Origin of the sequence: Lysinibacillus sp. NPDC097231 (assembly GCF_044761885.1) — a bacterium.
Classification (GTDB): Bacteria; Bacillota; Bacilli; order Bacillales_A; family Planococcaceae; genus Lysinibacillus.
The window spans coordinates 1-48,865 of the sequence record NZ_JBIWDH010000007.1; the positions used below are offsets into that span (position 1 = coordinate 1).

A 48,865-nucleotide genomic window follows, 5' to 3' on the forward strand; every position below is an offset into this window, starting at 1 on the left:
ACCTAAAAAAGATGACACCTGCACAATACAGACATCATCTTCTTCAAGTTGCCTAGAGCTTTTTTTAAAATGTCCTTTACAAAGGGTACACTTTACATATGTATAGAGATCTTTAATATAAAAGTGAAACTCATTGTTTATTAGTCTTCACCAATCGGGCTTTTTACGGGCAGTTACAGCGAGATAAATGAATTATAGTAAATTTTCAACGATGCTTTTCACTGTGCCTGTCTGGTTCACTAAATAGCTATTTTCGCCCATCCACATTGATAAATATTCTGCATTACCTTGTTTTGCACTTTCTTTACGAATAGTTGACGTTAAATCATTTTGCAATGGATATGGCGCTACAACTGCATCCTTCATACGTTCCGTAAAATCATTCACTAAGCTTCTTGCTGGTTTACCAGAAAAAGCACTAGTTATGGTCGTCTGCTGTGTTTTTGATTGGAGCACGGCATTTTTATAGAGTGGAGAAATTTCACACTCATCGGCCACAAGTAGAGCTGTACCAATTTGAACTGCCTGTGCACCCATTGCTAATAATTTTCCGACGACCTCTTTCGTTACAATACCTCCTGCCGCGATTATTGGAATAGAGATTTGTCCTACTACTTGCTGAAGTAAATCATGCAAATCGATTAATTGCATTGGTTCAGTAAAGGAGCCACGATGACCACCAGCCTCACCGCCCTGAAGAACAACTGCATGCATTCCAGCTTGTTCTACACGCTTTGCTTCTTCTAATGTAGTAGCTGTACCAATAACATAAACATCGTTATCCTTTAAGCGACGAATGACATCTGCTGAAGGAATGCCAAATGTAAAGGAACAAATAGCTACTTTTTCATCGAGAACTGCTTGTACTTGTCCTTCAAAGACTTCCTTGGACATGACACTTTGTACAGGTGAAAGTCCAAGCTCGTCGTAAAATGGTTGTAACGCCATTCGAGCCTTCTGAAGAACATCGATATCAATACGTGGCTCTTCCTGTACAAATAAATTTACTGCGAAAGGTTTTTTTGTTAGCTTTTTTACTTCCTGAATAAAGCTTTTCGTTTGTTCCCCATCTAAATAACCCGCTCCAATTGAGCCCAAAATACCTACCTCTGCACAGGCAGCGACAAATTTTGGCGATGTTACACCAGCCATTGGTGCTTGAATAATTGGGTATGGTATCTTAAATGTTGTTTCTAACATAGCATTCACTCCTTACTTTTATTGTAAACATTTCTTCCATATATGACTATCTATCGGATGATAGAATCCAATGTTACACCTGTAAATAATTCCACTTATCCTCTATCTTTTGTCACAAAGTTCGATACTTTTCGCTTCATATGTATAAGAAAAAAATAAAAACCTACTCTTTTATTTAGAAAAGAGTAGGTTGCATGTTTCAATTCATTACGCGCGAGAAACGTAAGAACTTTCTTCTGTATTGATTACTAACTTATCACCTTGGTTTACGAAGAATGGCACTTGTACAATAAGTCCTGTTTCAAGCGTAGCAGGTTTTGTACCACCAGAAGCTGTATCACCTTTGATACCAGGTTCTGTTTCTGTTACTTCTAGCACAACAGTATTTGGTAATTCAACACCTAACATTTCACCTTGGTATGATTGAATATGAACTTCCATGTTTTCTTTTAGGAATTTTAATTCATATTCAATCGCAGCTGAAGCTAGTTCAGTTTGCTCATATGATTCTAAGTCCATGAACACATGCTCGTCACCTTGTGCATAAAGGTATTGCATTTTACGGTTATCAATTTGTGCTTTCTCAACTTTCTCACCAGCACGGAATGTTTTTTCATTCACAGAACCGTTACGAAGGTTACGTAATTTAGAACGTACGAACGCAGCACCTTTACCTGGTTTAACGTGTTGGAAATCTAACACGCGATATAATTGGCCATCAACAATAATTGTTAGACCTGTACGGAAATCATTTACTGAAATCATTTGTGTTCCTCCATAGTTTATAAAATAATGAGTTTTTTTGATGAATGCGTTAGCAGTTCATTACCCGTCTCTGTGATTAAGATATCGTCCTCGATTCGTACACCACCGATTCCTGGTAAATAAACTCCTGGTTCAATCGTTACGGCCATCCCTGGCTCTAACACCGTTTCTGAACGCATCGATAAGCCAGGACCTTCATGTACTTCAAGACCAATTCCATGTCCTAATGAATGACCAAATGCCTCGCCATAGCCTTTTTCTTTTAAATAGTCACGCGCAATCGCATCTGCTTGAATTCCTGTTAATCCAGGGCCAACCTTTTCAAGTGCTAAAAGCTGAGAAGCAAGTACGGTATTGTACATATCTACTAATTTTTCAGATGGTTCGCCAACTGCCACAGTACGTGTAATATCCGAAATATAGCCATTGTATAATGCTCCAAAGTCTAATGTGACAAAGTCGCCCTTTTCAATCACTTTATTCGTTGCTACGCCATGTGGTAATGCTGAGCGTAGACCAGACGCAACAATTGTATCAAATGAGGACTGGGTTGCTCCTTGTTTACGCATGAAAAATTCTAATTCATTCGAAACTTCAAGCTCTGTTTTACCTGGCTTGATGAAGTCTAAAATATGTGAAAATGCGTGATCAGCAATTTCACACGCAACCTTAATAATATTAATCTCTTGTTCCGTCTTAATCAAGCGAATTTTTTCAATTAGCCCAGAAATCGGCACTAAATCAGCTTGAATCTTACTTTTATACAGTTCATATGTGCCATAGCTGACAGTATCTTTCTCAAAACCCAATAACTTGATACCCATGTTGCTTACTTGCGTCGCAATTTCTTCAATGATTGTTGCCTCATGCTGTACAATCCGGAAGTCCTGTACTTGCGCAGCTGCTTGCTCCGTATAACGGAAATCTGTGATAAACACAGCATCATTTTGAGACACAATCGCTACGCCTGCCGTCCCTGTAAAACCAGTCATATAACGACGGTTGTACCCGTTAGTAATTAAAATACCATCGATGTTTTGTTCTTGAAGTGTCTTACGTAGCTTTTGTAATTTCAACATAATCAATTCTCCCTCTCAATAAATGTCCGTAGTGCCAGTTCATAGCCTTTCGTACCTAGTCCACAGATTTGACCAAGGCATGCTGGAGCAAGATAGGAATGATGACGGAAAGCCTCTCGTTTGTGGATATTTGAAATATGTACTTCTATAACCGGCACAGAGATTCCCGCAATTGCGTCATGTAACGCTATGCTTGTATGGGTATATGCTCCGGGATTAAAGATAATTCCATCATACTTTTCGTCTTCTGCCTCATGCACCCAATCAATAAGTACCCCTTCATGATTAGATTGACGAAACTCGACAGTAGCACCTAAAGACGCCGCAAGATTCTGAACATTTTTTTTCACATCTTCTAATGTTTCATGTCCATAAATATGCGGCTCCCGTTTACCTAGTCGATTTAAATTAGGTCCATTCAAACATAATAACTTCACGCATATTCGCCTCTTTCTATGTACTTGCCATTTATTTTATCATACCCGAAGCATACGGCAACTAATTTCCTTTTTGTGCAGTATGCTCTTTCTGATGAAAATTCGCTGTCTCAAGCAAGAAACGTAATAGACAAATGACAATAACCATGAAAGGAATCGATAGTTTTTTAAAGGAAGAAAGCTGCAAAGGCAAATCAAGAACAATCCATTCTAGGCTGATTGTCAAAAAAAGGCCAAGCAAAAAAGAAGATAGGATAGCTGGGATAATATAGACATATCTCAACGTAATAAATAATAAAAATCCAATGATAAATAAAACTAGGATCAGGAAGCTCCACTGAAATAATTTTGAGCTACCTTCAAATATATCCCACTTTTTATAAAAACCTATTGGATTCCATTTAATGAGATGAAAGTAACGTAGTCCTTTTAAACACAATGCTAAAACAAGTGCACTGACAATCGATGTTATACTAGCTATCTTCAAGAAAATACCCCCAATTCGTACCACTGATCTATCTTCAGCGCGTTAATCATTTCCTAAATTGTACGATTAGTGTAGCCATATAGAAATTTTACTATGCGTAACCCTAGAGGTTTTTCTCTAAATTTAGTACAATGGTACAGTTGAAATATATAAAGAGAGTGGTGTTAGCTTTGAGCAATTCACCTGTTTACGGGGGACAAGCACAGTTAGAGGGTGTGATGTTCGGAGGAAAGGAACATACGATTACAGCCATTCGCCGTAACGATGATTCCATTGATTATTATCATTTTAAAAAAGTTCAAAACCCTATTTTACAAAAACTTAAAAAAGTTCCATTTTTACGTGGCGTAATAGCGCTGATTGAATCCGCTGGTTTAGGCTCTCGTCATATGCAATTTTCGGGAGATCGTTATGACGTCACACCTGGTGAAGAAGAGGAACAAAAAGAGGAAGGCTCAAAGCTTCAAATGATTTTAGGGGTTGCTGTTGTAGGTATCCTGTCCTTTTTATTTGGTAAATTCGCCTTTACATTAATTCCGGTATTTATTGCGGATTTTTTCTCTAGATGGATAGAGGGTAAAGCTGGCCAAATTCTACTTGAAAGTGGCATTAAGTTACTTTTACTTCTAACCTATTTATATTTTATTTCTTTAACACCTCTTATTAAACGCGTATTCCAATATCATGGTGCCGAGCATAAAGTTATTAATTGCTACGAAGCCGGTATGGAAGTAACAGTGGAAAATGTACAAGCACAATCACGCTTACATTATCGTTGTGGTAGTAGTTTTATGCTGTTCACTGTTTTTGTAGGCATGTTTTTATATTTCTTCGTGCCAACTGACCCACTTTGGTTACGCCTTTTGGACCGTATTTTATTAATTCCAGTTGTTCTTGGTGTATCATTTGAAGTACTTCAAGCTACAAATGCATGTCGTAATATTCCTGTGCTTCGCTTCTTGGGTTATCCAGGTTTATGGCTTCAATTACTAACTACACGTGAACCGAAGGATGACCAAGTGGAAGTTGCCATCGCATCTTTCAATATGTTACTTCAAGTTGAACAACAACCAGAAATCGCAGCAACTTTAAATCATGACTAAAAAATTAATTATGCCTCTGCATAAATTTCATGCGGCACTTGTTCAAAATGAGTTCGGTACCTTCACGGACTCATTTTGTATTTTGCCTTCATCCCTTTTGTATTGTTTTAACTAGCCCCTCCCCTCACTTAAAGATTGTGCCACTGCAACAAACCTTTTTACCCCTTCACTAAGTTGTTTTTCATTTGCATAAGAATAGCTTAAACGTATCCAGGATGATAGTTGTTTTAATGGATCACAAACTTGACCTGGCACAAAGGATATAGATTGTTCGATACTTTTGGTTAATAATAATTCCGTTGGAAGTTTATCTGGGAGCTGCACCCATAAATTAAGACCACCTTTTGGACTGATCCATTTCCAATCTGTCACCGCTAGCTCTTTTTCCATGATTTCCTTTCGAATCTTTAGGGCAATCCGGATTTTCTCCAAGTGCTGCTGCAATCGTAGTGATGAAAAGTAATGGAGAAAAATTTTTTGATTGAGAAGTGGTGAGCCATTATCAGCTAAGGATTTTACTGTTAGTAGTGAATTCATTAATGATGATTGACAAATAACAGCCGCAATTCTCAAACCAGGTGAGATATATTTGCAAAAACTTCGGATATAAATGACTGTCCCAGCAGTATCATATGTGTAGATTGGTGGTGGCGGGGCATGATCAAAATATATGTCGTGATAGGCATCGTCCTCAATTAATAGAAATCGATATTGTTCAGCTAATTCTACTAATTTTTTGCGCTGCTCGACTGAAACAGTATAACCAGTCGGGTTATGAAATGTTGGGTTGAGATAAAATAGGCGTGGTTTGTATTGTTTAATATAGTATTCAACCTGCTTTAAATCGTACCCGTCCGGATGGATATCAACCGTTACAATCTGTGCTCCTTGTGCTCTAAAAATATCAATCGCAGCACTATAGCTTGGGCGTTCAAATAAAACGACGTCTCTTGGCTTAATAAAAGTTTGAGCGATTAAATGAATCGCTTGCTGTGAGCCTGAAGTGATTAAAAACTCATCTGCATTCAGATGAGTTTTATACTGATTGATAAAATACCTGGTGAGTGTTTCACGTAGCTCTAAATCACCTTGCACACTTGAGTAGGTTGCAAGTACTTTTGGATAAAGGTCAAACACTTTCTTCACGTAATCTGAAAAATAATGATTTGGCAAAAGATTTGGATCAATTAACGCCTGAGAAAATTGATAGGAAACAGGTGATTGATGGATTTCAGATAAATGATTTTTTTGTACGTATGCAGAAACAATTGGATTGTTCAGATCTAGATATTCAAGATTTTTCGTCACATTTGATTGGACAAAATAGCCTGCCTTATCTTTTACATATACTTTGTCATGCTGTTTCAGTAATTGATAAGCCTTTAAAACAGTTAATCGATGAACATTCATTTCAGATGCTAATTGCCGGACGGAGGGAATCTTTTCATGTTCTTTCCATTCTTTACGTTCTATTCTGTGTAGTACATAATCATATACTTTCTTAAAAAGATAGTCTCCATTTTGAATCGCTTTGCTCACATCGATTCCTCCTCTTCAAAACGATTGTACCACGATCCAATCTAATCTGTTCTATCTTCTTCAATCTGTTCTATCGCCTTTCTTTTATGATAGAAAAAGAGGAGGAGTTTGATATGGTAATTATTAATTATTTCTTCATGTGTTTGATTTTTGGAACGACATTTTTAGCGATTAAAATTGGTGTTGATGCAGGAGTGCCTCCATTTTTATCAGCCGGACTTCGTTTTTTCATTGCTGGTTTGCTGCTATTTAGTTTTATGGTTTGGAGAGAAAAAACGACTATATGGTTATTATTTCGAAAAGAGATGTTTTTTACAGGAGTAGGTTTAACCTTTGGGACGTTCGCCACATTATACTGGGCAGAACAGTATGTGACATCAGGGATTGCAGCTGTCTTATCTGCTACAGGTCCAATGATGATCATCATTATTCAGACATTCATATTGAAGCAAAAAGGAAATAGGAATTCATTCATTGGGTGTGTTGTCGGGGTCATTGGTGTCACGCTCTTGATCTTACCTAGTTTTTCAATTGAGATTAGCCCCTTCTGGATGGTAGGTTGTTTCGCCATTATATTGGGTGAAGTTTTTTACGCATCTGGAACGATTTATTCGAAGTATGTCATCCAAAAATTTGAAACGACATCTCCAGTTGCCTTAAATGCTGCGCAAATGATGCATGGTGGGATTTTATTAATCATTTTGTCATCTTTTACTGAGAACATTCAGCTTAATTATCTTTTAAGCCCAGCTTCAATTGGCTCTCTTCTTTATTTAACTATTTTTGGTTCAATGATTGGCCATAGCATTTATTATTGGCTCGTCTCACGGATAAATCCTGTTTTTCCTTCTACATGGCTGTATATCTCACCATTAATTGCCGTCATGCTAGGTGTTACCTTCTATCATGAATACATTTCTTGGCTAACAGGCATAGGAACTTTGACGATTATTGTAGGAACGGTTTTAGTCAATTTCGAAACATTACGGAAGCTGCTTTGGAGGAAGGGGACTGTTCTTCAGGATGTTAAAAATTAACCTGCTAGATTTTGTTCCGGTAAATTATATGAGTTTAATAAAAGATAAAATCTAATTATAAAGGAGTGTAAAGTTATGGAAATTTCTAAGGGAGTAGAGATGCTTCAACTTCAATTTCACGGAAATATTATTCATCCCACTCTTTTATGGGATCAAGAAATGGCTGTTTTAATAGACACTGGGTTCCCAAGTCAAATTGAAGATTTACGCGTGGCAATGGAAAAGGTAGGAGTGTCGATCGACAAACTAAAAGTTATCATTTTGACACATCAGGATATAGATCATATAGGTAGTCTTCCTGAGATATTACAGGAGTGTGGAAGGAATATTAAAGTTTATGCTCACGAACTAGATAAGCCTTATATTCAGGGAGATTTACCTCTTTTGAAAGATGGACACATAGTGAATCCACCAAAGGGAAAAGTGAATGATACCTTGATTGACGGCCAAGAACTGTCGTATTGTGGCGGGATTCGTGTCATTCATACTCCGGGGCATACTCCTGGCCATATCAGCCTATATTTGAAACAAAGTAAAACACTGATTGCTGGGGATTCGATGTACAGTGTAAACGGAATAATCGAGGGAATTCATGTCCCAACCGTACTGGATTTAAAAGAGGCTCGACTCTCTTTGAAGAAATACCTAGACCTCGACATTGAATCTGTGGTTTGTTACCACGGGGGGTTAAGTAAGGTAAATATTAAAGATCAGATACAAAAAGGAATTTCATATTAAAATGTTAGAACTTTCTTCAGCTATTGTGCACAGTAATTAGACTATATTAAGAGCGTGTTTTAATCAATCTTTTTCAAAATACGCTTTTTCTTTTTTACTTGTTTATCAAAGTTATTAGTATTAATTTAATCAAACTGTACAGCTTTAACTTCTTTCAGCGGATGTTTAACACCCGCTGAAAGAAGTTAAGAGCAGGTCCAACTGATGATTCATCATTTTGGACTGCTCCTATTTTTATAATGGCTGTACAGAAAGGAATTGCTGTTTTGCCTCGTTATATTCCTTTTGCAATGTCATGAGTATTTCACGAACTGACTCTCGCTGAACAATATTTGTGACACCATGTCCCGCTGACCATATATCTCTCCATGCTTTGACATTAACAAGATGTGCCAAATCAACGTCCTCTCTTGGCTTCAATGTCGCAGGATCAATGCCCTCCTTCAATAAGGATGGAATTAACACATTGACATGGACACCACTAAAGGCATCCGTATATAATATATCCTCGGTAGTGCTTTCTATTACCATATTTTTGTACGCTTCAGGTGCGTTCCCTTCATCACAAGCTAAAAAACGAGTTCCCATATAGGCATAGTCCGCGCCCATTATTTGAGCAGCTAGTACGTCTGCACCATTAGAGATGGAGCCTGATAAAATGATTGTCCCCTTAAAGAATTTCTTTACTGCAGATACAAAGCCAAATGGATTCAGCTGCCCACCATGGCCACCAGCACCTGCACAAACAAGAATTAGACCGTCTACACCTGTTGTAGCAGACTTTTCGGCATGCTTGACGTTCGCAACATCTGCAAAGACCTTCCCACCATAGCCATGTACAATATCTATCACTCTCTTTGGATTGCCAAGAGAAGTAATGACAATTGGTGGCTGAAACTGTTCAATTAACTGTAAATCTTCTTCAAAACGCGTATTCGCTACAGGATGACAAATAAAGTTGACCGCCCACTGTTCTGTAGGTAGCTCTTTCCTAATTTCCTCAAGCCACTCAGCACAAGTTGAAGCGGGTCTTGCATTTAATAATGGAAATGAACCGATTGCACCTGTTCTACTAGCCTCAATAACCATCTTAGGGTTAGAAACTAAAAACATCGGCGCTATTATGATTGGTAAACTAGACATACACCCTCCCCCTTTATACTTAAATATTTCTAGAGGTTTCTTAAAATTCCTACTAATAAATTCAAATTTTACTGACCTCGCATCTTTTGTTTAAATAATAGGGTAGCGAGAATAAAAACAAAGACCGAATAACATAAAACTATGGTAAGTGGCATAAAAACATCGGAATAATCTCCACTTAGTACTGCACGCGCCGCATTAACAGCATGAACAAACGGTAAAAATTGTGTAATAGATTGAAATGTACCACCTATCATGTCAGGCTTAAACCATGTACCGCTAAAAAACGTAGATATATTCACAAATATCGCAAAGATGCCTCCAACCTGCTTATCCGTAAATATTGTTCCAAATCCTATTCCGATATACAATAGGGAAATTACGATAAGTACGCCTACCATTAAAAGGACAGATATATTTAAGGATAAGCCTAGAAATACAGCGGTGCATAAACAGAAAATGATTTGCAATAATGCAATTGGTAGCAGGGGCAAGACATAGCCCAAAATGTAATCGCTTGAATTTTTAACTAATTATGTAAATGGATTTTCGACAACTGGTTGTTTATAAGGGATAAATGGTTTTGAGATAAAAAATCCCTATCCACCTTTGAACTCTTTTCCTCTTTGAATTTTTTTGATTACTTGAAGACGTAATCTCGAAGTCAGAAGGATGAGTTTTTCCGATTTTTTGATAAACCACGCAAGTTCGGTATTCTGAACCATCCCCTCGCTTCCCACCCTAAACCATTTTCATAAAGCTTCACTAATTTAAGTTTAAATTCGGGTGTAAAAGTTCGGCGTTGATGTGTTATAGTAGCACGTTCCCTTAAATTAATAGTCTAAATTTCCAAACCCATAGTTTAGCTGTTCAACTTAGTGTAGTGTAGCCTAGCAAAAAAATTATTATAGAAAAAGTTTGATTGTTTTAATTAGCCTTCTTCACGAAATCCCCTTTTCTTTAAGTGGATTTATAAGATTCATTTAAATAAAAATCAGTGTCTTTTAGTTGACTTCATAAAAAGGAAAGAATATTCTAACTTTATACTTTGATTAGAGTACTTTAATTAAATTCCGTTAAAAAGAATCTTAAATTACTGCGAACATTGACCAAATAAAGGGACTTGAACTAATGCATCCAGTTTGCGAAGCATGCCTTTGTTGGTGAGATGCGATGTTAATTAATATTCTTATCGTTGCAATTCTCCAAAAACCATTAGATGTACTAGAATCAAAAACTGAAACTGCAAGTATAGAGAAAGCTACTGAAGTTAAAGTTTAGTTTTGCTACAATATGAGGATAATCTTTTTGAAGGAGAATAAAAGAATGGCTATTCAAATCTTTATATTGAGCAAACTGATGGAGGATAACACTTATCCTTATAAATTAAAAAGACAGCTTTCAGAACCCATTCCACTGGATCAACTAAGTGGGTTAACAGAAAGTAAGCTTTATTACCATTTTGATTCATTAGCAAAGAAAGGCTTAATTGAGACAATCGAAATCATAAAAGAAGAACATCGACCTGATAAGCAAGTATTTAAGATTACGGATAAAGGGCGTGAAGAACTCCCCAAAAAAATCTACAAGTTGTTTGAAAGTGCTGATGCAATTAGTGATATGGTGGTAGGCTTAGTAAACATAAAGTATGTAGATCGTAATAAAGTAATCGAAATTCTAGAGAAAAAATTACAGAGTTTTACGGATCATTGGGATTATATCAAGGGATATGAACAGCATATTCAGAAAGATACAGATAAAGGGAAAGAGCAGCTCGTGGAGTTTTTAAGTGGACATTTTACGTCAAGAGCAAAGCACACCATTCATTGGCTTGAAGAGTTAATAAAGCTCATTAAGCAAAAGGACATTTAAAGATAATCCAAAGAGGTTTAATGTGATTAGATGAAAATGTTAGCGAGCAACTTTCACTAATAACACGCCTGTGATTCTATGATTTTTCCTAGCTATACTAAGTTAGACAATTATGAGTATAGCTAGGAAAAATTAATTGTCAGCTTCAATATTCTATCGCGATGGCACAGTAGCTGAAATCAATAAGAAAAAGTTCTAGACAATGTATTAGTAAACACCCTTGTAGTAAATTCATTTTACGTATTTATTCCGCTATGGGATTTATTCATCTAAAGCTGATTTGTTACAAGCGTGATTATTATATAAAGTATTTTATATTTTGAAGGAGGAGTAGCGTTATTATGAATAAAGAAATCATTCCAATTAAAGAAATCACTAATTTTCAATCACTTTCGGAAGAGTTTTTTCCTATTGAATGGTATAAAAAAATGCTTCATAACCATCCTGTTTATTTTCATGAAAAAACGAACACGTGGAATGTGTTTAAATATGAAGATGTTAAACAGGTGTTAAGTAACTATGAATTCTTTTCAAGTGAAGGATTTAGAACTAGTATTTTTGTTGGGGCTAATAACAAAGAAGAAAACTCTTCCTCTATAAATATTACAAATATTGACCCACCTGAACATAGAAAGACTCGTTCTTTGTTAGCAGCAGCCTTCACTCCGCGCAGCTTGAAAAACTGGGAACCTCATATTCAACAGATCGCAGCTGAACTTGTAGGAGATATACAAGAAAACTCTACTGTTAATATTGTTGAAGCTTTGGCGTCCCCTTTACCTAGTCTAGTTATCGCCGATTTATTCGGGGTGCCTCTACAAGATAGAAATCAGTTCAAAAAATGGGTAGATATTCTATTCCAACCATACGATAAAGAAAGACTCGAAGACATTGAGCTAGAAAAACAAAACGCCGCAAAAGAATATTTCCAATATCTCTACCCTATTGTTGTTCAAAAACGTTCGAATCTTTCTGACGATATTATCTCTGACTTAATTCAAGCTGAAGTAGATGGAGAAAAGTACACAGATGAAGAAATTGTGCAGATCACCATGTTGCTTTTAGGTGCCGGTGTTGAAACAACCAGTCATGCGATAGCTAATACTTTCTATTCATTGCTCTATGATGATGAGTCCCTTTACAAAGAATTAAGGAATGATATAGAATTAGTGCCCAAAGCAGTTGAAGAAATGCTCCGATATCGTTTTCAACTTTCAAAAAGAGATCGTACTGTTAAAAAAGACAATAATTTATTAGGTATTGAGTTAAAAAAAGGAGACGTAGTCATTGCTTGGATGAGTGCATCCAATATGGATGAAAGTATGTTTGACAATCCTTTCTCTCTAGATATTCATCGTTCAAACAACAAAAAGCATTTAACATTTGGAAATGGCCCGCATTTCTGTTTAGGTGCACCTCTTGCACGATTAGAAATGAAAATGGCACTGGAGGCATTCTTACGAAAGTTTTCTCGTATTGAACCAGTGGAAGGGTTTGAATTAGAAAATAATTTAACTGCTTCAGCTACAGGACAGTCCTTAACATACCTTCCAATAAAAGTTTATAAATAAGAAATGAAAGGGATATAAGGTCATAGATTTCGAGCTCCTTTACAGTCTTTGGTTCCCTCAAAGGCTTTTTTTTGTACCAAATCCCCTATAAATTTCGGGAGGATATCTGAAGGCTTATAGTCTCCACCAATTCCAGAACCACGCCCTTCTCTATTTTAGATGTTCTAGTTCTTTTAGACAAAAAACACCCCTTTAGACAAATATAATCTAAAGGGGTAAAACCGTAGGACTTATTTCAAATCCACAGATAGACACTTTTCATTATTTTAGAGGCCACATTTTAACTGTGCACCACAGTTTGTACATGTATTACAGCCACCGATTTCTTCAACAGTTCCTTTACGACATACTGGACAAGTATTCCCTACATCGGAACCAATAACTGTTGTCGATTCTAAAGCTTGAATTGTATCAACTAATACAACTGGACGCTTTGTTGGCTCTTCTACCAGTTCTTCTTCAAATGATAATTGATCCATATCATTCTCTTCAGCTTTCAGTGTAAGTACTTGTGAATCACGGCTTCCATCTACATAGACCGTACCGCCTTTAGCGCCACCTTTATATAAGCGCTCGTACACTTTTTCAACTTGCTGTACTGTATATCCTTTTGGTGCGTTTACCGTTTTTGAAATCGACGAATCAATCCATTTTTGGATGATACATTGTACATCAGCATGTGCCTCTGGTTTTAATTCCATCGCTGTCACAAACCATTCAGGAAGATCATGCTCGTTTGCTTCAGGATGACGTTCTAAATATTCTTGAACGATTTCTGCTTTGACCTCGATAAATTTCCCTAGACGACCAGAACGGTAGTATGTGAACGAGAAGTATGGCTCAAGACCAGTTGCCACACCAACCATCGTACCTGTAGAACCAGTTGGCGCTACTGTCAGTAAATGTGAGTTACGAATACCTGTTGCTAAAATTTGCTCTTTAATGTGAGCTGGCATTTTTTGCATAAAGCCTGTTTCAGTAAATGCTTTACGTAAACGTGCTGTTTCTTCCTCTGTTGCTCCTACAAGGAATGGGAAGCTACCACGTTCTTTTGCAAGCTCCGTTGATGCCTCATACGCAGTCTCAGCAATCGTTTTAAAGATTTCATCTACTAACTCATTGCCTGCCTCTGAGCCATATTCTTTCTCACAATAAATAAGTAAATCTGCTAAGCCCATTACGCCTAAACCAACACGACGCTCTCCAAGAGCTTGTACACGGTTTTCTTCTAAGAAATATGGCGTTGCATCAATAACATTATCTTGCATACGAACACCAACACGAACTGTTTCACGAAGTGCTTCGTAATCAATTGTTTGATCTTCTTTATTCGCAAACTGTGCTAAATTCACAGCAGCTAAGTTACACACAGAATATGGTGCAAGTGGTTGTTCCCCACAAGGATTTGTCGCTACAACGCTTTGACCATAAGCTTTTGCATTGGTCATATCATTGGCGTTGTCGATGAAGAAAATACCTGGCTCTGCAGAGTACGTTGCACAAACGTTGATTAAATTCCATAATTCCTTAGCTTTAATCGTACGGTATGTGCGAACTTTATAGCCCATTTTCTCCCATTCGCGCACATCTCCAACCTTATGCCACTCACTATTGTAAACAGCCATCTCTTCTTTTGTATATTCTTCAACAGCTGGGAAACGAAGCTCAAAGTCTGCGTCATTTTCTACAGCTTCCATAAATTCTTTTGTTAATGTTACAGAAATATTTGCACCCGTTAAAAACTCTGGATTGTGAACAGTATAAGTACCACCATCACGTAGTTTGTTTTCCGCTTCACGAATAATAGCCGTATCGAAACCGCCTAAGCCTTCGATACCTTTATAGTTAACAATCCCTTGATACATCGCTTCCTCTTGGGATGAAAGAGGCTTAAAGTTTAATTTTTCTTTTGCTAGACGAATAATTGTTTTATCCGTTGTATTTTCGATTAGGTATCGTAGAATACGTGGATTTTGCATTTTTGAAATAATAAATTCCACGATATCAGGATGCCAATCTGCCAGCATAATCATTTGTGCTCCCATTTTTTGTTACAGAAAAAATATTGAATTATATTTTTCTGGTATGGTCATTTCTGCCATACTCTTATGCTTTCACATAAGATCAGACTATATCATCAAAGAATACTTTCTTTGTCTCGTGCCTCATAAGAGCGTCACCGCATAATATGATTTACTCCTTTCATACTGATAAGCTTAGAAAGTTTCAATAGTCGTTGAACGTTCATCTACGTTTCCATAGATGCTTCGCTGCTGATTGCCCAATCTTTTCTTTTTTCAAGCATTCACGCCTAGCTTCGCAGCTTACGTTGTAGCAAGAAAAGCTCTCAGGGTGTTCCAGCAATTCACGAGATTACGTCGCCGAGTCTTAACGACGTGACCCGCCTTGTTCAACAAGATGAGTCAGTTTCGCAATATCATCTAGCCATGAAACAGAACCAGATGATTTCCCATTTACACCACGTGCCAACGTGTTACGTGGACGCAATGTCGAACCATTTGTTCCAACACCACCACCGCGGCTCATAATTTCCATTACTTGCTTGCGGTGATCACTAATTCCTTCACGTGAGTCAGCAACAAATGGCATTACGTAACAATTGAAGAAGGTTACATCTGTTTCAGAACCAGCCCCATAAATAACGCGTCCAGCTGGTATAAATTTCAATGAAACTAATTGCTCATAAAATTTCTCAAACCATTCTTGGCGTTTTTCTGGTGTTTTTTCAACAGCAGCAAGCCCTGTTGCATTTCGTTTTGCAATTTGTTCATAAAAAATTTCAAGAGGCTTTTCAAGCACGTCAATTGAACGCGTAATCACACCTGTTTCTTGCTCTTTCAGATCATCTATAGCACTTCGATAGTCTTCCTCAATCAAAATTTCCGCTGTTTTTGTAGACATGTCAAGCTTTTGGATTGTCCCTAAACCACGCGCAGGGAATTTTGGATCTGCCTTCACTGTTAATACGACAAAATCACCGACTTTAAGTGTTTTCTTCTCCGTATCCTTAAACGAGTAGCGATCGATCATGACAAGCCTTGAGACACCTTTATGCGTAATGTGCATATCAGGTGTTACAGGGTGAACCTGTGGAAATTGTTCAATATCTTTGTTTAACTGTTCAAATTTGTTTACTTCGGGTTGATGATTTGTGAGTACCATCGTTTTGCCTCCCTTATTGTCTCTCTTACATAATAAATACACAATATCATGTGTTGTTAAACACTACATATTGTGTATACTGCTTTAAAAAAGATACTATATATAGTTTTTTAATTCAACTCTTGCAATTTCGAATAGAATCAGAACTACTTGTTATCACAAGGTTTGAACGATAAAAAAATATTTTTCTTATACCATTTTTTACTTTTTGAAGTTCCAATCATCTCGTGCATATTTTTTTTCTTCAAGTGCATGTACATATTCTAATTGCTCCTCAGAAAGTGTAAATGGTTTTAAATCAATTTGCAACGATTTTGCAAAACCATCACGAAAAGCTGTCACACATTGTTCAATAGTTACCGGTTCTTTTACAAGACTATTAATGGCAACCGCCTTCTCTGGAAGCTTTCTACGCATACGATCCTTTGCTTCTTCACTTGAAAAATTAAAGACTGATAATAATTTCTCTTGATCTAAATCTAGTAAGATTGCGCCGTGCTGTAAAATAACACCTTTTTGACGTGTCTGTGCACTACCAGCTACTTTTTTACCTTCTACTACAAGCTCATACCAACTTGGTGCATCAAAGCACACAGCACTTTTCGGTTTCTTTAAGTCTGATTTTTTTTCTTCTGTATCAGGCACACTAAAATAAGCATCCATACCTAGATTATGAAAACCTTGCAATATCCCTTCACTCAATACTCTATATGCCTCTGTCACCGACTCAGGCATATCTGGATAGCTTTCTGTAACAATGACGCTATATGTCAACTCATGTTCATGTAAAACGGCTCTACCGCCTGTTGGTCGACGAACAAAGCCAAGTCCTTGCTCTTTCACTGCCTCAAAATTGATATCTCTTTTCGCTTGTTGAAAATAACCAATTGAAAGAGTTGCTGGCTCCCACTCATAAAAACGAATAACTGGTGGAATTAAACCCTCACTATGCCAATCGAGCAATGCCTCATCTAATGCCATATTAAAAGAAGGACTACATTTCCCTGAATTTAGAAAATACCAAGTTGTCATATTTACATCTCCTACAAATATCAAATTAAACCTTAGACAAAGCGTTTGTTAAATTTTAAAGAATAATAATAACATATTTGACACGCTTCGTATGGTTCTATCTTTCATTAATTTTTTTACAGCCAAAGACTGTGGAGGAACAATTCGTGGCCATTCACTCATGAAATTCATTACTTGTTTTCACTTGACGCCTTCATCAGCTACAAAAGATAATACGCAAATTAAGTAATGAATAAAAGATAACTTAATTCTAGCCACAATCTAGTTAATTTTATCAAACTCATTGGACTATCGCCAGCGCATCTTTTATAATAATAAAGAAGATAGAAAGGGGTAAGAAAATCTTGAACATACTTATCACACTCGGTGTCGTTTTAGTAGTCATAATTGCATATATCGGAATTAATGCATTGCGACTAAAAAAAGCCGTAACAAACCTAACACAAGAACAATTTATTGAAGGCTATCGTAAAGCACAGCTTATCGACGTACGCGAACAAAAAGAATTTGATGCTGGTCACATTCTCGGCGCACGTAATGTTCCATCAACTTCACTACGCCAACGTTACAAAGAAATTCGCCCAGATTTACCAGTATATTTATACTGTCAAAACACAGGCCGTAGCGCACGTGCTGCTATGTTTCTGAAAAAACGTGGCTACAACCAAATTTACCAACTGCAAGGCGGCTTCCGTACTTGGACAGGTAAAATAAAATCAAAAAAATAGTAATACAACCAAAATCGATAAGGCAAATGCGACTAATATAAATAAATCATTTCTTAGAATTTAAGTAAATTTATATATATTTTCCTATGACGCTTTGTTACGCACAGAAAAAACCATCTCAAACGACTATGAGATGGTTTCTTTTTTGCAAAAAATTACGAGTTTCTACTATATTATATCTATCGTTCCACGACTAACCAACCAATTCACATTCTTCAAGTTTTTGATTGTGCTTCGGACAGAAAAAAGTAAAGCAAGATGAAGAAAATATAGAGCTCGTTTTCACTAAAGATTCCCCGTGGTAGATGAGCATTTCTTAATCGCTAATTATCGTATGTACAAATTTACTAATTTTCGTAAATTATTTACCTGTAAGGACTCTAATCTTCTATTTTTCTGAAAATAGCTAAAATTTATCCTTGAATAATACTGTGAGCACTGTTAGGATGTATAATATCTTAAAATAATGTCATTACGACAACACAATATAAGCTATGAATGCTATGGATCACACTATAGCAGGAGCAGTTCTGGAGAGAGCGCAATTTGCGTCGCCGAAGGGTTCACTATCTCAGGCAAAAGGACAGAGGAGTAATATCAACTTTCATCATGAAAGCTATACCACACGAATGTTTACCTTTTTTATATCAACATCCGCAATGGGTATTTGTTATTCTGACGTTTACGAGACTAGTGTCACTACTAGTCTCTTTTTTATTTTCCAGTCATATTTTTATGCATCTTTGAGGGGGATTAACGTGGAACAACAATTAAAACGTGATTTAAAAAATCGCCATGTGCAGCTTATTGCCATTGGTGGAACGATAGGTACTGGATTATTTTTAGGATCAGGTAAAGCGATTGCTTTAGCGGGACCTTCCATTATCTTTGCCTATTTAATTGTCGGAACTGCCCTATTTTTTGTCATGCGTGCATTAGGTGAACTATTATTATCGAATGCAGGCTATACATCATTTACTGATTTTGCATCCGAATACATAGGACCTTGGGCAGGTTACGTCACTGGCTGGACTTATTGGTTCTGCTGGATTATGACCGCTATGGCTGACATTATCGCTGTCGGCGTTTATACAAAATATTGGTTTGATATACCACAATGGGTTCCAGCAATTGGCTGTTTAGTCCTGTTATTAATTTTGAATTTATTAACGGTAAAATTATTTGGTGAGCTAGAATTTTGGTTTGCCCTTATTAAGGTCATCACGATTGTTGCGCTGATTATTATTGGGTTAATCATGTTATTTACAGGCTTTGAAACAAGCTCTGGTACAGTTTCAGTTGAAAATCTTTGGGCACATGGCGGGATTTTCCCGAATGGACTATACGGCTTCCTAATGGCCTTCCAAATGGTTGTTTTTGCCTTTGTTGGTGTTGAATTAGTCGGTGTTTCTGCTGCAGAAACGGCCAATCCTAAAAAAAATATACCTTCTGCAATCAATAAAATTCCATTACGCATTTTATTATTCTATGTCGGGGCATTATTCGTCATTTTATGCATTAATCCTTGGTATGAAATGTCCGCAGCAAAGAGTCCATTTGTACAGGTCTTCACATTAGCCGGCATTCCGATCGCAGCAGGTATTATTAATTTTGTCGTTCTAACATCTGCCGCTTCAGCTGGTAATAGTGGATTATTTTCTACAAGCCGTATGCTTTATACTCTTGGGAACAATAAGCAAGCCTCAGCATCGTTTGCAAAGCTTAATAGAAACAGTGTACCAAGTAACGCACTCATTGTTTCTGCAATTGTTGTATCAGTAGGAGCATTATTAAGTAAATTGATGCCTGAAAATGCCTTTAGTGTGGTGACAACTATTAGTGCAATTTGCTTTATTTGGGTGTGGAGCATTATTTTAATCTCTCATATCATTTATAAACGAAAAAATCGTGCACTACATGAAGCATCGATTTTCAAAGCACCTTTTACGCCGTTCGTAAATTATTTAGTACTTGCCTTCTTTGCATTTTTATTAGTCGTTATGTTCATTTCAGAGGCAACACGTACAGCATTACTTTTAACACCTATTTGGTTTATCATGTTAGGGGTAATTTATAAGACGAAAAGAAAGAAATAAAAGACGAAAGATGACTTCGGCGATATGCTGAAGTCATCTCTTTTTTGGGTAATGATTTTGCGTTAAAAAATATTCATATTCCACTCAGTGGCAACATGCTTTAGTAATTTTACTCCTGCTACACTATTCCCGATTGCATCAATAGCCGGCCCGTAAATGCCAATGCCACAGCCAGCAGGAAAAGGTGAATCTATGCTTGCGTGGCTTGGTACAGCGGCAACAATTACACCAGAGACTCCGCTTTTTGCAGGTAATCCAATAAATGCGGCAAATTTACCGGACGCATTGTACATACCACAAGTAACCATTAAGGCTTTTGCTAATTTTGCTACTTGCTTCGGGAAGAGCTGTGTTTTTAATAGAGGATGGTAGCCATCATTAGCGATGACTAATCCAACCATCGCTAAATCCGAAACATTTACTTCAATCGCGCATTGTTTCAAATAAACCTCCAAGGCCTCCTCCACAGGGCAATCTAAAAAACCAGAATCCATTAAATAGTATGCTAATGATCGATTTCGATAAGCTGTTTGCCATTCAGATTGAAAAACCTCTTCATTGATCTTTACCTTCTTGCCAACGATTTTCTCTAAAAAATAGAGGATTTTTGAAATTTTCTCCTGCGGCGAATTTCCGGCAAGCATGGAGGATACTGTGATCGCTCCAGCATTAATCATTGGATTAAAAGGTTTTCCAGGCTGATGGCTTTCGAGACGAATGATTGAATTGAAGGTATCGCCTGTAGGTTCAACATCTACTCGTTCTAAAACGTAGGGTAACCCCCGATCCATACACGCTAAAATAAATGTAACAACTTTTGACACACTTTGGAGAGTAAATAATTCAGCTGTATCCCCTGCTTTAATTTCGGCACTATTTGGTCCGATAATCGAAATGGCTAATTGATGTGGATCTTTTTGGGCTAACGCTGGAATGTAGTTCGCACATTTTCCTTCTTTCGCAAAGGGGCGAAACTGCTTTACCCATTCGGCTACAAGATGATTATGGGAATCAAGATGATTTGTATGATCTGACAGCATTTGATATTATCCTCTCTTTCAATAATGCATTGGTGATTTGAGCGACCTGATACCACCAATTGCCTTACATTCTGTTGTATTTTCTTATCATAGGGAAAAATAGAGTCTTCATAGTTTACCCATGAAGACTCTTTCCTATATTTACGATAATATACTAATTTCTAAATGCTTTGGAGGAAAAAAATATGCACCAGTTTATCCTGTGAAACGCTTGTCTAACTAGCCATTTTGTCTAGACTAATGAAAGCGATAAATTTAGAACTCTAACAGATTTATTGCTACAGAAAAGAGGCTGGGACAAAAAGAAAAAATGTTAGACCAAGATACAATCAGTCTAACATTTTTTTGATTTACGAAGGGGTATTTAACTCAGATAGGCGGAAAAGTTATTATCTATTTTCGCTATTTTTCAAAATAATCGGGTTCTGTCCCAGACTCTTTATTGAGTTTAAAATTATAGATCACCTGTATACATATTTTTATAAAGAATTTCTAATTTCTTTGAGAGTTTGCCATATGCAGTTTGCCAAGCTTTACGAGCAGCTTCATCACCATCTGTCGAAGGTACATATAAAGCATGAACCTCGGCTACTTTTTTCAAGTCACTCTCAGCCTGTGTCAGCTTAGAGTAATTCTTTACGACCTTCTTTTCAGAAGCGCTAAGACCGTCATATGCTGTACGAATTTCTTTTACCTTTGTCTCTAATCCATCAATGTATTCACCATTTTCAAGCAGTAAATTGATAGATTCAATTAATTGTAAAGCAGTTTCATTTGATTGTTGTTGACCTTTATCCTTTTCAATAATGGATTGTCGTATATCCGCACTAATTAAGCTCGTTTGTTTTGAGCTCAGATTTCCAAAAGCTTTAATCACAGTTGACGGATTACTTATAAATGATTTTTCATACGTCTTCATAAATGATTCAACTTTCTTCACATCTGAAACGGCCGTCGTTAAAATGGAAGCATTTGTGATGCGTTTTTTATCACTAGAGCTTAGCTTATTATAATGCGATGAAAGCTCCATAATATCTTCCTTTGAAACTGTGTATCCATCAGTAGCGACGATAGCCGCAATTTTATTATTTAATGTCGTGATATCTGGTGCATTTCCATCTACTATACGATTGTTAAGTAGATCTTCATATTGCTGTTTCGCTAAATACTGTTGATTTGAAGGTAGTTTAGCATAAGCAGTTTGAACCGTTTGAATTTTTTTTGTTTGTTTTGCAACATCTGTTTCTTCTCGTGCAGCTTGTACTTTTTTATGGAATGACTTTACACCCGAAAGGTCTTTACTAGCGGCTGTTAATAAATAATAGTTTGTTACATACTTTCGTGCAGAGGAAGATAGGCTTTTATATGTTGTTGTTGCTGAATTCACAGCTGTTTCGAATTGTGTAAATGAATAATTTGTTACATCAGCTAACTTTGCAACGTTAGCCTTTAAAGTTTCTGCAGCAGCTTTATCAGTAGGAACTTTACCATTTCCGTCAACTGTAACATTCGGAGGGTTCAATAAAAACTCGTCTGCATTATAGACAAGCGATTGCTGCAAGCTAGTTAGCTTATTATATGCTTTTAATGTACTAGTATAGCTTGAATTAAGCTTACTTTGAGTTACACCGGTTACCTCGGATAACTTTTTATAGGCATCCATATCCTTAATCACTTTTTCAGCTGTTTTTAAATTCTTTTGCAAAGTTACAATGCTATCATATCCGACAATTTTAGCCGATGAAGTTTTCGTTAAGCCTTTATATTCATTAATGATACGGTTTACATTGTTGACATGACTTTGCCAAGAATGTTCTGACGGATCTATTGGGTAATCGTTCTCAGCATCTCCAACATAGCTAGCTATCTCCAAATTCAATCTGTCTATTTGACTGTCTTCTGCATTTTCTGCATTAAGTAATGTATCAACATATTTTGCTGGCACAAGTTGCAATTGCTTATAAGTTAGCTTTTCATAAGCCGTACGTATGGATTTTGCTGTAGTCACCTGCTTGCTTGGTGAATTATTAGGTGACAACTTATCGAAAAGTTTAATAAATTGTTCAATCTTTTTAATATCAGACTTTGCATCACTTAAAATTGCTTGATTTTGAACAGTTGAGCGGTAATTTTGAGATAATTTTGCTATATCCTTATCAATTGCTTCAACTGCCGTTTGTAGCGATTCTATGCTAGTAGGTACATACTTAACAAGGGAATTCTCATATGCTAATAATGCAACAATTTCTTGATTTAATCTTCTAACTTCTTTTAATTCATTGATATCTGAAGGATCTTTCAAAATGCTCTTAATATTATTATATAAAGCTTCATCTATATCTAAGCTACGTTGTAATAGATCCAACTTATCATAGGCCTCATCAATTTCTTTTAGATATTTTGACAAGTCTTGTTCCTTAACCTCATTAACCTTATCCACTTTCTCATTTAACTTGCTTATTATATCTACATCTGCAAGTGCGCTCTTCAGTACATCGTAATTTGTCACATTTACCTTCGCTGGCGCTGTTAATGCCTGATATTTAGCGTCTAACGCCGTTACTTGTGCTTTAAATAACTCTAGACTTGAGATATTGTATTGATGGTCGTTTTTAAGCAATGCTTTAATTTCATCAATCATTGTATTTGTTGGTTCATTTGATACTGTGACAACATCAGAAAAATCTGATTCTACAATAGCTGTACCAACTTTTGCTCTCACCTTAACCATAATATCTATCATGTTTTTTTCTAAAGCATCTTTAGGGATTGTATATGAACCACTAGTTGCACCATCAATGATTGTGAAGTTCTCACCTTGTTTATAAAACCATTGATAGCTATATGTAATTTGACCACTTTGTAATTTTGCTCCTAAATTATCAGTAACATCGGCAGTGACTTTTACTGTTTCCCCTGGCACGATATAATTAGAAGTAACGCCAAATTTCGGCTTTGCAATCACAAGTTGAAGCGGATTAATTGTTTGCGGTGCGCTCTTATACTTATTATTTTCCGTTGTTGTCGCTTCTACAAAAACTGCTCTCCCTGCGGCTTCTACTGGCACAGTGAAGGATGCAGATGTTGCACCAGAGATCGCTTTATTTGTTGAACCATTCTCGTCGTCAACATAATACCATTGATAACTCTTAACAATTGAATTAGCTGGTAAATTCTCAATGGAAGCCTTTAACACTCCATTTACCATATTTTGTCCTGTCACTGTCACTGCTGCTTCCTCTGCTCCTGCAACTGTTGGGACAATAAGGGCCGCTGGAATAGCAGCTACTGTAAGGAATAATTTTTTATTCAATTTTTTGTACCTCCTCTTTCCATCTCCTAGTTTATATCGGTCATATTTTTATATTTTCCTTTGTTTTAAGGAATATTTCTAAAAAGTGCATATTCTCCCTATTGCAAAATATAAAATAGTAACATATTGATGTTATTTTATTATTTATGCTAATTAACTTTGGTTTATCTATAAATTTTATATGACTCACCTAAACTTCTAGCTTATGCAGCATATGTTTCTTTTCAAAACAATCTACATATTGCACGTTCTCTATTTGGCCTGATAATGAATAATAGAATATTAACTGTTCATAAATCATCTCAGTTAAAAATACAGTTTTGCAGGAGTCATGGCTGACGGGTACAAGTTTGAATTTATATACTGCCCCATACATCTTAGGGACTGTTAGATAAAGTTCTTCATTTTTAATAGAAAGGGTAAGTACTTTGTCTTCTTTTTCTATTACATATTTCCCCACAATGGATTCTTTCTTTGTGAATGATATCGGAACTGTAGGTGCTGGTAAAGATACATTTTTATCAAAAACGATTTTTGCTATTTCTCTACTTAAATGCATGACAGGTGTAACATTCATATTGCTTAAAAAGATTATCGTAACATGGTTATCGACAAATCTAAGAAAATCACTTGAAAAACCGCTAATATCTCCAAAATGATGCACACATTTTTTCCCCACTACTTCAGAGACCACCCAGCCACAAGCATATGATCCAAGATTTGGAGTAAACATTTTCTCTATCAATTCCTTGTTAATAATTGTGGAAGATTTTAGTTCCTTATCCCAAATAAATAGGTCCTCTGTTGTAGAATATAAACCGTAGGAACCTAATGGAAATGACATATCCGCATAAGCTGAATGAATTGGTTCTTCCCAAAATGAATAACCGGATGCTAAACCAGGAACAATCTTTAGCCCATCATCACAGCCAGTATGATACATACCTAATGGATGGCATATATGTTGCTGTATGTAATCTGCATAAGACATATCAGAAACTTTTTCAATAATTACCGTTAACAACGCATATCCCGAGTTCGAATAACCAAATTTACTACCAGGCTCAAACTCTAATTCCTGATCTTTAAAGGAATCAATCAGCTGATCTAAAGTTGATGACAGTCTCATTTTCTGAGTCCAAAAATCAGGAGAATTTGTATAATTAGGTATTCCTGAACTATTGGTTAAACAATGATAAATCGTAATTTGATGACCATTCGGATAACCAGGAAGATATTTTTCTACTGCATCGTTTATATTCAATTTTTTCTTCTCATGTAATTGAAAGATAGCCATAGCTGTAAATGCTTTCGTAAGTGACCCTATACGGAATTTAGTTGTTGGCACATTTGAAACGCTATGCTCCCAATTCGCCATACCAAATCCTTTGTTTAAAAGAATATTTCCATTAGATGCAATTAATAAAGTTCCATTCAAATAACCATTTCGATTATAAGAATCTACCCAATTATTTAGTCGTTCCTCTAACATCATATACGTATTTCCTCTCTTATTACTTGTAATCATATTCCACGTTGATGCAATTTTCGTGCCTGACGAGTGGCTAAATCTGCATATCTTGTAGTGATAGGTAAACGACTTTGATTTTCAATAAAATGCATTGTTATGTTAATAGCCGTGTCTAAATCAATCCAATTTCCACATGACACAAATATAGGCTTAACATCCTTTCTACTTCTTAGCGCACGACCATATATTTCTCCGTCAATTACAATATCAGTAAACGCCCCTGCTATATTTTCTGGCATGATGAAATCTATATTATCAATTTTGTAATACGTCTTCGCTACTCCAATGGTCGGTTTATCTAAGTAGAAAGAAGCATGTGTAGCAATCCCCATATGGCGCTTATGTAAATAACCATTTCCATCGAACATGTAAAGGTTTGGATTGGTTTTTAATTTTTTAACAGCTTCTAATATTAGAGGCAATTCTCGAAAAGCTAAAAACCCTGATATATAAGGAATTGTAATTTCATTCATGTAATCAACTTGTTCCACTAATTTTTTTGAACTAAAATCAAAAACTTGTATACAACAAGCTCCATATTCCTTATTATTTTTACTCCAGTAGGCAATATCTACGCCTGCTACTAGATTGATTTGATTCTTTAAGAAATTATTTTGTAGAGAAATACGCTCTCTTAAATCATTTTGTTGTGACGTGAAATTTAGAATCATTTCATCTATTCCCAAGACTAGCATCTCCTCTCCCCTAAATTATAATACTTGTCAATTCCAAAGCAAAAACCCCCCAATCCTTACATGTATTGTGAATTCTGCACAATACAAAAAGATTAGGAGGTGTAAAAATGGTACATATTTTTCTTGCTATTCATATGTTATCCTCAATTATGGGCTAGCCTTTTATTATAAGCATCATAGCCATAAGTATTGGTCGTATTCCCTTCACTCACCGTAATCCGAATGGACATGCCTTCTCCTACATTCGTGTTGATAGAGAACTGACCATTAAAAGCCTGTACCCGTTCCTGCATACCCCTTATCCCCATTGAATCAGCTAGGATAATATCATCCATTTTGCATCCTACACCATCATCAGAATAAACAATTTCAAATCCATCTTCGTTTTCTAATAGGTGAATTTCAACAGTATTAGCATAGGAATGCTTCAAGGCATTATTCAATAACTCTTGGAAAAGTCGATAAATCATCAGATTTAAACGCTCATCTTCTAAGTAAAGACGGTCAATGGTGTAAACTAAAACAAAATCAGCACGCTTATGAATTTTTTGAATTAGTTTCTCAAGCGCAGCATTTAATCCTAATGTATCTAATAAGGGTGGCTTTAAATTTTCACAATAACCTCTTAAATCATTCAACGATGCAATCATGTGGTCATGAACTTTAGACAGTTTCAGTTGACTATCCGCAGAATTTTTCGCATGAATACAAACATTCATTTCGCGAGCAATATGAAGCTGCTCTTGTAAAACCGTATCATGTAGCTCCTGCGCTAATCGGTATTTTTCTTCCTCAAATCGTAACCAAAGTAATTTATTGAGCCACGGCAACTGACTTTTATCAGCCTCTTTCATATGCTTCAACTGTTCTAAAAGCTCTTCAACCATTTTAGTATTTTCGATAAAATTATTTAAATATAAAAGTAATAATTCAAGCCATAATAATTCCTCTTCTTTTAAATAAATAGATTTACCATGATCTACGACGAGTATTCTTTTAAAGTTAACATCCTGATGGATAAAGGCGATATAAAAGTGATCTGTTTTCTTGATATCTCCCAAGCCTAATTTCTCAAGTAAAACTTCGTCAATTTGACTTTGCGTATATTCTTTGGATTGACTCGTTGAAGTCACTTGATGCTGTTGTAAATCATAGGTTAATACGTAAACATTTTTAATCTCCAGATGTACAGCGACTTCATGAACAAACTTCTCTAGTAAGTCTTCAATTTTTACGACCCTTCCAATACTATCAACTGTCGTATACAATCGATGGATATAATCCCCTTTTGTTGAAAAAAGAATTTTTCGCTTACGATAATCTATCTTTTCTTTAATGTAGAAAAGCGCTATTAATGACAAGAAAGAAAAAAAGAATATTTCCGTCATTCTTGATATAGATAAATCAGTAATCCAATAAAGACCAATCATAAGCCAAATTGTAAAGGCAAAGGAAAAATTAAAATAATGACGTAAGCGTGTAATAAAGTATTCCATATCAAATATACGTTCAGTGAGTTGAGTAAAGATAAAGCTGAAAGGTATAAGCATTAAAAATAAGGAGCATATTTCAGCAGAAAGTAGATCTTTTTGAAATGAAATTTTAGGTAATGCATACAAAAAAAGAAAAGGTAAAAATGGAATAAGAATGCTAATTAACAATATTTTTAATTGCGGCGTCCTATATTTAAGGTATCCCACTATCATAATACTTAGAATAATTGTTAATAGGAGGAAAAATACCCCTAGTATTATGAATGAATGTTGAAAATGAGTAGAAGGGTACTTAATGCTGAAAATACTGAGAAGGATTGCAGATGTCGGAATAATATAAAGAACTTTTATATTATAAAAAAACAACCATTCTATCTTTAAAAATTTAAAGTATTCTTTTAAAAAATGTATTAACAGTATTAAGCAAAGTAGCATACTACTACGATTTACTATAATTCCAACAGCATTTAATCTACTAGATGCTCCACTACTTACGTAAGCTAATGAAACAGTTAATATAAATAGGATTAGTAAATTAATTAGTTTTGTATTTTTTTGTTTGTAATTTAAATAAATTGTTATAAACAGAGTAAGCACATAATAGCAAGCCGGAACTATTAAAAGATAATAAAATTGTTGAGGAATGTCTAAATGTTTTATTTGAATTTCTAAAACCTGTCCATTTGGCTTCATTATTTTCAATTCATTTGCTGTTCTAATTACTGAATAATATTTTATATATTTTATATTATTAAATTGGTTTGTCTGAATGCCATCAATTTCTAAAACTATATCTCCAGAAGCTAAATTATTATTATTTGCCCATTTTTTAAAATATGGCTCAACAACTAACCATCGTCCATCCTTTTCCTCGATCTGGATATTTAAAGCAGGCGAGCTATAAGTAATATTGAGCAGATATATTCCAGTTATTAAATAGGAACTTATAGCTAGCCACAACCATGTTTTTTTAAATAAATTTAGAACCAAATTAAACTTTCTGAACTGAACTTTTCATCAAATGAATCCAAAATTGCCTTCTGTTCAAGTTCTGTAACACCAACAAGAGAAGCCTTTTTTTCTTTTAACAATGGTACTAACGACGGATTTTTCTCCAAATATTGAATCATGTTAATCATAAAATCTCCTCATTTCATTAGTTTTTTATTACACCCTTATTACATAGTTACATCTATATAGGAATATTTGTTTGCAGAGTTATCACTTAAGTAATCCTAAATATCAATTCTTTTCCAAGGAATTAATAACCATATATGTAACTACAATTTCATTATACTACCATTTGACATTTAATCAACAACATTTTCTATAAATTGCTAAAAAATAATAGATTAAGAGCCAAATCTGCTTACTCTATCACTATTTTATACATTTTTATAATTTTCAGAAAAGTATTTATCATTAATACTGCCAGAAAAAAGAGAATGGCCGCCACTTTTTGGCGGTATTTAGCAGAACACCGCCAAAAAAGTGGCGGAAACCCACCATTGAAATGGCGGTATTTGTCATGTTAGGGTTGAATTAACTCGAGGATCTATGAATTTGCTATAGCATATTCATCTTACATTATCCTTGTAGAAAAAAATCAACTCTTACCGATAGAAACAGTAAAACTGAGGAGGAATGATCAGTGAGGATTACATTCGCCCCATATACGAATTTAGGAGCCATTTCATCAATAGAAAGAAATCAAAAGGTTGCCTCATTTGAAATCGAGAATCAAGAAGTAGATTTCAAGCAGGCTGAGATAGAATTATCAAGAAAAAAGCATGCTGAATTCGTTCAATCTAGTAGTGCTATTTTCCAAGGTGCGACACCAACTCAATTAGTCAATACACAGGCAAATTCTATGACTATTTCAAATGGTGTTTACTATCACATAGGTATAATTAACGGCAAACCACTTAACGGTACACCTCTCACAGGTGGAGGCTTTAATTCCAATTTTAGTCCCAAACTATATGTTTCTCCTGATACCCCTGCTGGCACTCCATTAACGCCTGAACAGATGGAATCACTTCGTATCCATAAATCTCATTCACAGCAGGAGCGGCAAGAAGCGAATCTACTAGTCGGTGTTTTTATGAGTCTAGTTCGTTTAGCAGAAGGTAGAGGCTCTGCGGAAAATGTTAATACACCTGTGTTTGCTCAATACTTCCCCAAGTTTGCGGAAGGTGTTGGTTTAGATTTAAGCAAACCATTCTCCATTAACGGTAAATCCTTTGTGTATTCCAATGGCGAATTGCGAGCTCTAGCTATTGAAGAATGATAATCCGAAGGGCTTTAATAAGGTTTTTTCAAAATAAAACGGTAGATAAGCAATTACCCTATCTACCGTTTATGATTATTCAGTTCTTGTTGGATACTTATCTAAGTACAGATCCTCTAACTGATTAGAGAGTTTGTTAAAGGCCGATTGCCAAGCTTTTCTTGCTACTCCTTTGTCATTCTCCGTAGCGGTTGTGATAGCTTCCTCTAATGCACGAACTTCAGCTACCTTTGCTAAATCACTTTCAGCTTTTGTTAGCTTTGAATAGTTTTTCACTAAGCTTTGTTGTGCTGTCGACAGTTCACTATACATTCTTCGTAAATCATTGACATCTTTTTCTAGTCCACTTACATATTTCCCTGAAACAACTAAACCATTAATTCTATCAACTAAATCTAAGGCTAGATCATTTGACTCTCGCTGTTCTTTTTCTATTTTAATTATTTCATTCTGTATTTCACTTGGTACGAGGTTAGCTTGCTGCGCTGTTAGAGCATTAAATGCTTTAATTACACTTTGGATATTTTTCGCCGGATTTTCTAGCATTTTATTATATTGAGAAATAAATGAATCTACCTTTTTGACATCCGCTATTGCTTGTTTTAGAATCGAATAATTTATTATTTTCTTCTGTTCAGCAGTGGAGAGTTTTTTATACATGCCTTCTAATTCTTTTATCTCATCAATACTTACGTTGCCGTCTACAAGATTTGCAATTCGTTCATCTAGACCAGCCAAATTCGTATAAATGGTTTCATCTGTTAAAGAATCTACTAATTTTTTAAATGTTTCATCCATATCTGCAAGTATTTGCTGATTAGCAGATAGATTTAAATAGGATTTTTGTATACTTTGGATTTTTGTGTAGCGTTTTTTTACATCACCTTCCAAATCAGCAGCGTCTACTTTCTTAAGAAACGATTGGACTGTTTTGACATCTTTTTCTACAGCTTTTAATGCGTCATAGTTTGTAACATATTTACGTGCAGCTGATGATAATGTATTTTTATACTCACTGGATAATTTCTCTATTTCTTTCGCATAGGAAACAAAATCATTTGATGGTACAAGTACTTGTTCAATTTTAAAAACAAAAGCAGTTCCTAACTCTTTTGCTTTCTCCTCTGCTTCAGACAATGGTTTATCATTCGGCTTTTGCTCAGAATCTAATGGTGGTGTTAATTTATCACTATTATTTACTAATGATTTTTGCAGCGTCGTTAATTTATTGAATGCATTCATTGTACTTTTATATGTTGAATTAACTTTTGAATATTTTGTACCTTCAGTATCGAACATTAACTTATATTTTTCAATTTGTGCCACAACCTTCTCGGCAGTTTTAATATCTTTTTGCAATTTCACAAGCTCTGTATAGCCTGTTATTTTTTTGGCATTATCTTTTGTAAGCGTCTTGTAAGTCGCAATGGATTTATTTATTTCCTTCGTATCATCTGTAGATAGAATCCCATTATATGAAAGTATCGGTTCTAATGTAATATATTTATCAATTACATCTTGAACAGAGCTAACTTCTTCTACTTCTGACGACTCTGCTTTCATAAGATTACTATCCATATCAAAAAGAGTATCAGGTACTAAGCTTTGCTGTTTCACATTTAGCTTTTCATAGGCAGTGCGAATACTTTTTGCCGCAGCGACCTGTTTTTTTGCAGAGGCAGTGATATCTATTTTATTGGCTTTATCTAAGAAGGCTTGCACTTTTTTAATATCTGCTTTTGCTGTTTTTAAAATATCTTGATTTTGAACAATCGCTTTATATTCACTAGAGAGATTGGCTATACGATCTTCAATCTCTTTCATTTTTTTCTGCAACTCAGGAATTGGATCTTTGTATTTTACTAATGAAAATGATGGTCCAGTTAAATCATCCAACAACCCTAGAATTTCTTTGTTAATGTCCATTACTTCGGAGATTTCTGAGTGTTGCGTAGTTCCTAATCCAGCCTGAATATCAAGATAAATAGTATTATCTATACTACGTTGCAATAGATCTAACTTTGTATATTCTGCTTCTAACGCTTTAAACTTTTGTAGCTTAGCAGGATTGTCTAAGTTTTGTGCTTCAACTATTTTATCTTTTAATGTCTTCACTAATTGATAATCATCTACTGCACGCTTTAATATATCATAGTTAGTCACATTTGCTTTTGCTGCAGCTGTTAATGCCGTGTATTTATTCATTAAATTTTCCAATTCACTACCAAATTGTTGAATACCTGTAGACTTATAAATAATCGCCTTATCCGAACTCACTGCTAGTAAATCTTCAATAGATGTTATTAATCCATCTGCCGGATTATTCGCCACCTCGACCACTTCAGAGTAGCTAGGTGAATCAGCTACAGTTGTGCCAACCGTTACTATCACACGTACTACAATTTTATTTATTTTTTTATCTAACGCATCTACTGGAATTGTGTATGTTGCACCTGTCGCTCCTGTAATAAATGAATAGGAACCCTCCAACTCATACATCCATTGATAGGCATAAGAAATTTGATCTGCCTTTAAATCTCTCCCATTATCTTTAACAGTGGGATTCACAACAGTTAACGTGTCTCCAGGTACTACAAATTTCTCTGGTGTATACCCCTTTATTTTTAAAGGTGCTGGGGGATTTGGATCTAAATTCAGTTGAAGCTCATCAATTTTGATTGGGTTACTTGTATATGATTCCCCTACCTCTGATTTCGCCTCTACAACAAGAAATTTCCCGGCAGCTTCAGGCGGAACAGCTAGTTCAATATTTGTCGCGCCATTAATAGGTGTTTTCTTGCCATTTTCAAAGTAATACCATTGATAGCTCTTCATCACTACTGGATTACCCACAGTATTATTGATTTCTGCGTATACCTTACCATTTACAAATGTTTCTCCATTGGTTGGTAAGAGATTGTTAACTACAACTTTTCCACTTAAATACTCAGTTCCATCTTGGGTTGTTACTTTGACAATAATTGCTTTATTTGTAGCACCAGAAGGTATTGTTAGCTTACTAGCAGTTCCTCCTGGAATTTCTGTATGTATAACATCACCATTTGTATCTAGCCCTTCATAATACCATTGATAGTTAGCTATTATTTTATCTGCAGGAATCAATGAAGTATCCGCAGTTAATTCAGCTCCTTCAATATTATTTCCTGTAATCTTCACAATACTTGTTTCAGCAGCTTGTACTTCCATCGGCACAATAAGAGCCGCTGGGGCTAACGCCACTAGAAAAAGTTTAGCTTTATCCATCATTCTCGCTCCTCTTACTTATGTATGTATATCCATTATAGCAATATTTTTTGCATATTAGCAATAATTACCTAAGAAAGTCGTAGATAAATATACTATCGTAATGCTACTTTAGACCGACCATAAAAAATCTATAGTCAATCACTTCTTTCTATTTATTCAATTCCGATACAGCAAATAGCATGTAAGATAAGGTGTTTACTGTTTCAAAAATGACATTCAAAGCCATTATTATCTGTGCCCTCGTATTGGTAATCTCATCACCAAAAAGTGATAGATTTTTAATCAGGTATGTCATTTTTAATTTTCTCATGCCTTCCCAACTGTAAAGCCAATCATTATCTGAAATCCAGAAGTAATCATTGAGATCTAATTTAAAATATTCATAAATAAAGGATAAAAAAAGCGTCCAACAAGTGCAAATAAACTCATTGGACGCCTTATACAGTTAATTATGCTTTTTGATAACGTAACACTGGTGTACGAGCAGCACGTGTTTCGTCTAGACGAGATACGACTGTTGTGTGTGGTGCTTCTTGCACGATAGATGGGTTTTCTTCTGCTTCTTTAGCAATTTGAATCATTACATCGCAGAATGCATCTAATGTTTCTTTTGATTCGGTTTCTGTTGGCTCAATCATTAACGCTTCTTCCACATTTAACGGGAAGTAAGTTGTTGGTGGATGGTAGCCAAAGTCTAACAGACGTTTTGCAATATCTAATGTACGCACGCCAAGTTTCTTTTGACGACGACCTGATAATACAAATTCGTGCTTACAATGACGGTTATATGGTAGATCGTAGAATGGCTCTAAGCGACGCATCATGTAATTTGCGTTTAATACTGCGTATTCTGTTACAGCTTTTAAGCCATCTGGACCCATTGTACGAATATACGTATAAGCACGTACGTTGATACCAAAGTTACCATAGTAAGGTTTAACACGTCCGATAGATTGTGGACGGTCGTAATCGAAGTGATATGTGCCTTCTTCTGTTCTTACTAAGACTGGTTTTGGCAGGAATGGAATTAAATCTGCTTTTACTCCTACTGGACCCGAACCTGGGCCACCGCCACCGTGAGGACCTGTAAATGTTTTGTGTAGATTTAAATGTACGCAGTCAAAGCCCATATCACCAGGACGTGCTTTACTCATAACGGCATTCAAGTTTGCACCATCATAGTATACTTTACCGCCAACAGAGTGAATAAGCTCTGCCATTTCGATAATGTTTTCTTCAAATAGACCAAGTGTATTTGGATTTGTTAGCATTAATGCTGCTGTATCAGGACCAACTACTTTGCGTAAATCTTCAATATCCACTAAGCCGTTTTCATCGGATTGAACAGTGATAGTTTCAAAGCCTGCAACAGTTGCCGATGCTGGGTTTGTACCGTGAGCAGAGTCAGGAACAATCACTTTATTACGATGACCTTCACCATTAGCCTCATGGAAGGCACGAATCATCATTAATGCTGTCCATTCACCATGAGCACCAGCTGCTGGCTGTAATGTCACTTCATCCATACCTGTAATTTCAACTAATGATGTTTGTAAATCGTAAAGAAGCTCCATTGCACCTTGAGCTGTTGATTCATCTTGCAATGGGTGAACATTGGCAAAACCAGAAATTCGTGCAACAGCCTCGTTAATTTTAGGATTATATTTCATCGTACAAGAGCCAAGAGGGTAGAAGCCAGAATCTACACCGTGGTTTCGACGAGAAAGTGCTGTATAGTGACGCATAATATCAAGTTCAGATACTTCTGGTAATTCCGCTGCTTCCGCACGTACTAAATTTGCAGGAAGTAAATCTGCAAGATCCATCTCAGGTACGTCAAGTGCTTCTAAGTTGTAGCCTACGCGACCTTCTTTGGAAATTTCAAAAATGAGTGATTGATTTTCGTTATGCATTAAGAGCCCCCATTTCTGCAACTAGTGCATCAATTTCTTCCTTCGTGCGTAATTCTGTTACAGCGATTAGCACGTGATCTTTTAGAGAGTCATATGTTTGACCTAAAGGATAACCACCGATGATACCTTTTTCAATTAAGCCTTTATTAATTTCTTTCACACATTTATTTGTCTTCACAACGATTTCGTTAAAGTGTGCACCTTGGAATGCTACTGTGAAGCCTGCCGCTTCAAAGGCATTTTTAGCATAGCGAGTTTTCGCGATATTTTGCATAGCCATTTCACGAACGCCTTGCTTACCTAGAGCAGTCATTGCTACAGAAGCAGCAAGTGCAAGAAGCGCTTGGTTCGAACAAATATTAGACGTTGCCTTATCACGACGGATATGTTGTTCACGTGCTTGTAATGTTAAAACATAACCACGACGACCTTCGCCATCTACTGTTTCACCAACAAGACGACCAGGAACTTTACGCATTAGCTTCGTTGTTACTGCAAAGAAACCACAGTGTGGACCACCGAATGCTTCAGAAATACCAAAGACCTGTGCGTCCCCAACACAAATATCAGCCCCTAGCTTACCAGGTGGTGTTAAAATTCCTAGTGCAAGTGGGTTTGAAGATACAACAAATAAACTTTTTGCCTCATGTGCAATATCGCCAATTACTTGTAAGTCCTCTATTTGACCAAAGAAGTTTGGATATTGTGCAATAACAGCTGCCGTATTGTCATCAATCAACTCTTTTAATGCTTCTACATCAGTCACACCATCTTTATGTGGAACTGTAACAATTTCAATCGATTGACCGTATGCATATGTAGCAACGACATCACGATACTCAGGATGAACCGTTTCAGAGACTAAAATTTTCTTACGGCGTGTATGTCCAGCTGCAAGCATACCTGCCTCAGCTAATGCTGTTCCCCCATCATACATAGAAGAGTTTGCTAGATCCATACCTGTAAGCTCTGCAATCATCGTTTGGAATTCAAAAATTGCTTGCAATTCCCCTTGTGAAATTTCTGGTTGATATGGAGTATACGCTGTATAAAACTCTGAACGAGAAATCACATGGTCCACGATAATTGGTTTATAGTGGTTGTATACGCCTGCACCTAAAAACGATACGTTAGCATTTGTATCTTTATTTTTCCCAGCAAGTGCCGTTAATTCTTTTAATAAAGCGGATTCAGATTTTGCTTCTTTAATATCATATAGGCCTTTAAAACGTACTTTTTCTGGAATATCCTCAAATAACGCATCAACTGAGGATACACCAATTACGTCTAACATTTCTTGTTTATCTTGCTCCGTCATTGGTAAATAACGATGTTTCATAAATGTAGGTCCCTCTTTTCAAATATTATTTTGAACGCTTGTAAAACGGTGTTTCAACTGTGACTACTTTTAAATGCTTACCGCGAATTTCAATCTCTAATTCAGTTCCGATAGTTGTGAATTGACTGTCAATTAATGCGTTACCAACATTACGTTTAGAGGAAGGAAGTTGTGTGCCAGTTGTCACTTCACCAAGTTCTTTACCATCCTTAAACACTTTGTAGCCATGGCGAGGAATTCCTTTATCGATCATTTCAATGCCGATAATTTTACGTGGTAACCCATTTTCTTTTTGCGCTACTAGTGCATCATGACCAATAAAGTCTTCTTTATTTAATTTCACAGCAAAGCCAATGCCAGCCTCTAAAGGTGAAATTGTCGCTGATAGTTCTTGCCCATATAGTGGAAGACCTGCTTCAAAACGAAGTGTATCTCGGCAGCCTAAACCTGCTGGAACAACACCTTTGTCTTTTCCAGCGTCTAAGATTTTATCCCATAAAGCTTTAATATCTTCCGGAGACCCGTATAATTCAAAGCCATCTTCACCTGTGTAACCACTACGTGATACTAATGCTTTATGGCCCGCTACTTCAACATCTGCTTGGAAACGGAAGTATTTAATGGCACTTACATCAGTAGCTGTTAATGATTGAAGAACCTCTTCAGCTAATGGACCTTGAAGCGCAATTTGTGCATAAGCATCTGATTGATTATCGATTGTCACATCAAATTGATGTTGATTTTCCAGCATCCAATCATAATCTTTTTCAATATTTGATGCATTTACGCATAGTAAATAATGATTGTCTGCTAATTTATACGTTAATAAATCATCAACAACGCCACCATCTTCATAGCACATTGCATTATATTGTGCTTGCCCTACTGCGATTTTCGAAATATCGTTTGTTAAAAGATTTTGTAAAAAATCAAGTGCATCAGGGCCAGTTACTAAAATTTCACCCATATGCGATACATCAAATAAGCCTGCACGATTTCGTACTGCATCATGTTCTTCTTTAATAGAAGAGAACTGTACTGGTAATTCCCATCCACCGAAGTCAATCGTTTTACCACCATACTTTGCGTATTCGTCAAATAGAGGTGTACGTTTTAATTCATTCGTCATTCTTTTTGCCCCCTTATTGTTAGTTACATTTTTACTGGTAGTAGTTCGTCTGTTTTTTTCGTAACATCTGTTTATCCCTATTACAATCCAAATAGATTAAAGGTAATAGCAATGCCCGTTATAGGAAGCCACAAACTACCTTTAGGCAAAACATTTTGACATAAAAAAAGACAGACGAACCCCTTTTCGGGATTCTCTGTCCTTGCACCTGAAAGTTACACCAGACTGGCTCGCATACTTAAAATGCCAAACAGCCGGCTTTCCCCTTTGGTGGCTGTTATACTACAGCTCTCTCCAGAGTTGCGTCTTGTACGAGTCCTTTTACCTGAGAGATTCATAACCCTTTGCTACTTGCTCCTTCGGTGGCGTCTACACGCGCTCTCCCCGCACAATCATCCGCCCAAGATACATCTTGGTACTATTTAGTATTCAATGAACATTTAGTTACTTATTTGTCTATATCCTAACATTAAATGCATTGAAAAGGCAAACATTTTTTAAAATATAATAAAACACGAATATTAATTACACATCCATATATTATCGTTCGTATTTCAACCTTTTAACTTGGAATACTAAATACTCAAGAATTTGGCGGATTGTTCTCCCCTCCGTTAACACCTGAATATGTCCTGCCTCACGATAGAACTTTCTTCTGTAATGATACAGCTTTTCAAGCTCTTCCTTCGTAGAACTCTGTACAATCGGTCTGTTTACATCATGCTGTATTCGTTTGTAAATATCTTCGAATGTCGCATCTAAAAAAAACACGAGTCCGCTGCGTCTCATTATCTTCCGGTTTTCTGCATTGATAGCAACACCACCACCAGTAGAAATAATACAAGCTTCGTCTCGGAAATTTTTCAAAAATTCTGTTTCTATTTCTCGAAAACGTGCCTCTCCGTATTTTTCAAAAATCTGTGGAATTGTCATACCTTGCTGTCTAACAATTTCATGATCCATATCATAATATGGCATCTTTAACAAATAGCTTAAACGTCTTCCTAACGCACTTTTCCCGGAGCCCATAAAGCCAACTAAATATATTTTTCGCATTCGAATCACCTTCTTATAACTACGATTCTACACTGTCTGACAAAATTTGTCCCAATAAATTTATCGTAGCTCGAACATTCATCTCTTCTAGCCCTTTATATGTTCGAAACTGAATTTCATAAGACGTACAATACGTAAGAACAAAAGTAGTTACAAAAAATAATAATGCAATTGCGATTAAAAAAATAGCCCCTCTGTCATTTTTCAATAATTGGCACATAGAAGGTTCGCTCCTTTTGGATACCACTTGGAAATTCAACAGCAACTGTTAACATATTTTCTGTATATCGGAATTGACATTTATTAATACCTATGAGCATAGGTACATGCCCACCATTTACTTGCTCACGAATAATATTGCTATAACAATCAATATGATGAAGCTTATCGGCAGATTCGAACGTGATTCTCTTTTGATCACTTCGAATCGTAAATGATGTAATATCATCTAAATACATATTCAAATCATAAACAAATAGCTCCCATTTCGATTGTTCATCAGATAATACTGTAGCCTTCATTTCGACAAACCAGAGCATAATGAAAACAAAAAGATGAGAGATAAGCACAAAAACAACTAATTGAAACAACGATTCTAATAATGTATAGCCCTTTTCATTCATCGACTTCACCTGTAAGCTGGATACATTTTTGGCGTAATTCTCGCGTATTTTGAAATCTTACACATATTCCCTGCCCATTAAAAGTCCAATGAAAATCCACATTTTCAATTGTTTGTGAGCCTTCTGTTTGCTGTAAATTATGATATTGCTTTAATCCCTCATAGGCGGTTTCAGCTGCGATTACCTCTAGCTTCTTGTTATAAAGGTTTGTTTTCATTGTATAGCTGATTGGTATTAATAACGTGCAAAGTAACATAAGGATGCCCATAGATAAAATTGTTTCTACAAATGAATAACCTGACTCATTCAACCCTAGATCTCCCTCGCCCTAGTGTAATAATAACTCTTTTAATTCCTTGAGGCGTATTAAAAGTAATAGTCCCCGCCGTCATAACGTTGCCATTGTAGTTATACATAATGGTTTGAACGGAACTCGAGGCAGGCATAAACTCAACCCCTTTTGGAAAAGGTCTTTCATATAAATTGCTATAAATATCTTTTTTAATAATATAACGTTTTGTGGAACTTTCGAACTTCATTGATATATATTCCCTTTGATGCATGCTATAGGTTTGTATATATTGAATATCTAATTGAATTTGTGTAAAAAACCGTTCAAGCTCCTTTGTTTCCGCTACATTTAACGAAAACTTCATAACAATTGCTGACAAGCACATAACGACAAACAATACAATTAACATTTCAATCAGTGTATAACCACGCTCAGTCTTTATAGCATTCATCCGCCATCAGAACCAGAAGAGGCATTTGCTAATCGCACCTCCCCTTCATTTGTTATCATAATCTCTTCTTTATTAGGGCAGGTTGTTTCATTTTCCTTTAAATAGTCTTGTGCTACCAAATCTTCAATTGTTGGATAAGCCATAAAATCAACTCGATACGCCTCGACCTGCCCCTGCACCATAGCTATAAAAGTATTGAAAAACAACCCTTTTATATAGAAAACACAAATTTTCTTGAAATTTCTTTAATGAAAATGCATTAATAATCTTAATTAATAAAGTAGTATAAAAAGAAGGACTTGATTATAAACAAGTCCTTCTAAAAAATTATGTATAAAATAACTAATCTCTTTTTTCTATAGTATCTTCTCTTTTTTCTACAGTATCTTTAAGTTGTAAAGATGCTATAAATATTGTAACAATAAAAGCACCGCCACCTAAAAATAGCGAGCCATAATTCATTAAATTAGAACTATCATATTTAATAGCTATTCTATAGCTGACAAATGAAGAAAACATTACCACAAAAAGAGCATTTATAATTGCCCACATGAAACCTTTGAAAATAAAGCGGTTAGTTGCTTTAGCTTCTATTAAAATAGAGAGGGCACCACTAAATGGAGTAATTATAGAATAAAACGCATATTTATACAAAACCAAAGCATCAATATACTCTTCAAATTCTTTTACTATTTCTATTTCTTTTTCTCTGTCTAATGCTTGCGTTACTCTGTCTAATGCTTGCGTTAGTATGTCAAACACACTATGAATTAAAAAATATGAACTTACTAATGACACTAGCAACCACAAAAATTCCCTTACATTAGGATACCTCTTAGGTGAGCCTTGTTTTCTTACAGATGTATAATACACTATACATACTACACTTCCTATTGCAAATCCTAAAGATAACCCTACACCTAAGAAAAATATAATTATATCTAACAACCAACAATCCTCCTTACTCATGGTGCTTTTAATTATATTAAACAAATCTCCGAAAAACTAGACTTCGATATGTTATGTTATATCTTGATAAAAACAATAAAAAAGCGATTCATCTATAAAATGAATCGCACATTATATTAGGAAAAAACTATAACTTTCCTTCTGCTCTTAACCTTTCAGCTTCTTCCCAATCTTCATATTGCTGAGCTAATAGCATTTCTTCATCTTGGTATGGATAATCTTTCTCATGTTGTTCTCTAGCTTCGTAATCCTCAACAAGCTGATTCCAATGTTCCCTAGCTTCCTTATGATTTCTTCTAACAGTGATTCCATTGAACATAGTTTCTGTTTGGTTCTCAATTGGATTCTCTTTAAAGATGCTATTGAACTCTTGAATTTCATCATCATAATTAAGCATTGTAAAGAAATACTCTAGCTCATAATCAGTTACAACAACTTTTTGCAAAAACTGTAGCTTTTCTTCAACAGTAAAGCTCTGATTCTTCCTCATCTGTTGAATAAGGTCTTTTTTCTTCTCTACTTTTTTCTTTAACCTTTGAATCTTTTCAATATTAATGTTTTCTAGCTGAACTTCCAACTCTTCAAGCTCATTTGAAGCTATATCAAACTTCTTTTCATATCTATTAGCTAGCTTTGTATTACCTTTCTTATTATATACTTTGATACTATCTGATAAGCTGTCACATTCAGAATCCAATCGGTCAATCTGCTCCTGTAGCTGTTGTCTAGTTCCTTCTACACGAGCAAGCTCTGTCGCTAAACTGTCCATCAGTTCTTTATACTGAACTTGCTCTTTCATAGTATCTGCCAAGAAATTGATATTGATTTCCTCTAAACCCTTGTTCAAATTATTTAAAGCCACACCTCTACAGCCACACCCTGCATGTTTAACTCTACTCATACACATGTAGTTTATTTTCTTTTTCTTCCCACTACCTGTAGTTGTATGTTTTTTGAATCCTTTTCCACATACACCACACTTTATCTTCTGAAAGTAAATATCATTATAGGAAACTTTCCTTCCACGCTTTTTATCCCCCTTATTGATTCTACTTTCACGAATTTTGTTAACTTCCTCATATTGCTCCAATGTTACAATGTGAGGTACTGCATTAGGGATAATAATGAACTCACTTTCATCTCTACGTTTTCGTTCAGTTGATGTTACATCATCTTTATACGTTTGGTGTACAACCGCTGTTCCTGTATATATACGATTCTTGATTATACGTGTAATTTTATCACTTGACCAAAAATGATTTCTTTGAGTAGGTATTTTCTTCTCATTTAATTCCTTAGAAAGAATCATTCCACCTTTTTTAGCATAACTGTTGAAAATGTACTCTACAATTTCAGCCTGTTCAGGAACTTTTACAATTTCCCTATATTTATCCCATGTAAAGCCATATGGTAACCTAGCAGGTCTATATCTATGTTTTCTAGCATTATGTTCTTTAGTAAACTTTATCTTTTCACTTAAATCTTGAGAATATCCTTCTGCAACACTGAATAAGATAGTAAGCATTAACTTCCAATTCTTGTCCTCTGTAGAAACTCCCCCGTGTTCAAATCTAATATAAACCCCTAAAGCTCTAAGCTGTTTAGCTGTAGACATACCAATTTCTTCATTACGAGCATAACGTGAAACATCTTTAGTGATTATGTAATCAAACTCAGGTTCTCTATCTGATGTTTCGAAAATATCACCGTCTTTTTTACGTTCAATAAAGTCCAATCCCGCTTTATACATCATTTCAATGAACTTTTCTCGTCTAGCATTAGTACCACTGAAACCTTCATCAGCAAAGATTTCTATAAGCTCTAGGTTTTCTCTTGCACAATATTCTTCATAAACTTCTCTTTGCATAGCTAATGATAACTTTTGTTCTTCTTTCTCTGTTGAAACCCTTGTATATACTACCGCTCTTTTTCTTGCCATATCGTTTCAATTCCTTTCTCTCGATGTGTGGATGTGCTTGGTCATACCCATTTCACAATTCCAACTAATTAAATATCGGAAAATACGGGGATACACCTAGCTTTGATAACCACATTTTTCTAAAATTGTCAAATGGCTATGTGTGACGCTCTCCTACTCACATGACCAGAATCATAAACCACACTCGCTGACACGCTCACACAAGCTCCTACACCCCTCTGACAAGCACCTATCACTCTGCGTCATGATTAAGAATAAAATCAATGTTTTATCTGCTTTCTAAGACCTATTGAAACATCAAAATAAAGCAGGTAAATCACATCTTATAAATATTTATCAACGGTTCTGTCATTGACTGATAAGTAGTGTTTATTGATTGTTTCAAGATTTTTATGTCCACTTTGCTTTGCGATAGTTGCAAGGTCTGCTCCTGCTTCGTGCATCGCTGAAATCTGTGTTTTGCGTAGCGTGTACGGTGCAAATCCTAGCCATTTATGAATTGATTTTCTGTATGCTGTATCACTGATTTTTGTGTTGTGATATTTGTTGTATCTATCAACTTTTCCTACTAGATAACTGTCATTATTTAGACCATATTCTTTTATGTAAGCACGAATTGCATTCACACTTTCAAGCGTCAAGCGCTTAGATTTCCATTCACTCTGCTTTTGCATGTAGACATTTACTGAACAATTATCTAAATCAATATCTTCAATTTTTATATTTATCATTTCAGAAGGTCTACATGCTGTAATCAGATTGAACAATGCAATCGCTTTGGCTCTCGTACCTAATTTTTCAATCAATGCCTTGACTTCATCTTTAGACTGTGCCGATTGACCTTTAATCAACTTCTGCTTTGCATAGTCAGTATCGTTATACTTTTGGCGCAACAAGGCTATACGTTTGTTTTGTTCTTCTGTTTCAGTCAATCCACATGCATTGACTAGGAAGTGCTTAATGCCTGCTGAACGCTTGTTGAATGTACTTAGTTTAAGACCTGTTTCAATCGTATGTAGCAAATATTTTTCTAGTGTTTCAAATGATATAGGTTGTTTCTTCTGCTCTGCGTATTGCATGAAGCGATTGAAGTCCCCTTCATACATTTTTGACTTATTATCAATCTGCTGTTGGATATTGTCATTTACTTTCTTGTTTTCGACCAGTGACTGAACTTGAATTAATTCTCCCATGACCATACTCCCTTTTTATCCTATCTTTATAAATTTATTTTAACATATTAAAGTTACGATAAGCAACATTTTCGTAACTTGATAATCATTCTCATTATTATATTTAGTGAATGAGCATCTAGAGGTAGCGTCAGAATAATACAGATTTACAACGCTAATATACCCCGATTTTATGCAAAGCTAAAAACAAACCAAACAAGTAAAAAGACTGCTACATCAACCGTTTGCGTCACTTGTATAAAAAGGCGTATAAACAATGTTCATAAGAAAAGCCACAAAACGTTGATGTATCAACATTTGTGACTTTTAAATTCGTTTCCAAACTTTCATTTTGGAACGTTATTTTGTATAGCCTTGTATAGCTTAAGAATGTATTAATAAGACAAAAATAAAAAGTGCAACAATTAACTGTTGCTCCTTAAGGTAAAATAATATACATTATATCCCCTATTATTGTAATAAAAATTCCAATTAATATAGTATATCAAACCTTCCAAAGCGAGATTTGGGGACAATTCTTTCCTTAACGTTGTAAATTCGTATTTTTCTGACGATACCCCATCTAGTCGCTATCGTTAGCATCCTAGTTTACCTATGTAAATATCTGTTCATAATCATTCGCTTTAAGCAATGGCACATTTTGTACTGTAACTTACTGCTCTTTCACCTATTTATCTATTAGTGCAATTAATACAGGTTTATCATGTGATTCATCTAGCATAGTGATTGATAAGATTAGTAGCGGTTTAGGTCTTATCGTGTCGTTTGTTGTAACGTTCATTCATTCTTAGTGCACTTACACAACTATATTGAACCAATATTTGTAAATATGTTAAACTATACCCAAAGAGTGATTACTCGGTGGTTCAACTAACAAGTCATTGTTAAAAAAGGCTTCTATTTCTTTGATATACCGAGCAATGGAGGGTGTAAAATGGGTGTAAAAAGCAAGTTTGGAATACTTGTTTTAGCATGTGCTGTTATATGGATTGCACTTTTTGTATTTACGCAAAAAGAACCGTACAGTACAGAAGCAGTGATGGATTCCTTATGGGTTAAATATAATGTTCAAAGCACCATGATAGGCGATACTGACCCTGTTCTTGAGGTATCAGTTTTCGATGAAAAAGACATAACAGTTGTTGAAAGTTATTTAAAAAACAACTTATCCAAGGAAGATTTAGAACACTACGAAATCAATGTGTTTCTGTTTTCAGAAAATCCATCTGAATATATTAAAAATGCACAGAAGAACCGAGAATCAAATTATAAATAATAAAGATGTTATTTCCGCAATCAGGGCTTAGTTTAATAATGGTCAGGACTTGCTTGTATAATTAATTTTCATATATGCAAGTCCTTTTGTTATGCTTCTGCAATAGCTCCTACAGCTCCAAACAGGCTTTGTAGCTCCATTTAGACAACCTATAAAAATGATTCCCCTGCTCCACTATCAAAGCTCATAGGCTCGTTAAATGTCCTAAGAGGTTGCTATGATTGGTGTAATAAGCTAATTCAAAGTTGAAGTCATTTAGACTTCTTCGTATTTGATAGAAGTAACAGTAAATCTTATTTGTTACACATTTACCCCTCTGTCATAAAATATAACTCTTTTATGTTAATATTTTATATAAATAAGTTTTTCATTCATTTAAGAAAATGACAGTTTCTTCCGTCCTGATATATAATAATTGTAAATATTCTTAAAAGGTGCTTGAATTTTGAAAAATATAATAAATAACACAAAAAATTATGCAGTTCTAGGAAAAATGAGTTTTTATGAAAAAAGTCTGTTATTTTTAGTAACCTTTATTCTTCCAATTATTTTATTGTTTAAACAAGATGAAAAACTAATCTTCTTATATCTATTTCTTTTTGTTTGTTGGGAAAATGCCTTAGGAGATAAATACTTTAAAAATTCTAATGAACACCCTTATGGATATAAATATGTATTATTACTAATGCAAATTCTACATCTATTTTTAATATTTGGTTTGTCTATATTAATAATCATTTTTATATTGAAAATTAACTATGAAATTGTAACTATTATTATAACTTTGTTGTTTACCTTTATTTTTGTCTTATATATGTTAATTAGTGTAGTCGTTATGTTTTATATTGGAAATTTCCTCTTTTTTTTCATTCTTAAAATGATTTTTCCCAATCAATTCAAAACAAATCAAAAAGAAGAAACATTATCTTTGCGAGAAATGTCTTGCTATTTAACAATAGAAGAACAAATTGGTTATTTTTTAACTTTAATTCTTCATTTACTTTTATATTTCGGAGTAGTATTTTACTTTTCGCTATGGTTATTACAAATAGATAATACAATTAATGATATTAGTTATTTTGACGGATTAGTAAATTGGTCATATACGAATCAAATAATATCTTTAGGTAATAGTTTAGGAATAGCCTCAATAATTATTACAATGTTATCTTTAAGTGTACCTGTTCAAATGAAGTTGCACTCAAAGGTATTAAAGCGTAAAAACGAAACGCTTAATTAATGACATAAAGTAGAAAATGAAATATTTTGGATAAGTTTAACATAGAGGATATTAATCAAACATAATCACACATCAATCTAGGGGCTTGTGCGTATGGATACACTTCTTACACACAAGTCCTTTTGTTACGCTTCTCCAATCATCCCTACCCTCCTGACATAGCTTTCATGGCGCTCAAATTGAAGCAGTCAACCAAATATCATGGCTTCGTCAATACAATTTATAGCGTGACTGTTAGCTCCTGACATGACAACAAAAAAAGATAGAGCAGTTCACTCTACCTCAAAGTTTCATAAAAAGTTATCTACTCATTAGAGTAGACAATATCATAAACATATCCATTCTTCATTGTTAGAACAACATCGTCATAAGTCCAAAACTCAGCTTCATTACTTTTTGTTACTTTTGTTGGAGAACCTAATACAACCTTTACTTCTCTCTCTGAATAGCCTGTTTGTACTTCTCCTAGTGCTTCTCTTTGCTCCTGTCTTTCTTGAGAGGCAAAATTATCAAGCTTCTCTTTTTCTTTTTCATAGAGAGCTATATTTTCATTATTAACATATTCATCATCATAAGCAAAATATCTAACTTCCTCAAAATGCTCCTTACTAATGCCATTAGAAAACAAGAAATTAAGTGAACTATTTAGATTCTTTATGGCTTCTTCTTTTAATTTCTCTAAATAATCATCACCGTTTTTAGTTTCTTGATAGTATTCTTTGAACCTAACAATCTCATAGAGTGCATCATTTGATGTTGTAGCGACTTTTACTTGGTCTGATTTTTCCTTGCTATCAGCTATATCTTTTATGGATTTTATGTATTTTTCATATTCTGTTTTTTTAGAGTTCTCTACTGCTTCCAACTTCTCTATTTCTTCTTTATCTAAGCTAGATATTATAAAATACCCTGCGAAACCTACTATTAGAGCAAAAGTAATTACCGCTACTATGATATTTGTTTTTGTGTTGTTTTTCTACAATATTGATTCCTCCCAGAGAACTAAGACTATAGTCTACAAAACATATTTTACTATATTTCAGTGATTATTGGTATTCGATTTATAGTTTCACCTCAATCTGTAGACTATAGTACGTGGAGTATATCTTTACATACCGTTGTAATTATTCAAAAAGGAGGTTTATCCTCTTGATTGAAATTGAAAATATTACAATTGGTAAGGTGCTAAAAAAGTTACGTTTAGGTAAAGAGCTATCACAAGAAGAACTAGCGTTAAGAAGTAGCCTTGATAGAACTTACATCAGCATGTTAGAGAGAAATATCAAACAACCCACTATTACAACAATTTTCCTACTGGCAGAAGCTTTGGAAATGAAACCATCTAAATTTGTTCAACTACTAGAGGATGAATTTGAGGGTAACACGATTAAACGAAATACGGTGTAGTCACATCTAAACGCCCATATAAACCCTGTGACAATCCTAGCATAAATATGACCTATATTATTGTTATCTTTGCTCATAGGGCTTGTGTTGGTTCTAAGAACCGACTTGAGAGCAATGCATGTAATCAAATGTACTTCTAACTGATGCTCGATTACTCTAAGCGCTGTTCTAAGAAGGCAGAACAGAAAAAGCACACCACTTTAATTGTGATGTGCTTCATTATTATTCTTGGTCTTCTGTCTTTTGGTTTTCTGTCTTTTGGTCTTCTGTCTTTTGGTTTTCTGTCTTTTGGTCTTCTGTCTTTTGGTCTTCTGTCTTTTGGTTTTCTGTCTTTTGGTCTTCTGTCTTTTGGTTTTCTGTCTTTTGGTCTTCTGTCTTTTGGTCTTCTGTCTTTTGGTT

The 48,865-nt window shown here is 35.3% G+C and carries 40 protein-coding genes, 2 pseudogenes and 2 riboswitches; of the genes and pseudogenes, 11 read left to right on the forward strand and 31 right to left on the reverse strand.

The features are described from left to right. Positions 1–192: 192 nt before the first annotated feature. The 5 genes from ACIQXF_RS06350 to ACIQXF_RS06370 form a co-directional block, all read right to left on the reverse strand. Positions 193–1,200: an NAD(P)H-dependent flavin oxidoreductase gene (locus ACIQXF_RS06350; protein WP_402780308.1), complete on the reverse strand. Its 1,008-nt coding sequence runs from the start codon at positions 1,198–1,200 to the stop codon at positions 193–195. 207 nt (positions 1,201–1,407) lie between these two features. Continuing rightward, positions 1,408–1,965: an elongation factor P gene (gene efp, locus ACIQXF_RS06355; RefSeq protein WP_402780310.1), complete on the reverse strand. Its 558-nt coding sequence runs from the start codon at positions 1,963–1,965 to the stop codon at positions 1,408–1,410. Between the two features lie 17 nt (positions 1,966–1,982). After that, complete coding sequence (locus tag ACIQXF_RS06360; protein WP_402780312.1) at positions 1,983–3,044, reverse strand: M24 family metallopeptidase; 1,062 nt, start codon at positions 3,042–3,044, stop codon at positions 1,983–1,985. A gap of 2 nt (positions 3,045–3,046) precedes the next feature. Next, positions 3,047–3,481, reverse strand: coding sequence for a type II 3-dehydroquinate dehydratase (gene aroQ, locus ACIQXF_RS06365; RefSeq protein WP_402780314.1), 435 nt, complete (start codon positions 3,479–3,481; stop codon positions 3,047–3,049). Between the two features lie 61 nt (positions 3,482–3,542). Further along, positions 3,543–3,968: a hypothetical protein gene (locus tag ACIQXF_RS06370; RefSeq protein ID WP_402780316.1), complete on the reverse strand. Its 426-nt coding sequence runs from the start codon at positions 3,966–3,968 to the stop codon at positions 3,543–3,545. Positions 3,969–4,099: 131 nt separating this feature from the next. Between ACIQXF_RS06370 and ACIQXF_RS06375 the strand changes: the two genes are divergently transcribed. Further along, complete coding sequence (locus tag ACIQXF_RS06375) at positions 4,100–5,071, forward strand: DUF1385 domain-containing protein (RefSeq protein ID WP_402780317.1); 972 nt, start codon at positions 4,100–4,102, stop codon at positions 5,069–5,071. A gap of 111 nt (positions 5,072–5,182) precedes the next feature. On the opposite strand, the gene ACIQXF_RS06380 is transcribed toward ACIQXF_RS06375, so the two are convergent. After that, positions 5,183–6,610, reverse strand: a complete 1,428-nt coding sequence (locus tag ACIQXF_RS06380) for an aminotransferase-like domain-containing protein (protein ID WP_402780319.1) — start codon at positions 6,608–6,610, stop codon at positions 5,183–5,185. A gap of 113 nt (positions 6,611–6,723) precedes the next feature. On the opposite strand from ACIQXF_RS06380, the gene ACIQXF_RS06385 reads away from it, so the two are divergent. Continuing rightward, a complete protein-coding gene (locus ACIQXF_RS06385; protein ID WP_402780321.1) occupies positions 6,724–7,647 on the forward strand; it encodes a DMT family transporter in 924 nt (307 codons plus the stop codon). A gap of 75 nt (positions 7,648–7,722) precedes the next feature. Then, positions 7,723–8,385: an MBL fold metallo-hydrolase gene (locus ACIQXF_RS06390; protein ID WP_402780323.1), complete on the forward strand. Its 663-nt coding sequence runs from the start codon at positions 7,723–7,725 to the stop codon at positions 8,383–8,385. Positions 8,386–8,619: 234 nt separating this feature from the next. On the opposite strand, the gene ACIQXF_RS06395 is transcribed toward ACIQXF_RS06390, so the two are convergent. After that, positions 8,620–9,528, reverse strand: coding sequence for an NAD(P)H-dependent flavin oxidoreductase (locus tag ACIQXF_RS06395; RefSeq protein ID WP_402780325.1), 909 nt, complete (start codon positions 9,526–9,528; stop codon positions 8,620–8,622). A gap of 68 nt (positions 9,529–9,596) precedes the next feature. Continuing rightward, entirely contained in the window at positions 9,597–10,037 is a 441-nt protein-coding gene (locus tag ACIQXF_RS06400; RefSeq protein WP_402780582.1) for an ABC transporter permease, read from the reverse strand. 817 nt (positions 10,038–10,854) lie between these two features. Here ACIQXF_RS06400 and ACIQXF_RS06405 point away from each other — a divergent pair. Next, on the forward strand, positions 10,855–11,400 hold the full coding sequence (locus ACIQXF_RS06405) for a PadR family transcriptional regulator (RefSeq protein ID WP_402780327.1): 546 nt from the start codon (positions 10,855–10,857) through the stop codon (positions 11,398–11,400). Between the two features lie 341 nt (positions 11,401–11,741). Beyond that, entirely contained in the window at positions 11,742–12,971 is a 1,230-nt protein-coding gene (locus ACIQXF_RS06410) for a cytochrome P450 (RefSeq protein ID WP_402780329.1), read from the forward strand. 266 nt (positions 12,972–13,237) lie between these two features. On the opposite strand, the pseudogene ACIQXF_RS06415 reads toward ACIQXF_RS06410, so the two are convergent. The 3 genes and pseudogenes from ACIQXF_RS06415 to ACIQXF_RS06425 form a co-directional block, all read right to left on the reverse strand. Further along, positions 13,238–15,019 (reverse strand): annotated as a pseudogene (locus tag ACIQXF_RS06415) (vitamin B12-dependent ribonucleotide reductase); the annotation flags it as partial. 343 nt (positions 15,020–15,362) lie between these two features. After that, positions 15,363–16,154, reverse strand: a pseudogene (locus ACIQXF_RS06420) (ribonucleotide reductase N-terminal alpha domain-containing protein); the annotation flags it as partial. Positions 16,155–16,355: 201 nt separating this feature from the next. Then, positions 16,356–17,186: a lipoate--protein ligase family protein gene (locus tag ACIQXF_RS06425; RefSeq protein WP_402780331.1), complete on the reverse strand. Its 831-nt coding sequence runs from the start codon at positions 17,184–17,186 to the stop codon at positions 16,356–16,358. A gap of 344 nt (positions 17,187–17,530) precedes the next feature. On the opposite strand from ACIQXF_RS06425, the gene ACIQXF_RS06430 reads away from it, so the two are divergent. Further along, positions 17,531–17,914: a rhodanese-like domain-containing protein gene (locus tag ACIQXF_RS06430; RefSeq protein WP_402780333.1), complete on the forward strand. Its 384-nt coding sequence runs from the start codon at positions 17,531–17,533 to the stop codon at positions 17,912–17,914. A gap of 520 nt (positions 17,915–18,434) precedes the next feature. After that, positions 18,435–18,511, forward strand: a riboswitch (glycine riboswitch). Positions 18,512–18,672: 161 nt separating this feature from the next. Beyond that, positions 18,673–20,010, forward strand: a complete 1,338-nt coding sequence (locus ACIQXF_RS06435; protein ID WP_402780335.1) for an amino acid permease — start codon at positions 18,673–18,675, stop codon at positions 20,008–20,010. A gap of 62 nt (positions 20,011–20,072) precedes the next feature. On the opposite strand, the gene ACIQXF_RS06440 is transcribed toward ACIQXF_RS06435, so the two are convergent. From ACIQXF_RS06440 to comX, 6 genes are all read right to left on the reverse strand, one after another. Beyond that, positions 20,073–21,050: a glutaminase gene (locus ACIQXF_RS06440; protein WP_402780338.1), complete on the reverse strand. Its 978-nt coding sequence runs from the start codon at positions 21,048–21,050 to the stop codon at positions 20,073–20,075. 454 nt (positions 21,051–21,504) lie between these two features. Then, entirely contained in the window at positions 21,505–24,363 is a 2,859-nt protein-coding gene (locus tag ACIQXF_RS06445; RefSeq protein ID WP_402780340.1) for a hypothetical protein, read from the reverse strand. Between the two features lie 190 nt (positions 24,364–24,553). Further along, the gene (locus tag ACIQXF_RS06450) at positions 24,554–25,858 is read right to left on the reverse strand and encodes a serine hydrolase domain-containing protein (protein ID WP_402780342.1); all 1,305 of its coding nucleotides are present in this window, start codon (positions 25,856–25,858) and stop codon (positions 24,554–24,556) included. 29 nt (positions 25,859–25,887) lie between these two features. Next, positions 25,888–26,589 (reverse strand): endonuclease V, encoded by a 702-nt coding sequence (locus ACIQXF_RS06455; RefSeq protein ID WP_402780344.1) that lies wholly within the window; start codon positions 26,587–26,589, stop codon positions 25,888–25,890. A 143-nt stretch (positions 26,590–26,732) separates the two neighbouring features. Further along, positions 26,733–29,072 (reverse strand): ATP-binding protein, encoded by a 2,340-nt coding sequence (locus ACIQXF_RS06460; RefSeq protein ID WP_402780346.1) that lies wholly within the window; start codon positions 29,070–29,072, stop codon positions 26,733–26,735. Further along, positions 29,063–29,221, reverse strand: a complete 159-nt coding sequence (gene comX / locus ACIQXF_RS06465) for a competence pheromone ComX (RefSeq protein WP_402780348.1) — start codon at positions 29,219–29,221, stop codon at positions 29,063–29,065. Before comX ends, ACIQXF_RS06460 begins: the two co-directional genes overlap by 10 nt. Positions 29,222–29,733: 512 nt before the next feature. Between comX and ACIQXF_RS06470 the strand changes: the two genes are divergently transcribed. Next, a complete protein-coding gene (locus ACIQXF_RS06470) occupies positions 29,734–30,372 on the forward strand; it encodes a hypothetical protein (protein ID WP_402780350.1) in 639 nt (212 codons plus the stop codon). 75 nt (positions 30,373–30,447) lie between these two features. On the opposite strand, the gene ACIQXF_RS06475 is transcribed toward ACIQXF_RS06470, so the two are convergent. The 13 genes from ACIQXF_RS06475 to ACIQXF_RS06535 all read right to left on the reverse strand — a co-directional run bounded on the left by ACIQXF_RS06475 (position 30,448) and on the right by ACIQXF_RS06535 (position 44,543). Then, positions 30,448–33,639, reverse strand: coding sequence for a hypothetical protein (locus ACIQXF_RS06475; protein WP_402780352.1), 3,192 nt, complete (start codon positions 33,637–33,639; stop codon positions 30,448–30,450). Between the two features lie 449 nt (positions 33,640–34,088). Continuing rightward, a complete protein-coding gene (gene gcvPB, locus ACIQXF_RS06480) occupies positions 34,089–35,552 on the reverse strand; it encodes an aminomethyl-transferring glycine dehydrogenase subunit GcvPB (protein WP_402780354.1) in 1,464 nt (487 codons plus the stop codon). Then, positions 35,545–36,891: an aminomethyl-transferring glycine dehydrogenase subunit GcvPA gene (gene gcvPA, locus ACIQXF_RS06485; RefSeq protein WP_402780356.1), complete on the reverse strand. Its 1,347-nt coding sequence runs from the start codon at positions 36,889–36,891 to the stop codon at positions 35,545–35,547. The genes gcvPB and gcvPA overlap by 8 nt, the downstream gene beginning before the upstream one ends. Before the next feature lie 25 nt (positions 36,892–36,916). After that, the gene (gcvT, locus tag ACIQXF_RS06490) at positions 36,917–38,020 is read right to left on the reverse strand and encodes a glycine cleavage system aminomethyltransferase GcvT (RefSeq protein WP_402780358.1); all 1,104 of its coding nucleotides are present in this window, start codon (positions 38,018–38,020) and stop codon (positions 36,917–36,919) included. A gap of 303 nt (positions 38,021–38,323) precedes the next feature. Then, a riboswitch (glycine riboswitch) is annotated at positions 38,324–38,416 on the reverse strand. 144 nt (positions 38,417–38,560) lie between these two features. Next, a complete protein-coding gene (locus tag ACIQXF_RS06495) occupies positions 38,561–39,076 on the reverse strand; it encodes a shikimate kinase (protein WP_402780360.1) in 516 nt (171 codons plus the stop codon). Positions 39,077–39,095: 19 nt separating this feature from the next. Continuing rightward, complete coding sequence (locus ACIQXF_RS06500) at positions 39,096–39,296, reverse strand: hypothetical protein (protein WP_402780362.1); 201 nt, start codon at positions 39,294–39,296, stop codon at positions 39,096–39,098. After that, positions 39,274–39,699: a competence type IV pilus minor pilin ComGF gene (gene comGF, locus ACIQXF_RS06505; RefSeq protein ID WP_402780364.1), complete on the reverse strand. Its 426-nt coding sequence runs from the start codon at positions 39,697–39,699 to the stop codon at positions 39,274–39,276. Before comGF ends, ACIQXF_RS06500 begins: the two co-directional genes overlap by 23 nt. Beyond that, positions 39,692–40,009 carry a hypothetical protein gene (locus ACIQXF_RS06510; RefSeq protein WP_402780365.1) on the reverse strand — a complete coding sequence of 106 codons (318 nt, stop codon included), beginning with the start codon at positions 40,007–40,009 and terminating at the stop codon, positions 39,692–39,694. Before ACIQXF_RS06510 ends, comGF begins: the two co-directional genes overlap by 8 nt. Further along, on the reverse strand, positions 40,002–40,442 hold the full coding sequence (comGD, locus tag ACIQXF_RS06515; protein WP_402780366.1) for a competence type IV pilus minor pilin ComGD: 441 nt from the start codon (positions 40,440–40,442) through the stop codon (positions 40,002–40,004). Before comGD ends, ACIQXF_RS06510 begins: the two co-directional genes overlap by 8 nt. Continuing rightward, positions 40,439–40,624 (reverse strand): competence type IV pilus major pilin ComGC, encoded by a 186-nt coding sequence (locus ACIQXF_RS06520; protein ID WP_402780367.1) that lies wholly within the window; start codon positions 40,622–40,624, stop codon positions 40,439–40,441. Before ACIQXF_RS06520 ends, comGD begins: the two co-directional genes overlap by 4 nt. Positions 40,625–40,784: 160 nt before the next feature. Further along, positions 40,785–41,390, reverse strand: a complete 606-nt coding sequence (locus ACIQXF_RS06525; protein ID WP_402780368.1) for a hypothetical protein — start codon at positions 41,388–41,390, stop codon at positions 40,785–40,787. Between the two features lie 148 nt (positions 41,391–41,538). Next, the gene (locus ACIQXF_RS06530) at positions 41,539–43,350 is read right to left on the reverse strand and encodes a recombinase family protein (RefSeq protein ID WP_402780369.1); all 1,812 of its coding nucleotides are present in this window, start codon (positions 43,348–43,350) and stop codon (positions 41,539–41,541) included. A gap of 323 nt (positions 43,351–43,673) precedes the next feature. After that, positions 43,674–44,543 (reverse strand): tyrosine-type recombinase/integrase, encoded by an 870-nt coding sequence (locus ACIQXF_RS06535; RefSeq protein ID WP_402780370.1) that lies wholly within the window; start codon positions 44,541–44,543, stop codon positions 43,674–43,676. A 934-nt stretch (positions 44,544–45,477) separates the two neighbouring features. Between ACIQXF_RS06535 and ACIQXF_RS06540 the strand changes: the two genes are divergently transcribed. Both ACIQXF_RS06540 and ACIQXF_RS06545 read left to right on the forward strand, forming a co-directional pair. Then, on the forward strand, positions 45,478–45,819 hold the full coding sequence (locus ACIQXF_RS06540; protein ID WP_402780371.1) for a YolC/YozM family protein: 342 nt from the start codon (positions 45,478–45,480) through the stop codon (positions 45,817–45,819). 445 nt (positions 45,820–46,264) lie between these two features. Continuing rightward, on the forward strand, positions 46,265–47,059 hold the full coding sequence (locus ACIQXF_RS06545; protein ID WP_402780372.1) for a hypothetical protein: 795 nt from the start codon (positions 46,265–46,267) through the stop codon (positions 47,057–47,059). A 304-nt stretch (positions 47,060–47,363) separates the two neighbouring features. Here the strand turns inward: ACIQXF_RS06545 and ACIQXF_RS06550 are convergent, their stop codons facing one another. Then, positions 47,364–47,924: a hypothetical protein gene (locus ACIQXF_RS06550; RefSeq protein WP_402780373.1), complete on the reverse strand. Its 561-nt coding sequence runs from the start codon at positions 47,922–47,924 to the stop codon at positions 47,364–47,366. A 284-nt stretch (positions 47,925–48,208) separates the two neighbouring features. Between ACIQXF_RS06550 and ACIQXF_RS06555 the strand changes: the two genes are divergently transcribed. Further along, positions 48,209–48,466 carry a helix-turn-helix domain-containing protein gene (locus ACIQXF_RS06555; protein ID WP_402780374.1) on the forward strand — a complete coding sequence of 86 codons (258 nt, stop codon included), beginning with the start codon at positions 48,209–48,211 and terminating at the stop codon, positions 48,464–48,466. The last annotated feature ends 399 nt before the right edge of the window (positions 48,467–48,865 follow it).

Bases quoted from the DNA above. Each gene is read 5' to 3' on its own strand.
- ACIQXF_RS06350 (WP_402780308.1), bottom strand. From the start codon at position 1,200: ATGTTAGAAACAACATTTAAGATACCATACCCAATTATTCAAGCACCA.
- efp (WP_402780310.1), bottom strand. From the start codon at position 1,965: ATGATTTCAGTAAATGATTTCCGTACAGGTCTAACAATTATTGTTGAT.
- ACIQXF_RS06360 (WP_402780312.1), bottom strand. From the start codon at position 3,044: ATGTTGAAATTACAAAAGCTACGTAAGACACTTCAAGAACAAAACATC.
- ACIQXF_RS06375 (WP_402780317.1), top strand. From the start codon at position 4,100: ATGGTACAGTTGAAATATATAAAGAGAGTGGTGTTAGCTTTGAGCAAT.
- ACIQXF_RS06385 (WP_402780321.1), top strand. From the start codon at position 6,724: ATGGTAATTATTAATTATTTCTTCATGTGTTTGATTTTTGGAACGACA.
- ACIQXF_RS06390 (WP_402780323.1), top strand. From the start codon at position 7,723: ATGGAAATTTCTAAGGGAGTAGAGATGCTTCAACTTCAATTTCACGGA.
- ACIQXF_RS06395 (WP_402780325.1), bottom strand. From the start codon at position 9,528: ATGTCTAGTTTACCAATCATAATAGCGCCGATGTTTTTAGTTTCTAAC.
- ACIQXF_RS06405 (WP_402780327.1), top strand. From the start codon at position 10,855: ATGGCTATTCAAATCTTTATATTGAGCAAACTGATGGAGGATAACACT.
- ACIQXF_RS06410 (WP_402780329.1), top strand. From the start codon at position 11,742: ATGAATAAAGAAATCATTCCAATTAAAGAAATCACTAATTTTCAATCA.
- ACIQXF_RS06425 (WP_402780331.1), bottom strand. From the start codon at position 17,186: ATGACAACTTGGTATTTTCTAAATTCAGGGAAATGTAGTCCTTCTTTT.
- ACIQXF_RS06440 (WP_402780338.1), bottom strand. From the start codon at position 21,050: ATGCTGTCAGATCATACAAATCATCTTGATTCCCATAATCATCTTGTA.
- ACIQXF_RS06450 (WP_402780342.1), bottom strand. From the start codon at position 25,858: ATGATGTTAGAGGAACGACTAAATAATTGGGTAGATTCTTATAATCGA.
- ACIQXF_RS06455 (WP_402780344.1), bottom strand. From the start codon at position 26,589: ATGCTAGTCTTGGGAATAGATGAAATGATTCTAAATTTCACGTCACAA.
- comX (WP_402780348.1), bottom strand. From the start codon at position 29,221: ATGATTAACATGATTCAATATTTGGAGAAAAATCCGTCGTTAGTACCA.
- ACIQXF_RS06475 (WP_402780352.1), bottom strand. From the start codon at position 33,639: ATGATGGATAAAGCTAAACTTTTTCTAGTGGCGTTAGCCCCAGCGGCT.
- gcvPB (WP_402780354.1), bottom strand. From the start codon at position 35,552: ATGCATAACGAAAATCAATCACTCATTTTTGAAATTTCCAAAGAAGGT.
- gcvPA (WP_402780356.1), bottom strand. From the start codon at position 36,891: ATGAAACATCGTTATTTACCAATGACGGAGCAAGATAAACAAGAAATG.
- gcvT (WP_402780358.1), bottom strand. From the start codon at position 38,020: ATGACGAATGAATTAAAACGTACACCTCTATTTGACGAATACGCAAAG.
- ACIQXF_RS06495 (WP_402780360.1), bottom strand. From the start codon at position 39,076: ATGCGAAAAATATATTTAGTTGGCTTTATGGGCTCCGGGAAAAGTGCG.
- ACIQXF_RS06500 (WP_402780362.1), bottom strand. From the start codon at position 39,296: ATGTGCCAATTATTGAAAAATGACAGAGGGGCTATTTTTTTAATCGCA.
- comGF (WP_402780364.1), bottom strand. From the start codon at position 39,699: ATGAATGAAAAGGGCTATACATTATTAGAATCGTTGTTTCAATTAGTT.
- comGD (WP_402780366.1), bottom strand. From the start codon at position 40,442: ATGAATGCTATAAAGACTGAGCGTGGTTATACACTGATTGAAATGTTA.
- ACIQXF_RS06520 (WP_402780367.1), bottom strand. From the start codon at position 40,624: ATGGTGCAGGGGCAGGTCGAGGCGTATCGAGTTGATTTTATGGCTTAT.
- ACIQXF_RS06530 (WP_402780369.1), bottom strand. From the start codon at position 43,350: ATGGCAAGAAAAAGAGCGGTAGTATATACAAGGGTTTCAACAGAGAAA.
- ACIQXF_RS06535 (WP_402780370.1), bottom strand. From the start codon at position 44,543: ATGGGAGAATTAATTCAAGTTCAGTCACTGGTCGAAAACAAGAAAGTA.
- ACIQXF_RS06540 (WP_402780371.1), top strand. From the start codon at position 45,478: ATGGGTGTAAAAAGCAAGTTTGGAATACTTGTTTTAGCATGTGCTGTT.